The organism is Microcoleus sp. FACHB-SPT15 (assembly GCF_014849525.1).
Classification (GTDB): Bacteria; Cyanobacteriota; Cyanobacteriia; order Cyanobacteriales; family Coleofasciculaceae; genus Symplocastrum; species Symplocastrum torsivum.
Genome location: NZ_JACJNU010000052.1, coordinates 1 through 44,880, shown reverse-complemented (window position 1 = coordinate 44,880; position 44,880 = coordinate 1). Strand labels below are relative to the sequence as shown.

General features: G+C 46.9%; 39 protein-coding genes. 26 read left to right on the top strand and 13 right to left on the bottom strand.

Translation table 11 applies throughout. From position 1 onward, the window contains the following. The first annotated feature begins 306 nt into the window (after positions 1–306). The gene (locus H6F98_RS19055; protein ID WP_192220277.1) at positions 307–1,638 is read left to right on the top strand and encodes an IS110 family transposase; all 1,332 of its coding nucleotides are present in this window, start codon (positions 307–309) and stop codon (positions 1,636–1,638) included. A 32-nt stretch (positions 1,639–1,670) separates the two neighbouring features. Here the strand turns inward: H6F98_RS19055 and H6F98_RS19050 are convergent, their stop codons facing one another. From H6F98_RS19050 to H6F98_RS19040, 3 genes are all read right to left on the bottom strand, one after another. Continuing rightward, the gene (locus H6F98_RS19050; protein ID WP_396812540.1) at positions 1,671–1,781 is read right to left on the bottom strand and encodes a LuxR C-terminal-related transcriptional regulator; all 111 of its coding nucleotides are present in this window, start codon (positions 1,779–1,781) and stop codon (positions 1,671–1,673) included. A 29-nt stretch (positions 1,782–1,810) separates the two neighbouring features. Next, complete coding sequence (locus tag H6F98_RS19045; protein ID WP_192220276.1) at positions 1,811–2,857, bottom strand: metallophosphoesterase; 1,047 nt, start codon at positions 2,855–2,857, stop codon at positions 1,811–1,813. A gap of 145 nt (positions 2,858–3,002) precedes the next feature. After that, complete coding sequence (locus tag H6F98_RS19040; RefSeq protein ID WP_192220275.1) at positions 3,003–5,051, bottom strand: serine hydrolase; 2,049 nt, start codon at positions 5,049–5,051, stop codon at positions 3,003–3,005. Positions 5,052–5,648: 597 nt separating this feature from the next. Between H6F98_RS19040 and H6F98_RS19035 the strand changes: the two genes are divergently transcribed. Then, entirely contained in the window at positions 5,649–7,094 is a 1,446-nt protein-coding gene (locus tag H6F98_RS19035) for a hypothetical protein (RefSeq protein ID WP_192220274.1), read from the top strand. A gap of 455 nt (positions 7,095–7,549) precedes the next feature. Further along, positions 7,550–7,879: a hypothetical protein gene (locus tag H6F98_RS19030; RefSeq protein ID WP_192220279.1), complete on the top strand. Its 330-nt coding sequence runs from the start codon at positions 7,550–7,552 to the stop codon at positions 7,877–7,879. Positions 7,880–8,143: 264 nt separating this feature from the next. Here H6F98_RS19030 and H6F98_RS19025 read toward each other — a convergent pair whose 3' ends face one another. The 7 genes from H6F98_RS19025 to H6F98_RS18995 form a co-directional block, all read right to left on the bottom strand. Then, positions 8,144–9,322 carry a hypothetical protein gene (locus H6F98_RS19025; RefSeq protein ID WP_192220273.1) on the bottom strand — a complete coding sequence of 393 codons (1,179 nt, stop codon included), beginning with the start codon at positions 9,320–9,322 and terminating at the stop codon, positions 8,144–8,146. 451 nt (positions 9,323–9,773) lie between these two features. After that, the gene (locus H6F98_RS19020; protein WP_199348671.1) at positions 9,774–11,816 is read right to left on the bottom strand and encodes a serine hydrolase; all 2,043 of its coding nucleotides are present in this window, start codon (positions 11,814–11,816) and stop codon (positions 9,774–9,776) included. Between the two features lie 151 nt (positions 11,817–11,967). Further along, the gene (locus H6F98_RS19015; protein WP_192220271.1) at positions 11,968–12,126 is read right to left on the bottom strand and encodes a hypothetical protein; all 159 of its coding nucleotides are present in this window, start codon (positions 12,124–12,126) and stop codon (positions 11,968–11,970) included. 46 nt (positions 12,127–12,172) lie between these two features. Further along, positions 12,173–12,775, bottom strand: coding sequence for an SH3 domain-containing protein (locus H6F98_RS19010; RefSeq protein WP_192220270.1), 603 nt, complete (start codon positions 12,773–12,775; stop codon positions 12,173–12,175). A gap of 290 nt (positions 12,776–13,065) precedes the next feature. Further along, complete coding sequence (locus tag H6F98_RS19005) at positions 13,066–13,863, bottom strand: response regulator (protein WP_396812532.1); 798 nt, start codon at positions 13,861–13,863, stop codon at positions 13,066–13,068. 162 nt (positions 13,864–14,025) lie between these two features. Beyond that, positions 14,026–14,715 carry a response regulator transcription factor gene (locus H6F98_RS19000; RefSeq protein ID WP_192220269.1) on the bottom strand — a complete coding sequence of 230 codons (690 nt, stop codon included), beginning with the start codon at positions 14,713–14,715 and terminating at the stop codon, positions 14,026–14,028. A 292-nt stretch (positions 14,716–15,007) separates the two neighbouring features. Continuing rightward, positions 15,008–16,102: a sensor histidine kinase KdpD gene (locus H6F98_RS18995; protein ID WP_192220268.1), complete on the bottom strand. Its 1,095-nt coding sequence runs from the start codon at positions 16,100–16,102 to the stop codon at positions 15,008–15,010. Between the two features lie 529 nt (positions 16,103–16,631). On the opposite strand from H6F98_RS18995, the gene H6F98_RS18990 reads away from it, so the two are divergent. The 19 genes from H6F98_RS18990 (at position 16,632) to H6F98_RS18900 (ending at position 37,058) form a co-directional block, all read left to right on the top strand. Beyond that, complete coding sequence (locus H6F98_RS18990; RefSeq protein ID WP_192220267.1) at positions 16,632–17,303, top strand: hypothetical protein; 672 nt, start codon at positions 16,632–16,634, stop codon at positions 17,301–17,303. Between the two features lie 168 nt (positions 17,304–17,471). Then, the gene (locus H6F98_RS18985; RefSeq protein ID WP_192220266.1) at positions 17,472–18,320 is read left to right on the top strand and encodes a hypothetical protein; all 849 of its coding nucleotides are present in this window, start codon (positions 17,472–17,474) and stop codon (positions 18,318–18,320) included. 139 nt (positions 18,321–18,459) lie between these two features. Beyond that, positions 18,460–18,819 (top strand): pentapeptide repeat-containing protein, encoded by a 360-nt coding sequence (locus H6F98_RS34155; protein ID WP_192220265.1) that lies wholly within the window; start codon positions 18,460–18,462, stop codon positions 18,817–18,819. Between the two features lie 151 nt (positions 18,820–18,970). Continuing rightward, positions 18,971–20,050, top strand: coding sequence for an AI-2E family transporter (locus H6F98_RS18975; protein ID WP_192220264.1), 1,080 nt, complete (start codon positions 18,971–18,973; stop codon positions 20,048–20,050). Positions 20,051–20,202: 152 nt separating this feature from the next. Then, on the top strand, positions 20,203–21,093 hold the full coding sequence (locus tag H6F98_RS18970; RefSeq protein WP_192220263.1) for a DUF1206 domain-containing protein: 891 nt from the start codon (positions 20,203–20,205) through the stop codon (positions 21,091–21,093). A gap of 439 nt (positions 21,094–21,532) precedes the next feature. Next, on the top strand, positions 21,533–22,666 hold the full coding sequence (pstS, locus tag H6F98_RS18965) for a phosphate ABC transporter substrate-binding protein PstS (protein ID WP_192220262.1): 1,134 nt from the start codon (positions 21,533–21,535) through the stop codon (positions 22,664–22,666). 63 nt (positions 22,667–22,729) lie between these two features. Beyond that, positions 22,730–23,680: a phosphate ABC transporter permease subunit PstC gene (gene pstC / locus H6F98_RS18960; RefSeq protein ID WP_192220261.1), complete on the top strand. Its 951-nt coding sequence runs from the start codon at positions 22,730–22,732 to the stop codon at positions 23,678–23,680. Positions 23,681–23,725: 45 nt separating this feature from the next. Continuing rightward, positions 23,726–24,619 (top strand): phosphate ABC transporter permease PstA, encoded by an 894-nt coding sequence (pstA, locus tag H6F98_RS18955; protein WP_192220260.1) that lies wholly within the window; start codon positions 23,726–23,728, stop codon positions 24,617–24,619. A 106-nt stretch (positions 24,620–24,725) separates the two neighbouring features. Beyond that, positions 24,726–25,553: a phosphate ABC transporter ATP-binding protein PstB gene (gene pstB, locus H6F98_RS18950; protein WP_192220259.1), complete on the top strand. Its 828-nt coding sequence runs from the start codon at positions 24,726–24,728 to the stop codon at positions 25,551–25,553. A 376-nt stretch (positions 25,554–25,929) separates the two neighbouring features. Further along, positions 25,930–26,532, top strand: coding sequence for an SH3 domain-containing protein (locus H6F98_RS18945; RefSeq protein ID WP_192220258.1), 603 nt, complete (start codon positions 25,930–25,932; stop codon positions 26,530–26,532). Between the two features lie 247 nt (positions 26,533–26,779). Further along, complete coding sequence (locus H6F98_RS18940) at positions 26,780–27,724, top strand: pentapeptide repeat-containing protein (RefSeq protein ID WP_192220257.1); 945 nt, start codon at positions 26,780–26,782, stop codon at positions 27,722–27,724. Positions 27,725–28,464: 740 nt separating this feature from the next. Then, positions 28,465–29,781 carry a general stress protein gene (locus H6F98_RS33615; RefSeq protein WP_192220256.1) on the top strand — a complete coding sequence of 439 codons (1,317 nt, stop codon included), beginning with the start codon at positions 28,465–28,467 and terminating at the stop codon, positions 29,779–29,781. Between the two features lie 248 nt (positions 29,782–30,029). Next, positions 30,030–31,439 (top strand): Nramp family divalent metal transporter, encoded by a 1,410-nt coding sequence (locus H6F98_RS18930; protein WP_192220255.1) that lies wholly within the window; start codon positions 30,030–30,032, stop codon positions 31,437–31,439. A 37-nt stretch (positions 31,440–31,476) separates the two neighbouring features. Next, the gene (locus tag H6F98_RS18925; protein ID WP_192220254.1) at positions 31,477–32,283 is read left to right on the top strand and encodes an alpha/beta fold hydrolase; all 807 of its coding nucleotides are present in this window, start codon (positions 31,477–31,479) and stop codon (positions 32,281–32,283) included. Then, entirely contained in the window at positions 32,267–33,220 is a 954-nt protein-coding gene (locus tag H6F98_RS18920) for a DMT family transporter (RefSeq protein WP_192220253.1), read from the top strand. Before H6F98_RS18925 ends, H6F98_RS18920 begins: the two co-directional genes overlap by 17 nt. Before the next feature lie 69 nt (positions 33,221–33,289). Beyond that, entirely contained in the window at positions 33,290–34,153 is an 864-nt protein-coding gene (locus H6F98_RS18915; RefSeq protein ID WP_192220252.1) for an HAD family hydrolase, read from the top strand. Positions 34,154–34,303: 150 nt separating this feature from the next. Next, a complete protein-coding gene (locus H6F98_RS18910; RefSeq protein ID WP_192220251.1) occupies positions 34,304–34,681 on the top strand; it encodes a sensory rhodopsin transducer in 378 nt (125 codons plus the stop codon). A gap of 72 nt (positions 34,682–34,753) precedes the next feature. Further along, on the top strand, positions 34,754–35,368 hold the full coding sequence (locus tag H6F98_RS18905; RefSeq protein ID WP_192220250.1) for a DedA family protein: 615 nt from the start codon (positions 34,754–34,756) through the stop codon (positions 35,366–35,368). A 55-nt stretch (positions 35,369–35,423) separates the two neighbouring features. Continuing rightward, positions 35,424–37,058, top strand: coding sequence for an alpha-amylase family protein (locus H6F98_RS18900; RefSeq protein ID WP_192220249.1), 1,635 nt, complete (start codon positions 35,424–35,426; stop codon positions 37,056–37,058). Between the two features lie 11 nt (positions 37,059–37,069). Here H6F98_RS18900 and H6F98_RS18895 read toward each other — a convergent pair whose 3' ends face one another. Next, positions 37,070–37,429, bottom strand: a complete 360-nt coding sequence (locus tag H6F98_RS18895; protein WP_192220248.1) for a hypothetical protein — start codon at positions 37,427–37,429, stop codon at positions 37,070–37,072. 81 nt (positions 37,430–37,510) lie between these two features. On the opposite strand from H6F98_RS18895, the gene H6F98_RS18890 reads away from it, so the two are divergent. Continuing rightward, positions 37,511–38,470, top strand: a complete 960-nt coding sequence (locus tag H6F98_RS18890; RefSeq protein ID WP_192220247.1) for a TIGR03885 family FMN-dependent LLM class oxidoreductase — start codon at positions 37,511–37,513, stop codon at positions 38,468–38,470. 18 nt (positions 38,471–38,488) lie between these two features. Here the strand turns inward: H6F98_RS18890 and H6F98_RS18885 are convergent, their stop codons facing one another. Both H6F98_RS18885 and H6F98_RS18880 read right to left on the bottom strand, forming a co-directional pair. Then, complete coding sequence (locus H6F98_RS18885; protein ID WP_192220246.1) at positions 38,489–42,070, bottom strand: NB-ARC domain-containing protein; 3,582 nt, start codon at positions 42,068–42,070, stop codon at positions 38,489–38,491. Positions 42,071–42,103: 33 nt separating this feature from the next. Beyond that, a complete protein-coding gene (locus H6F98_RS18880; protein WP_192220245.1) occupies positions 42,104–42,259 on the bottom strand; it encodes a hypothetical protein in 156 nt (51 codons plus the stop codon). Here H6F98_RS18880 and H6F98_RS18875 point away from each other — a divergent pair. From H6F98_RS18875 to H6F98_RS18865, 3 genes are read left to right on the top strand one after another with little or no spacing between them, the layout of a single operon-like run. Further along, positions 42,258–42,761, top strand: coding sequence for a DUF6653 family protein (locus H6F98_RS18875; RefSeq protein ID WP_192220244.1), 504 nt, complete (start codon positions 42,258–42,260; stop codon positions 42,759–42,761). The genes H6F98_RS18880 and H6F98_RS18875 overlap by 2 nt on opposite strands. Before the next feature lie 41 nt (positions 42,762–42,802). Next, positions 42,803–43,522: an NADH-quinone oxidoreductase subunit NuoB gene (gene nuoB, locus H6F98_RS18870; RefSeq protein WP_277927597.1), complete on the top strand. Its 720-nt coding sequence runs from the start codon at positions 42,803–42,805 to the stop codon at positions 43,520–43,522. Positions 43,523–43,560: 38 nt separating this feature from the next. Then, positions 43,561–44,583: a nitronate monooxygenase family protein gene (locus H6F98_RS18865; RefSeq protein ID WP_192220242.1), complete on the top strand. Its 1,023-nt coding sequence runs from the start codon at positions 43,561–43,563 to the stop codon at positions 44,581–44,583. Positions 44,584–44,880: the final 297 nt, after the last annotated feature.

Sequence of the window (44,880 nt, the reverse complement as noted above, 5' to 3'; positions counted from 1 at the left end):
AAATTCTCCCCTCCAAGCTTGATTATTACGTCAATTGAACGTTCGATTCGCACGGGTGCCATTATCTCTCAAACCGTCTTACAGCAAGCATTTCGCATTTACGGATAGGTCTAATAGGTTCCTTTGGAACTGGCTGGTAAAGAGGTCGGTTATGACCTAGTGCCAAGAGCTTGAGCAAGAGACAGACCCGGATGCCCATTGGCACAACGAATTGTGGAACCCAACACGCGAGTGGGAAGCACGCAAGATAGAATCTGATATTTCAGGGCATCTTGCCAGCCTCAGCAGTTAGTAAGGAGAGCGATCATGGAAGTCACCTACCCTAATTGTGCTGGCTTAGATGTTCATAAAAAAACTGTGGTTGCCTGTTGCTTAACCGCAGAAGACAACAAAGACCATGAAACTCGGACTTTTGGGACAATGAGCCAAGACTTATTGGCATTATCCGACTGGTTAAGTAGTAAAGGCATCACTCACGTAGCGATGGAAAGCACCGGTGAATTCTGGAAGCCTGTGTATAACTTGCTCGAAGCTAGCTTCACAGTCCTCGTGGTTAATGCCCAACACATCAAGAATGTTCCTGGGCGTAAAACAGATGTTAAAGATGCCGAGTGGATAGCCCAACTGTTGCGTCACGGACTACTACGTGGTAGTTTTATCCCGCCTCTACCCCAAAGAGACTTGAGAGATTTAACCCGTCAGCGTACTAATTTGGTACGGGAAAAAGCTGCGGTAGTTAATCGTCTGCAAAAAGTCTTGGAGTGGGCTAATCTCAAACTCGCCTCAGTAGTAACAGATGTGACTGGCGTTTCGGCACGCAAGATACTTGCTGCTATTGTTGAGGGACAGCAAGATGCTCAAGTACTTGCTGACCTAGCCAGAGGTTGTCTGCGTCGGAAACAGCAGCAGCTAGAGCAAGCCTTAAGGGGGCGGGTACGAGAGCACCATCGCTTTTTAATTGCTAATCATTTGACTCATATTGACTTTTTGGATGAACAAATAGCTGTCTTCGATGCCAAGATTACAGAGTATATCCAGGCATCAACACCACCAACTGACCCACCAGCATCTAGCACACCCCTCTCAGAGCTGTCCCCTAGTACTGACAACCCCTCAGCTATAACTTCCAATCTTTCTTGGGAACAGGCTGTTGCTCTACTCGACACGATTCCAGGAGTTGGTCGTCAGACGGCAGAATTACTACTGGCAGAAATTGGTGCGGATATGAGTCGCTTCAAAAGTGCCGCCCATTTGGCTAAATGGGCAAGGCTTTGTCCTGGCAATTACGAGAGTGCTGGCAAGCGTTACTCCGGTAGAACTGGACAGGGAAATAATTGGTTACGCACCGGCTTAGTCCAGGCAGCTAACGCAGCGGTCAGGTGCAAGAAGACTTATTTGTCTGCGGTGTATCGTCGTTTAGCTGCACGTCGTGGGAGAAATAAGGCTATTGTTGCCGTAGCTCATCGGATTTTGATTGCTATTTATCACATACTTACAAAGCATCAGCCCTTTCAAGACTTAGGGGTATCTTATTTGGATGAGCGTCGTCAGCAGCATCTGCTTCAACGTATGTCTCATCGTATCCAGCAACTTGGTTATCAAGTCAACTTGCAACCTATACCAATTCCTGAGCCTTAAACCACTGCTCAGTTGACACTTTCAAGATAGGTCTAATGGACTCTGACAGTATCAGGAGTAATGTAGAGAAGGTCTGCAATTTCCTGATTGCTCCGTCCGGCTGCAATTATTGCCAAGATTTCCTGTTCGCGCCTCGTAAGCAGATGGCTCTTTGCGCTATCCAGAGGCTGATTCAGTATTGCGAACGAAGTCTGAATAACGTTAATTCAGGCGGGGCATTAATTCGGAGCGGCACTCTACTGAAACCGATACCTCGATTGACATACAGGTGATTTCCAGGTTTCCCAAAGTCTTCAATCCAGCCAGCGACATGCACCAGTTCCTCTTCGTCATATGTGAGTAAGAACCACACGGGTGTCAATCCAAAGGGCAAAAGGTTAATTTGACCTCCGTGGGTGTGTCCTGCCACTGCCAGTGGTGCCGTATTTGCAGACAGCGCGTCAAAGGAGTTGGGATTGTGCATCATCACTAATCGGGGGGCTGCTTCCGGTACTTGGGCTAGGGCAACGTTTGGCTTGTCTTGTTTAGGTAAGTGAGGCCCTATCCCCACCAGATATAGAGTTTCATTGGTATTAGTTCCTGCCCGATTCCCTTTGCTGCGATCGCGCTTTGCGCGGTGCCAGAGGCAATCCCACCCTGCTGTGCAAACAGGATAGCTACTCTTCGAGTTCTCCTCCGGAGTAAGCTTCACGCGCTTTCCGGGCGATTCCAGCGCAACAGCCTCATTTTTAAGGACTTGTACCCCTGCTGCTTCTAGAGCTTCACGGACTTGGGTTGATAGCTTTTCATCCTGTGAGGTCGTTTTGGAGTTCCTAATCCGATAGTCATGATTGCCCAAAACGGCATAAGTCGGAATGCCTGCCTCTGGTAGTGGGCGAACCAGTGCAGTTACTTTGTTGAGTTCTTGGCTGGGATTCTTCCCTGGCTCATAGATAAAGTCACCCGTAATTAGCACGACGGCGGGCCGTTCCTCTACCAGTTGGTTCACAATTCGGCGGATAGTGGAGGTATTGCCGAGCCACATTCCCACCTGCATATCGGAGATTAAGCCAACCTTTTTCCCCTCCCAAGTTGGAGGGAGATTGGGAATTTCTGCGGCGTGTTCTTCTCGATCAATTAGGTGGGGTTCGATCGCCACTCCCCAAGTTAGGTAAGTAGCAGACAATCCCAACAAACCTAATAAAGCGTATTTAATGCACTTCGGGTATTTAAACTTCATGCTGTTCTATAACCTTCGCTGCCGCCGAATATCGCTCCTTAATATCTTTGCGATCGCACTCTCCTGAAAACATTTTGTTAGCAAAATTTGATTACAGTTTTCCGTTATTTTTGAGTGCCTGATATTCTCTAAAACATTTCTCCGGTTAAAACTGGAAACCCAATAGATTCCAGTAGAGGAGGAATGGAATAAAAACTAGAGCAGCTAGCGTAATTAGAGAATAGTGCGCTCGCGCCATCACTGACCAATATTTATTCGTCCAACCCAGAACAGTAAAGACAGCTAATCCCAAGGTCAAAACAGTGGCAATTAGGGGAAGAGAGAGGAACGCGATCGCAAATGTCGGTACTCCATAGGCAAGCTTCCATGCGCCGTATAGCCAAAGTGACAAAGGCAAGCCAATGATGAAGACCAAATTCAGAGTACCGACAAGACCCGCTAACAACCAAGCGCGGCTCGGCTGCCGCTCAATTTGAAAATTCTTGCCTTGCAAACGGCGAATCAGAGGACGTATCGGCCAGATGAAGAAAGCTGACAGGAAAACCAGCACACAGAAGCCAAGCAATCCTAACTGCACCCAAGCCGTTTCATACCACGGTACTCGCTCGTAAGCTCCTATCTTCGGCCAAAGTGGATTAAACGCAAATTTGATTTGATTACTAGCCTCATCTTCAATGGCTTCCCCAAAGGCAGTCAAGGCATCATCATTAGCTCGCTGGAATAACTGCGATCCGACAGGGATTAACTTTATGTTTTGAGGATTGCTGAGAAAGAACAGACCAGGGGTTTGAATTACTAAAGTTCCGTTATCGCCCTTCTTGATATTGATATGCTGAAACACTGCGGATGGCTTAAGGAAGGTGGCACGGGGATACTCTACATCACGGTAGGTGCCAGTGAAGCGATCGAGTTGTTCATCGGTAAGGGCAAGGGGTTTTAAAGGTACAGGTTTATTGGGAACGGGAAAATAATGGTCTAACAACTGAGACAATAGTTTCCCATGTATCCCACTGAAGCTATTGCTGGCAATAAAGATGCCGATATTCTGGTCAGGCATGAGGGTGAGGGAGCTAGAATACCCGCGCAAACTTCCCAGGTGCCCAATCATCCGAATATTGTTTTCTAAACGTTCGCGGAAACTGTAACCAGTACCCGGCAATTTGGGATGATGCGCGAAGTGCGTCTTGTGCATCAGCCGCACCGTATCCTCTTCCAGAATGCGTGAGTTTTCATAGCGACCGCGCAGCAAGTGGGCAATCATAAAATTAGCCATATCGGTAGCCGTCGTACTCATTGCCGCTGCTGGGGCAATATTGAGATACAAGAACGGGACGGGTTTGAAGCTGCCACTTTGATGCTGATAGCCCACTGCCAAGTTATCGGCTAACGCAGGCGGCAATGGTTGGAGAAACGTGCTGCGGCTCATCTTCAGCGGTTGAAGGATATTTTTATCAATATATTCAGCGAAGGGTGTACCAGAAATTTTTTCCACTACATAGCCCAACAAAGCAGTGCTGTGGCTGGAATAGCTGTAGAGTTCACCGGGGCGCGACACAATGGGTGGCATATGGTCAGCCAGATAATCTCCCAACGGCTTCATTTCAGCTTCAGTGCGAGCCGCCAGTCCGATGCGTCGGACAGTAGTACCGTCTGTGTGCATCATCATCCTGGCGGCTGTGACTGGTTCGGAGTAAGGGTTCTCTAGTTCAAAGTCGAGGTACTTATTGACATCGGCATCCAGGTCAAGCTGTCCTCGCTCGTACAACTGCATCGCTGCTGTCGCTGTGAATAGTTTGGAGAGAGAGGCAACGCGAAAGAGGGTTTTATCTGCCTCAACGGGTATCTTTTTCTCCAGGTTGGCATAGCCGTAACCCTTGACGAAAAAGAGCTTCCCATCTTTCACCACAGAGATTACTGCACCGGGAACATGAGTCTTCGACATCTCCTCATTAAAGAAGTTGTCTACGAAGGCTTCTAATTCCTGCGGTTCCTTAAGCCCCAGTCCTGTGGGAGATGGAGACACCGACTTCTCCGGTTCAGTGACTTGCTGTGGTTGCTGATCTAAAATGGGAAGCTGCTTCGAGCCACTTTGAGCCAAACTAGGCGTATTTAGTCCGGATAGCGAAAGCGAAAAGGAAAGAATTGCCAGAAGCAACCAATGAACTAGCTTTCTACGAAATCCTCGCTGTCTCATGGTTTCTTTTTGCCTTTTTCTGCCGAATTACAGAAGTAACGCCAGGTAAAGTGCGTTCTTCATTTCAAAGAGTATTTATAGCTGTAAACTGCCAAATCCCTTCACTAAGGTTTGGATTGACTTATTTTCCTTTTGTTAGGTGATAAGCTTTCGTTGAAAAGTCTCTGCATCTAGAAACTACTACTCTAAATCAAGTATTAACTTGATAAACTGATAGTTTCATCTACCATGCGATCGCTTCCAGGATAGTAGCTACTTATGCTTGATTTTACTTCTGCCGAAGGGTCGATGTTTATCGCCGTAGAAGATATATAACCTTAAGGGGTTTTTGGTCTGCCGTTTATCGAGGCATACACAACAAAAATATACTAGCAAGCTTTTGTGCATTTAATTGGCGCGTTGAAGAAGTCACAAGGCTTGCAATTATTAGGTTTTCCTATGTTGAATTTCGATTAAACGCTTCAATCTCTCTACATTTGACTGAGCGCTGATATTGAAAATATTGTCGAATCAACTTAAACGAAGTGGGAAAGCCTAGGATGAGTATCCTAACCTCAAAGTGATTGTAAGTAAGATACCTAAAGAAAGGCGTATTGCATGAAATTCCCTTCCCCTCATCCAAGAATTACTGAGCTACTAGTATCGTTGGGGGTCAGACCTCACTACATCATCGGTCTTGATTCGGCGACGGCGGCACTGTCTGCGACTGCCAAATACCTTCATGGCAAAGATTTGCGATCGGGGGGCAATCTACCATGGCTTAGCGCTTCGTTACTCAAGGTTGCTAACCACCTCCCCGACCACCTGATCGAGACTTTTGCAACTTTCTCAGGATGGGCGGATGCATCATCGCCCAGAGTTGTAGATGAGGTACAAGCGGAAACCATGTCTCGCTGGGTCGTCAACCAATATCCCAAACGACGCTATCCTGCCGCTATGATTGGCTCTTCCAATGGCGCGGCAGTAAATCTGTGTGCAGCACTTGGCATCCCTTACTTGCCGCAAACACTTCTCACTTGTGTGCGACACTCCAGCGATTTGGATGACCCGAAACAGAAGTTGGAGTGGGCTAAAGCAAAAGTCCAACGGTTGCTGACAAGGAATCCTGACCTCTGGGCGTACCAAATGCACGACCCTAACCAAGATCGTTTGAAGGTCGGTCGTGTTGCTTACTTCCGGCTGAAGCGAACCCATCTTGGCAGCAAGTTCAAGCAGTTTTTGAAGGAGAATGTAGAACCGGGTGGAACGCTATTCCTAACTGAATGCCAATACACCTGGTTGTCTACCCATGCTGGTGAACGTCATCTCTTCCAGGTTGGTGGCAAAGGTGAGCTACCCCCTGAAGCTTATTTTCAGGACAGTGAGCAGATTGCTGAGTTTTTGAGACGACGCGGCTCTGAACACCGACAGTGGAACCCACCCGCCCCGGATGGCAGGTATCCAGAGTCAGAGTGGGGCTTTGAGCCAGCCCTACGCGAGGATGTAGAGCAGTTTGCCCGTGAGCATGGCTTTCGCGTTCGTCGGATTGTTTTCGATTTTCCACAGGACTTGAGTCCTCTGGTTGCTGACCTATATCGTTGGTGGTATCAGCAACGCGGACTGCCTAGCGATCGCCTTTTTGTTCAATCATTTACTTACCTTCAGCCTTGGTGGACGTTACGCCTTGGGCTAGTGCCATTTTGGACTGTGTTTAACGATCAAATGTCAGCCGATCGGCTCGATAACTATCTGGATACCACCAAACCCTACGATGAAATTTACGCTAATCTGTTCTCGAACGGTCTTCACTCACTAGGAATGGCTCCGATTGATCGATGGCAGTCTATTCTCAGTCGGGCACGCCAGCACAGTCAGTTTATTGGCGTGGACGAGCACAAATACCCCATAGACATAGCGTCCTATGTCCGCCACTATACTGACCTGAAGAAACTTGACGGGCGTTACCCAATTCCAGAACCGCTAACGCTAGACCAACTTAACAACTTTCTAGCGCACTCAGGGGATCAATACTCGGTTCGCTGGATTGAACATCCAGTCGTATAGTCAACTTAAAGAACAGTACATAAATTCCCACCCCCTTTGAAGGGTTTGCGATGAAAGGGTTACAGTTCCTGGTGTAAAAACGTTGTATGTAATGTCACCCAAAATTGAAAAGGTGATTAATAAACCCAGATTTGGTATCTAAATACTGCCTTAATCTTAGATTTTATATCGCTGAGAATGGTGCGTTCTGCCCTGAATATTTAAGTTGTAATATTCTTTACAACGATTAGCTACTTTACTGTAAGTCGCAGAGTATAGAAGGCTTAATCTCTAATCAACCCAGAGATAGAAATATTAGGAATACGACTTGAGGTATAAGCTTATTAGCATATTGATTAAGGAACAAAGCTTCTCTTAGAAGAATTTGGTAGTGATAAATGTATGATATTGAGACTATACAAACTAGCGAAATTTTGAATCAAAGTATAGGCACTGCAAGCTTTCAGAGAACGGGCTTGAGTGAAGTCTCCTCAAATCAAGCTCCCCTGATTGAGGCACCTACTAATAGATTACAAGAAACCACTGCACAACTTTTATTTATTCCTGCTTGTCTTGTAGTAATCGCTTGGACAGTGAGTTTTTCTAAACGGTTGAACTGGCGGAAGACTGCCAGTAAGAAGCTGGATACTATAAAGCCTTCCTCTCAAATTCCCTGTTCAAGCTGTCGCTTCTTTAAAAATGAACCCTATCTCAAATGTGCTGTACATCCTTTGAAAGTTGGAAGTGCAGAAGCGATGGATTGCCCCGACTTGTGGTCGTTAGATAGCAACAAATTTGACCACTAACTGAAGCTCTATAGGCACTTCAGAAGCAACATTCATAGCAAAGAGTAGACTTTATCAAAAAGCCCACTCTCTCCTTAACCTCTCGGCTATCCACTTAAGACGGAACAACTTGATAGTAGGAGGATTGGGTGATAGGGGGAGTCTCTATGTACAGTCTCCCCACTTCCTTCCTTAGCTCCCTACCTCCTCATCGCCCGGCTTGTCAGGCTTTAACTTGATAGCTACCTTTCTTAGTGCTAGCTTCAAGCAACTTGAGTCAAGTCCTTACTTGGCTGTGTCTCTGTCTTTAATGGTTCTCTCGTCGTGAATGATCACTCTTTCTTTGATTTCTGGACTACTAGAGATGTGAATATCCGTATCCTTATTTTCCTTTTTGGCGGATTCGGCTGCGCTTTGGGCAGATGACTTCACATCTTGTGCTGCACCTTTAGTAGATTCGGCTGCATTGTGGGCAGATGACTTGACATCTTGCGCTGCACTTTGAGCTGCACCTTTAGCAGATTGGGCTGTGCTTTGAGCAGATGACTTGACATCCTGCGCTGCACCTTTAGCAGATTCGGCTGCACTCTTACCAGATGACTTTAGTGATTCGGCGGCGCTTTGACCAGATGACTTCAGCGATTCGGCTGCGTTTTGACCAGATGACTTCAGCGATTCGGCTGCACTCTTGCCAGATGACTTCAACGAGTCGGCTGCACTTCTTATAGATGGCTCAACCGCCTTCGCTGTACCTTTCACCGTCGATCTAACATCTTTCGTGGCACCTTCAATTTCCTGAGCTACAGCTTTAACAGAAGGCTTAACTTCATCGGCAGTACTCTTAATAGAATCTGCTGCACTTTGTACAGAAGGTTGGACACCTTCAATTGTCTGTTTGACTGAATCTTTTACTTCTCTAATTGTAGGTTTGACTTCCTCAGATGCGCTCTTGACGGCGTTTACTACAGAAGGCTTGGATTCCTTAAGTGTCTGATCAACCGATTCGGCTACACCTTTAACTGAAGGCTTGGCCTCCTCAACAGTCTCTTTGACTGCTTCTACTGTACCTTTGATTGATGGCTTAACTTCCTCAACAGTTTCCTTGGCTGCTGTCCCTAGCTCTTCTACAGTTTCTTTAACACCCTCTGCTACAGTGTGGGCGGCATCTCCTAAGTTATCTATAGCACGGTTAACTGTATCGGCAGCACCTTTACCAACCATAGCGCCACCAACTGCGCCTGCGACAGCACCAAGAATTCCTGAGCGAGCACCGATTACACCACCAATTGCTGCTCCAGCAACCCGCGCACCGATGCGTGGTGAGCCTGATGATTGATCTGGGGTAGATTCGGTATTTTCGTCAGCCTGAGCCTGAGGCTGCTGGTTCTCAAGCTTGTCAATATTCTTTTCCTGAAAATCAGGATTTACTTCAGGTTGGTTGAAAGGCTGCTTATTAATAGTCATGAAAATCTTTCTTATTGCTACATCTACTAGGCTAACTATTACTCCTAAACAATTCCACGACTTGAGGCATAGATTCTAACCTTACTTATGAAGTAGATCCTAAACTTATTACGGCTATCAAACAGGTTTATAAAACACCGAACTGGTTGAAGTCGATGCGTCTATCTCAACTTCAGCAATAAAACTTTCGATGCGGTTTAGTATTATTCATTGATCATTTTGCTGTTTAATCCTACCAACCTGCTTATAGATATTAAAAATAGTTGACAACCAATAAAGAATACTAGATGAATCAATTTTGCTGCCAGATTTAATACTGAATTATTCCTTAGATATAAGATATAGTAGAATACGGCTGCCATAGGTTGGTTCGGAAACTAGCCCCAGAATTAAAACCAGTCCGCCCACAGCGACTAGAGCAATGTTGAGCTGACTCATAGTTACTATGAAGTTAAAATTGGAACCCTAGTAGATTCCAGTAAACTAAAAACGGAATGAAGGCTAGAGATGCGATCGCAATTAAAGAGTAGTACACTCGCTCTACAATTGACCAATTCTTGTTTTTCCAAGCCACCACAGCAAATGTAGGTAATCCCAAAGTCATGCCAGTAGTCACGGGCGGAATGCAAAGCAAGGCAATCATTACAACAGGTACACCATACAAGAGTTGCCAGATACCAATTCGCCAAGTGACTATAGGCAGACCAATCAAGAAAACTAGATTCAGAACACCGACCAGACCCGCCACTAACCAAGCGAGTCGAGTCAATCTGTCGTCCTGAAAACGCCGCTTACGGAAACGGTGGCTCAAAGACCTAATAAGCCAGGTAATGCCCACCGACAGGAAAACCACCGCACAAAATCCAGCTAAGCTCAACTGAAAGGGGATAGTTTCGTACCAGGCTATCTTCCGAAAAGCACAAATTCTTGAACCAACGGGATTAAACAGGTAGTTAATATTGCCCTGAGTGTCCTCTCCAAAAGCTGTGTAAGCATCATCGTCAGTTCGTTGGAATAACAACGGCTCCACGGGTATCAATTGTGTTTTTATAAACCTTTCGGGAAAGAAGAGATCTGGAGTCTGAACGGTCAAAGTTCCATCCCTATTGGCTTTCACCTGGAGGTGTCCCAATGGGGCACCGAGACTAGCGAGGCTGCCATGAGGATACTCAACGCCACGGTAAACGCCAGTAAAACGCTCAGCTTGCGTTGCAAAGTTAGGGAGTGACTTAGGGGGTACAGGTTTCTCTTGAACGGGATAATAGTGGTTGATAAACTGATTACTCAGTTTTTCATGTATCCCATTAAAACTGTTGCAGCCAACAAAAAGCCCTACGTTCTGGTCAGGGAGTAAAGTCAGAGAACTGGAGTACCCACGTAAGCTGCCAAGGTGCCCAATTGTCCTAATGTTATTTTCCAAACGTTCATGAAAGCTGTAGGTGATGCCGGGTAACTTGGGATGGTGGGTGAATTGCTGCCGATGCATCAACTGTGCAGTCTCCTCATTCAAGATACGCGAGTTTTCATAGCGACCATTCTGGAGGTGGGCAATCATAAAGTGAGCCATATCCGTGGCAGTCGCACTGAGCGAGGCAGCCGGGGCAATGTTGAGATAGAGGAATGGTCGCGATTGCCAGTGGTCATCTTGATACTGATAGCCTACAGCCAGATCAGATGCCAAGTTTGGCGGCAGTGGTTGGAGGAAAGTGCTGCGCCGCATATTTAGCGGTTGCAGAATGTTCTCGTTGATATATTCAACAAAAGGAACACCGGAGATAAGCTCCACCAAATAGCCTGCCAGAGTAACTCCCATGTTGGAATAGCTGTAGAGTTCACCGGGTTGCCATACTATCGGAGGCATATGGTCGGGGATGAACTCTTTCAAAGGCACCATCTCTCCTGCCGTTCGAGCCGCAATCCCGAACAGTCGCTGACTACTGCCATCTGTTTGGGTCATTAAATTGGCAAGCGTAATCGGTTTTGGGTATGGGTTTTCGATTTGGAAGTGCTTGAGGTACTGATTGATATCTTTGTTTAGGTCAAGCAATCCTCGCTCGTATAGCTGCATCACTGCCGTCCCTGTGAACAACTTAGAGATAGAAGCAACGCGAAAGAGAGTTTTATCGGGGACAACAGGTATCTTCTTTTCCACATCAGCATAGCCATATCCCTTGCTAAAAAGGATTTCCCCATCTTTCACCAAAGCGACAACCGCACCAGGTACGTGTTCTGTCTGCATTTCCTGCGTAAAGAATTTGTCTAAAAAGGCTTCCACTTCCTGCGGATTGCTTGGTCCCTGGCGAGTCGGGCGTGGTGGCGCAATCGGCTTCGATTCTGTAGGTTTGGGCTTTTGGGGAGATAAGAAGGGAAGCTGACTGGTTTCAGTCGGTGCTCCCTGAGCCAGATAGGGAAACCCGGACAGCGAAAAAAATAGGATAATCCCGATAATTACCAAACAAATTTTCTTGATGGGATTATACGTGCGTTTTTTCATAAACTCTTTTTTGTTTCTGATACCCAGTTGCATTTAAATAGCGCACCTAGGTACAAGCTATCGACTCAAAGCTGACTGCTGATAGCTGATGGCTGACCGCTACTTCTGACCGCTGATGGCTGACTGCTACTTGCTATGAGGCATCGTCAGCTTAATTCAACAGTTCCTGTTCAGGCACTCCAAGCCCTTCATCACTTTCCCTAGCATTAGAAACGTAATTGATGATTGCCCCAATCGCAAAGATTACAAAGAGTGCCAAAATTGATACAAAAATAAGTATCACAATGTTGCTAGGACGTGGGTTTTTCATTTCAGTTCGCTTTTAAGCAGAGGTCACTGCCATCACACCGAGACAATTAAGGACAGTACGTGAGATAAGACGCAGATACATAACCTTGCAAGGGTGCTGAAATGGGTACCCAACCATTTACGCCACGATTTTCAATGGTGAGATTCCGTCCATTAGCGACGACTCCGACAACAGCGCTGTTAATTGATGACTCTCGCCGGACAGCAAGACCACCTTTAGCAGAAACTTCGCGGCAGTTTTGTGGGGGAAGAGAGGACTGACAAGATGTGAGAAAACGCGCAAACACATAACCTTGCAGAGGAGCTGAAATCGGCATCCACTCTGCTCCAGGGTTCCCAACAACAACATTGCTACCAGGATTGTTAACAACGGTGACGTTCCGTCCTTGAGGAAGTATTCCTAGCGCTCTGCTGTAAACTGTTGGTTCTTCCCGGACATAAACACCATTCCTTGCTCCAACTTCGAGGCAGTTGTTCGAGGTTTGTGCTAGTTGGTATACAGCTTCATTCTGGAAAGATGTTTTTCCTAAAGTAGAGGTCTGAATTTCCTGAAGTGTGCCTGTACTAGCGGCGGTAGAGGGAGGGAGAATAGCTGTCAAAGCTGACATAAGTAAAGTAGACAAAGCTACAACTTTTTGCAAACCGCTCATATCATCTGTTTCCTAGTGAAACGTTTTTTTGTGGTACAGTTCCCTAGCTCTAGCTAAAATTGGATTTCAATAGATTCTAGTAGCCTAGAAACTGAAGTACATAAAAGGAGTTAATCAATACTTCAATTATTAGATTTTTCTCAACAAAATCAAGGTATAATCTAGGTTTAGAATGTAATTTATATGTTAAGTTGTAACCTTATAAACGCTGCCGGATAGCCAGTTTAGCTGGCATCTATACCTAGATTTAGAGATGAACTAGACCCAATTCTTCCTTAGGCTATAAACAGTTAATCTGCTAACAAATATGAAGAAATGAGTTGTTTTTGGATGGCTAAGACGGCGGCTTGAGTGCGATCGCGCACATCCAACTTCTTCAATATGGAATGGACATGAACTCTAACAGTGCCAGGGGCAATGTAGAGAATGTCTGCAATCTCCTGATTGTTCCGTCCGGCTGCAATCATTGCCAAGATTTCCTGTTCGCGCCTCGTGAGTGGATTTTGGAGTGATTCTTCAGCTTCTGATGAGGTAGAAGTAGGTTGTGCGCTGTGTATAAAAGTAGATTGAATCTCTGTGGTTGCTGCTTCGTCCCACCAGGAAGCTCCCCCTGCAACAGAACGCAGTGCCAGGATGAGAAGTTCTGCCCTAATTCCCTTGAGACAGTAGCCTTTAACACTCACTTCAATTAACTTAGCTATCAGAGGTTTTTGGAAACGAGAGGTTAAAACTAGAATGGGCAGCTCTGGGCGCTGCTGCTTAAGTTGTTCACAAGTCTCAATACCACCAATTCCCGGCAGCCCGACATCGAGGAGGACAACATTGATCGCGTGCTGATTCGCCAATTCCATAGCCATCTCACCGTCTTCAGCCTCAGCGACGACTTCAACTCCTGGCTCCTGTTGCAACCGCATAGACAAACCAAGACGAAATAGTTCGTCATTTTCAACAAGCAAAATCCGTAGTGCATTTGAGGTCATCTTTACCTGACCTAAGTGGCTAAAGCCACATACAAGGGAAAAGTAGAGGAAGGATGTCACAAGAAAAGCCAAATCTCCACTACATTTTTCCTTGAATGTATGGAGCATAAGTTAGTTAGCTCCTAGACTTTAGACGCTTAATAAGTTTATTGTCCTTAACTTAAGAATGAAATTAGCGTTAATTTTGCCTGTAGCCGTAAATACAAAAGTTCTCCAGTATATAGTGGCTTATTGTCATTTTTATTTTATAAATCAGCTCTAAGCAAGCCGTTAATCTGTTAATAAGTCGGGAGGAATGAGTTCTTTTTGGATGGCTAAGACTGCCGCTTGAGTGCGATCGCGTACTTCCAGCTTCTTCAAGATCGAATGAACATGGACTCTGACGGTACCAGGAGCAATGTAGAGAAGGTCTGCAATCTCCTGATTGCTCCGTCCGGCTGCAATCATTGCCAAGATTTCCTGTTCGCGCCTCGTGAGTGGATTTTGGAGTGATTCTTCAGCCTCTAAGGGGGTAGAAGCCGGTTGTACGCTTTGATGAAAAGTAGATTGAATCTCCGTGGTTGCTGCTTCATCCCACCAGGAAGCACCCATTGCCACAGAACGGATCGCCAGAATTAGAGTGTCTGCATTAATTCCCTTCAGGCAGTAGCCTTTGACACCGACTTCGATTAAGCGAGCAATCAGAGGTTTTTGGAAACGAGACGTTAAAGCGAGTATAGATAACTCTGGGTGTTGCTCTTTAAGTTGTTGACAGGTTTCAAGACCACCAATTCCTGGCAGTCCGACATCGAGTAGAACAATATCAAGCGGGTATTGATTTGCCAATTCTATAGCCGTCTCCCCATCCTCAGCCTCAGCAACTACTTCTAATCCCGGTTCCTGTTGCAACCGCATAGATAAACCGAGACGAAACAATTCGTCATCTTCAACCAGCAAAATCCGTAGTGCATTCGAGGTCATCTTTACCAGACAGAAGTGGCTTTCATCAGCCGACAAAAGTAAACACTAAAGCGAATGTTACAGAAGTTTCCCTCCCTATTCATCCTCTCTAGAAGTGAACTAGAGCAAAATCCCCAATAATCTTCCCTTGTAAAGCGAAAGCTTACAAGAAAACAACAGCCGACGACACGTCGGCTGTTATCGATGTACTAGGCATGATCTAGCTAACACTCTCACTTTGAAACACAGATATGGCAGCTTATTGTCATTTGCATGAAGCTTCTGTGTTGCCTAATCGAATTAAGGGCTTTAATTACAGTTGTTTTGACTGATGGTGTAGAGGTAATCTGAATCCGAACAAAGCACCGCCTGGTGAGCGATTGTTGCCCCAGACAGTACCACCGTGGGCTTCAATAATCTGTCGCGTCAAGTATAGCCCCAACCCGGACCCCATCGACTGGCGATCGCTATCTCCTTGGTAAAACCGCTCAAACAAGCGAGGAAGTTCATCGGGTGCCATCCCCCGTCCATTATCGAGAATTTTCACAACCTGATAGGCGGCATCAGACTCGAAGAGAATCTCCACGTTGCCACCACGAGAGCAATTATTAATTGCATTCGTCAACAAGTTGGTAAAGACTCGCAAGAGTTGTAACGGATCTCCAGTTACGCAGAGGAAGCGGTCAAAGTCGAGTTCTGCATAACTCAGAGTAATATTCACCTGCCGCTTTGAGGCTAAACCTGATACTGTAGCGATCGCCTCTTCGGCTAGATCGACCAGCTTAACAGGAGCGAGTTTTAACTTTAATCCCTCTGTATCGTTACGATAGACATCCAATAGTGTCTCGATTAACCCAAGTGAGTTCTCATGACTCCGAGTGATTGCTGCCAAAACTTTTTGCTGTGCGGCTGTTACTGCACCGTATTTTTCCTGCTGCAATGATTTCAATGTCTCAATCGCTCCGAGGAGCGGTGTTTTCAGATCGTGGGTTAACGTTGACACAAAATCCTCTCGCGCACTAGCTAACTGCTTTTGTGCCTGTAGCTTCGTCTTGTGTCGGGCAATTGCTTCTTCATGACGCAAATTGCGATCGCTTAGCCAACCTGCAACTACAAGGGCAAGCGCCATTAACAAGCGATTTATGACTGACGTTGAATTGTGCCACTCTGGCTTAGGTAAAAATACATTCAGAAGGGTTAAGCCGATTGCCATCACCGTGACTTGAATTGTCGCCGAACGACTCAGGCGTGAAGAAGCCAACAAAATTGGTGCGGTATAGAGGAAACCCAAGGCATAGGGTGGTGGGGTCCAAAAATCTAAGATAACAATCAGCGCAAATAACCCGACAATGAGACAGCGTGTGTAGAAGTGCTGCTCCTGAGACCAACGTGTTTTTAAAATTGCCATAATCGGCGTAGCATTTCAAGCCGCTGTAATTTACACTACTCGATACACAATAGAAGTAGATAAGATTCTATCTTAAGCAATGAATTAGTGTTTATCTAGTATTTATATCAAGTGATATAAATACTAGATAAACACCCTGATTTTTCAGTTTATAACGAATGCATATTTAGCTATTCAAAACCAACCTAAACTGAAAACTATATCTTGATATCTACAATTAAACCGCTAGAATAAGTTTGTTTGGTGAACCAATGCCTAACTTCTAGATGCAGTTTGGTTATCTGAATCATAGCCAAGTCTAGAAAAATTAGTTTCATAAAAACCACCCAAATTTTTTAGAGAATTAAGTCATTCGGTAGATGCAAATTAGATTAAAAAATGAGAGAAATTAAGAAGGAAGAGAAAAAACGCAAAGAAAGCAATTCACTTAAGCTAGGCAGTTGCTACCTTTATAACCTTAGTAGCTAGTTGTGACAGTCCAATTAAACAAAAAATTGTTGAAAAAACCAAGTGATTTTAGGAGATATGTATGAATAAATATCAGCAGACAAGTCGGAAAAGCGCTGGATTAGCGAGAAGAGTGCTTGGTTTTGGCAGTTTAATAATTAGTCTGCCAGCAATTCCTCTAGCAGCATCGGCACAGCCTATTTCTACTCTTGATCAGGTTAATCCCTGCCCTGGAATTTACTACGAAGAACCTTTCAATAGTAGAAACATAGTTCCCCAGGGATGTACACCAAATGCGGCTACACAGCGTGTTCAAACGGGTGTCGTTTCTGAAAGACCAGTCATGAGAGATCAGGGAGTTTTCACTGAACCATTGACCCCCGCGCCACCGCCAACAAGTGTTACTCAGCCGCCTCTACCAGAGGAGCGTAGCGAACCAATTGCCGCAGTCATGCCAATGAATGGTATGGTCAGCGTAAAACTGAAAAATAACACCAACGCTCCCATCTCCTATGAAGCAGTCGGACATACTCAACGCCGATTTTTAGCAGGTGGAGAAGAAATAGTTCTGCAAGGTTTACCAACTCCTGTAACTGTCACGATGGTTCGTCAGGATGAAGGGCTACTGGATGTAGTTCCAATTTCCACCTCTGAGGCAGGAATGCTAGAGGTTTCATTGGATGAAGCAATGAATTTAGACGATAACCAGGGCGTACTAAGAATTCAAAGAGATGGTCAAGTCTTTTTGAACTAGCGCAAGTGCAGATTGCACATATGCCTAGTGGCGTTGAGATAGAGGCATCCACATCGCCTTGCAGCAGAAGGGAAACAACTACCAAAAGTTGGATAGGGAAACCTTCGACCTCATTTCTGGCATAACTGCCAGAGTATGACCAGTAGTAAATTTAAGGAGATTCTTTCAATGAACGATAGATTTAGTAAAGTTCGGGTTGCCAGTTACGCATGTGTCCAGCCGGATGATGCCGCACAAGTGTCATGGCATACCAAGGGCGCCGCGATCGCTTTAGCATTCTTTGCACTGCTTCTTCCGGCTTGCAGCACCAATGATCCAAACGCAGGTGGCCCAACAGCTCAAAGTAACGTTTCTACAGAAGAAGTTGCTGAGGAGACAAACGAACTCCTTGGGAAGAGCGTGACAGTAAGAAGCGAAGTTGAAGAAAAAGTTGGTGCCAATTCCTTCACTATCGGTGATGACAAGCTTTTTGGCACTGAAAAAGTTCTCGTTATTAATGCTTCAGGAGAGCCGACTGTCCTTCCTGAAGATATAAAGCTTCAAGTAACAGGCGAAGTTCAAAAGCTTGTCGTTGCTGATATCGAGAGAGAATACAGTTTGGACTTGGAGCCAGAGCTAGAGGTAGAGTACAAAGACAGACCCGTGATTGTTGCCCAGTCCATTGCTCTAGCACCTGAACCGGGTGAAGTCACCAAAAACCCCAGCGCCTTCTACAACAAGACCATTGCCGTGAGGGCTGAAGTCGAAGACATCATTGGTCCAAGTTCGTTTACCCTTGATGAGGATAAGCTAACTAGCACCCAAGATTTACTGGTCTTGAATACAGCGCCTGGTCAAACCATCAACGATGGTCAGGAGGTTGTCGTAACGGGTGTACTCCGACCCTTTGTGGTCACCGACATTGAGAGGGACTACGATTTAAACTGGGATTTGACTCTGCAAAGAAAGCTAGAGGCAGAATACAGCCAAAAGCCTGCACTCGTTGCTAAATCCATATTCCCAGCAGCAGACGATTAAGTTGTTTGACTAAGTGATAAGGGGAGAGCAAATTGCTTTCCTCTTTTACGGACTTGATTTTAGCTGCCTTGCGGCTGTTTAACTATCCTGGTACCCAAGCTTACATTAAGATGCAAACTATTCAATTGGAGCAGATGGTATGGATACTTGTGAACTTTTGAAGCTTTATGCAGTAGGAGAGCGAGATTTTCCAGAAACGAAACTGAGCAACGCAGACTTGGTTGGAGAAAATCTCAGTGGGATAAATTTAAGTCGCTCCATCATTTGGTCAACGAACCTAAGTAATACGAGCCTGAAAAGGGCGAATCTAATGCTGACATCCTTAGCTTGGTCAGATTTAAGTGGAGCAAATCTGAGCGGGGCAAACTTAAGCGGAGCAGACTTGAGTGGAGCCAACCTGAGTGGAGCAGACCTGCGTGGAGCAGATTTAAGTGGAACAATACTGATTCAGGTAAATCTAGCTGGGGCAATAATGCCCGATGGGATAACCCAAAATTAGACTTACTGAGTGCGAGAAAATTACCTCCTCCCCCGCTAACCTTATTAGCTAAGGTCGGGGATTCTACTATCACTTTTGAGATTTCCTGTGGCATTGGAAGCTTTGTTAACAAAGCCCTTCAACAGGTTCGCATTCAAACGGAGCTAAAGTTGTGAGTCTAGGGAAATTGATTGGCTTGCTTGCCTTTGCCATTTCTCTTTATATTTTGTGGCAAATCCGGCAAGTCCTTTTGCTAGTCTTTGCTGCCGTAGTCTTTGCCGTCGTCTTGAACCGAGTTGTGCGACGGCTTCGGCGATCGGGTGCTAAGCGAGGTATCGCGATCGCACTAACAGTTGTTACTTTACTGGTAATTTTAGTTGGTCTATTCGCATTAATTGGGCCGTCCTTTATTGAGCAATCGCAACAACTAGTCAGTCTCGCACCGACGTTTTTAGAGCAGTTGCGTAACCGATTAAACTCCTTGCAAACCCAGATTCCAGAGCAACTGTTAAATGTCCGTAACCTTGGTAATTTCATTCCCAGGCTTCAACCGCTAGTCACTCAGTTATTGGGTAATGTCTATACCTGGTTTTCCGACTTGCTGGGAATCCTACTCAACTTATTATTGGTTATAGTTCTGACGCTCATGCTACTCGCGAATCCCGCGCCATACCGACGAGGCTTGGTACTACTATTTCCTGCCTTTTATCGTCGGCGTGTTTATGAGATTCTCTCTGAGTGTGAAGCTAATCTAGTTGGCTGGATGAGTGCCACTCTTATTGATATGGCAGCTATTGCTTTTGTGAGCTTTGTTGGTCTGTCAATTTTGGGAGTGCCACTACCGTTAGCGAATGCGCTCTTGGCAGGATTATTGGAGTTTGTTCCTAATATTGGGCCTGTTTTGAGTGTATTTCCACCAATTGCGGTTGCCCTACTTGTTGCTCCATGGAAAGCCCTAGCTGTACTGATTTTGTACATTCTGATTCAGCAGTTTGAGGCTTATCTTCTAGTGCCTTTCGTTATGAAGCAACAGGTGTCTTTGCTGCCAGCCGTCACTTTGTTATCTGTGGTAATTTTTGGCACTTTTTTTGGCTTTTTAGGAGTATTTCTTTCCGTGCCGCTAGTGATTGTCTCCAAAATTTGGCTAAAAGAAGTTTTGATTAAAGATATACTCAACACTTGGCATAAAGATAAAAAAGATAATTCTCTAAAAAATTCACCAACCCTTAATAGTAGAATGCGTAGTTCATAGTTTTTGATTCACCATTATTAGTATTACTGAACAGTTTAGGTGATTTTTGAAGGGTGAAGATAGCTCTACTTCACAAGTTTACCGATAACACAACTACAACGAGGATATTTCTAACTAATTGGAGATTAGATACCCTGTCTTAAACAGAACGCATGAAAGGCTGGAATTCAGCAATTAAGAATGCAAAGAACTACTTAGAACCGATAGCGAATCTTGCAATTACTAACCCTTGGGCAGAACGACTCTTTCGATTCGGCTATGCAGCTAAGGGAGTAGTCTACGCGATTGTCGGATGGCTAGCGGCTTCTGCCGCATTGGGCCCAGGCGGCAGAACGACTGGCACGCGGGGCGCTCTCCGCTCTCTGGTAAACCAACCATTTGGGCGAATCTTGCTCGGCTTCGTTGCGATCGGCTTATCAGGATATGTACTCTGGCGGCTTGTCCAGGCAATTATGGACACGGAGAATCAAGGCACAGATGCAAAGGCGATTATTGTGCGTCTCAGTTATGCAGGAAATGGCTTGATTTACGGTGGGCTAGCGGTAACTGCCGTGAAGATCATCTTCGGTGAAGTAGACATTGATAATGGCTATGGCTCTATAGATTGGACAGCGCTGTTGCTAGCTCAACCCTTCGGCCAGTGGTTAGTTGGAACAGTAGGGGCGCTCGTAATTGGGCTAGGTTTCTACGAGTTCTATCAAGCCTATACCGCCAAATTCTGTCGAAAGTTTAATCTCAACGAGATGAGCGACACCGAAAAAACTTGGGCAACACGCATCGGCAGATTTGGTCTAGCTGCAAAGGGCGTTGTTTATAGCATTATTGGCTTCTTCTTAATTCAAGCGGCGCGTCAGTCTAAGTCCAAGCAAGTCAGAGGATTAGAAGGAGCGTTGGATTCACTGGCACGACAACCCTATGGTCGCTGGCTATTGGGAGTTGTCTCGCTCGGTCTGATTGCTTATGGTGTCTACTATATAGTTCAGGCGCGGTATCGACGGATTCATAGTACTGCCTGTCGTGCAAGGACAATCCAAAAGAGTTGACTCTCAAGGCTTCTCGCTTTTAACTCTTTAATAATTAGTGAAAAATAAAGTATTAGTTATTAATATTAGATTAAGCTAGGTTTAAGTAATGGTAAAATATAAATAGTTGGCTTTCTTAGAAATCAATTAGGCAAATTATCTCCCTAACCTGGCTAAGAGATTAGTGTTTAGGTAAGCTCTATTTATAATTTAGAAACTAAGGCAAATCTACTAAACAAAAATATTAGCAAAAATAAACTTTACAAATAAATCATTTGTAAACTTAGAACTATATCTTGATTTATATTAGAAACCCGCTAAATATTTAGATATCAAGTCAAGTTACAGAGCTGCTGTAAATAAGGCAGCTCATCTCGTTGACAAATTAAAACTTTAATAGAAATAACGAGAGGATAACAGGACTTGAATTTGCATAGAAAAAAGTTTCAGGCTCGAAACCATGTTTCTGTATTCCCATCTATTTAATCCAACTCGTATACTCACCTCAATTTCTGTCGTTGCTCTGTCAGCTGGTTTAGTAGCTTGCGGTCAACAGGAAGCTTCCTCCCCGAATGCTGATGGAGGAAAACTCGCTCTTAATGAAAATGTATCACTAGTGGGCGCGGGTGCATCCTTTCCCACACCGCTATATCAGCGTTGGTTTCAAGAAATCAATCAGGACTATCCCAATCTACGGATCAACTATCAGTCAGTTGGAAGTGGTGCTGGTGTTGAGCAATTCACGACTGGCACTGTAGACTTTGGAGCCAGCGATGTTGCGATGACGGATGAAGAGATTCAGAAGGTAGAAAGGGGTGTTCTCTTGCTGCCAATGGCAGCGGGTAGCATTGTACTAACTTATAATCTTCCTAATGTCGAAAGTGGCTTGAAGCTACCACGAGAAGTTTATACAGGTATACTCCAGGGCCAAATCAAAAGCTGGAATAATCCCGCGATCGCGCAGGCTAACCCAGGAGTCCAACTGCCAAACCAACCTATCACTGTAGTACATCGTTCTGATGGAAGTGGTACCACGGGAGTCTTTACAAAACATCTCAGTGCTATCAGCCCAGAGTGGAAAAATCAGGTTGGAGAAGGCAAAACTGTAGACTGGCCGGCTGGTGTGGGCGCGAAGGGGAATGAAGGTGTCACCGCCCAAGTTAAACAAACTCCAGGGGCGATCGGTTATGTCGAATACGGCTACGCCAAGCAAAATAATCTACCAGTTGCTGCGTTGGAAAATCAATCGGGAAACTTTATTGTGCCGTCCGAAGAATCAGCATCCAAAACCCTTGAAGCAGTGGAACTGCCTGCAAACTTCCGTGCCTTCATTTCCGATCCAAACGGGGCAGAATCCTACCCTATCGTCACCTACACTTGGCTTCTTGCTTATGAGAACTACCCTGATGCGTCGAAAGCAAAGTCCATGGAAGCCATGATTGAATATGGTTTAACTGAAGGTCAGCGGTATAGTGCAGAGCTTGGGTATGTTCCTCTACCTCCAAGTGTTGTTGAAAAAGTTGCTGCTGCTGCCGACAAACTCAGCCCAGATTACAACATCACAGTCGATAAAGCGGCCGCCAGCAAATTCTAGAACTGAAAACGTTTAATTCACTTCAGAAATGACGGCATCAACTCTATTTCCTTTAAGTCAATCATGACAACGCAAGTTACGAATGCACAAGATGCAGTTCCACCCCGCTCCCAGACGGAAAAATCACTAGATCGAGGCTTTGTCTGGCTAACTCGTATCTTGGCGTTGGCAGTTGCTGGGCTTCTAATCTTTATCGCAGTAGAGGTTGGTCTTGAGGCTGTACCCGCCATCCGAGAATTTGGTTTAGGATTTCTAACCACTAGTGCCTGGAATCCCGTTGAAGATACTTACGGAGTGTTACCTATGATTTATGGGACACTCGTTAGTTCAGCAATCGGGCTACTTTTGGCGATACCTTTAGGGATTGGAACTGCGCTCTTTTTGAGCGAAGACTTTTTGCCAAGGTTCGTGCGGACACCGCTGGTATTCTTAGTGGAGCTTTTAGCGGCAATTCCTAGTGTTGTGTACGGTCTATGGGGTATTTTTGTCCTGATTCCCCTGCTTAAACCGATTGGAGCGTGGCTTCACAATAACCTGGGTTGGATTCCGCTTTTTAGAACACCTTACATCGGGCCAGGAATGCTTCCGGCTGGAATCATCTTGACGATTATGATTTTGCCAATCATTACGGCAATCTCCCGCGATTCCTTAGCTTCTCTTCCACCAGAACTCCGGCAAGCCTCACTCGGTTTGGGGGCAACACGCTGGGTAACGATTTTTCGGGTACTGATACCAGCAGCGTTCTCCGGCATTGTTGGGGGAATCATGCTAGCGCTAGGTCGTGCGATGGGGGAAACGATGGCGGTGACGATGCTCATCGGCAATTCCAATGACCTGAATATTTCCTTGCTAGCACCCGCCAATACGATCGCTTCTCTACTAGCTAATCAATTCGCCGAAGCGTCCGGTTTGCAAGTCGCCTCTCTGATGTATGCGGGACTAGTTCTGTTTGCGCTCACCCTAATTGTCAACATCTTGGCTGAGCTGATTGTTCGCAAAGTGAAGAAGTTCTAGCCACCAAGACAAGCGAAACCCCGTTGTTATTTACTGTCTCGCCCTATGTCAAGTAGCCTTCGAGATCGATCATCTTTTGGCTCCACTGCTAAAGGTCTGACTCGGTCTTATACGAGTTTGCGATCGCTGATTGGGATGGCAATGACCACAATAGTAGGTGCCTGTCTAGTTATTACCCTTGTACCGTTGTTTGCCGTAATTATCTATGTCATCCGTAAGGGATTTAACCGCCTGAATTTAGACTTGTTTACCGAGTTGCCGCCAGCAGCAGGTTTAGAAGGAGGCGGCGTTGCTAATGCGATTGTTGGCACCCTAATTTTGGTGGGAATTGCTGCTCTCATCAGTGTTCCGATTGGTGTCTTGGGAGCCGTTTATCTCTCAGAGTTCAGCTCCGGCAAGATTGCTCGTTGGATAGGCTTCGCGACAAACATGCTCAGTGGCGTTCCTTCAATCATTGCAGGGATATTTGCCTATGGAACTGTCGTAATCCTGACAGGAACCTTCTCAGCCGTCGCTGGCGGTGTGGCACTGGCAGTGCTGATGTTGCCGATTGTCGTGCGTACTACTCAAGAGGCGCTACAAATCGTTCCCCAAGAGGTCAGATGGGCATCCGTAGGGCTGGGAGCGTCTAATTACCAAACAGTATTACGAGTCGTGATACCGGCTGCCTTGCCCGCCATTGTCACAGGCGTAACTTTAGCTGTTGCTCGTGCGGCTGGAGAAACAGCACCTCTAATCTTCACAGCACTGAACTCGTTCTTCTGGCCCCAAGGGTTATGGCAGCCAACCCCCTCCTTGGCTGTTTTTGTCTACAACTTCGCGCAGAGTCCCTTTGAAGAGCAGCAGGAGCTAGCTTGGGCAGCCTCTTTACTCTTAGTGTTGTTGGTTCTACTAACTAGCGCTATTGCTCGCTGGGCAACTCGTAAAAGTATTTATTGAAAAGAGGTTGAGCTAGTTAGTAATAGTTCTGAACCTTGTAGGCGATCGCCAGCTAAACCACTTTGCTGCTTTTCTGATACCCACTTAAAACTCTACTTCAACTCTTATGTCTTCTAATCAGCAAGCTGCCAGCCATAATCAGCTAACTTCCAATTCAACTGAAACAGTTTTGCGAACAGAAAACCTTGATATTTATTACGGCGATTTTAAAGCTGTTCAAGGTGTTTTTATGGAAATCCCTAAAAACCGCATTACTGCCTTAATTGGTCCTTCCGGTTGTGGCAAAAGCACTTTAATCCGCTGCTTTAACCGCCTCAACGATTTAATTGAGGGATTTCATATTAATGGCAAAGTTTATTATCGCCACCAAAACCTCTACGATAAAAGCATCGATCCAGTAGAGGTACGGCGACGGATTGGGATGGTCTTCCAAAAGCCGAACCCCTTCCCCAAATCAATTTATGACAATATCGCTTATGGACTACGAGTTACTGGTCATAAAGGCAATCTGGATGAATTGGTAGAAACATCATTGCGACGAGCGGCTTTGTGGGATGAAGTCAAAGATAAGCTAAAAACAAATGGCTTGTCCCTATCGGGCGGACAACAGCAACGTCTGTGCATTGCTCGTGCGATCGCGACCAATCCTGATGTCATTCTGATGGATGAACCCTGTGCCTCCCTCGACCCGATCTCGACGCTCAAAGTTGAAGATTTGATGCACCAACTCAAAGAGCAGTACAGCATTGTGATTGTTACTCACAATATGCAGCAAGCAACGCGAGTAGCCGATATAACTGCCTTTTTCAATGCCCAGGAAACAGAAAAGGGAGGAAAAATGGGCTATCTGGTTGAGTACGGTCCAACCGAAATAATTTTCCAAAATCCGCAACAGGAAGCAACTAAAGACTATGTGAGCGGACGCTTTGGTTAAAGCTTGATTTGGGGTTAATGTACTACAGTTGGATGATTGGCTATTTTTAAATAATTATTGATAGTGTTTTATGGAATAAACTAGCGTTTAGTTCCAGTAAACCTAGCGTTTACATTAAACCTAAATCATCTAATATAAATATCATCTAAACAATTAAAGATTATTAGAAACAGATCTATAACAAATTATTTAACTTGGCATTTAATCTCTAACTATATCTTGTTCTTGATAAAAACATATACCAGAATTGGATGTTAGTTAATCAATTTGGTACAAGCTTTTCAATCTTTTATAAAAGAATGTTAAAGAGCAATAGATTCCAAATCATTGCACATATATTCCATTGATACCTTGTGAACGTTTAGGAGTTTTTATCATGAAACAGATGATTAATTGGCAAACATCTGTGGCGGTGACAGCCTCAATTGCGCTTGCTTGGACGGCTTTTCCCGTTTCCTCTACAGTCGCTAGTACAGCTACGCCACTGGAAATTCAGCCCTCTGCCCCAAGTCAAACATCAGTCCAAAACCAGGCTGAATATAAACTTGCACAAGCCTCGGACAACTGTCGCCGGGTTGACACTCGCAGCAGCAATCTGAATGTCCGCTCAAGCCCTGGTGGTAGTATTATCGGCTCATTAACTGACAAAAGCCTTGTCAGTATCGAAAATACTGGCAGCAATGGTTGGGTACCGATTTCATCCCCTCGGCAAGGTTATGTGTTTGGGGCTTATCTCAATTTATGTGAACAACCAGTACCCCCTTCTGAAACAGCGACCTTATTAGATAACTGCCGCCAAGTTGGAGTGACGGGTAGTATTCGTGTCCGGGAAGAAGCCTCAATTAGCAGCCCAATCATTGGAACATTAGCTAATAGACAGCGTGTCACAATTGTGAATCGTGGCGAAAACGGCTGGGTACCGATTTCAGAACCTGTGATGGGTTATATCTCTGGGGCTGATCTCAAATACTGTTCTTAGTTCTGCCTAAGTACTGATACCAACTTGCATTCCAACGTAGTAGATAGCAAGAGCAGGGGGAGCGAAGTGATCTATACAGGTTTTTCTTGGGGGGGTTAGAAGGTTAGAACCTTTGTTAAAGAAGACGTTCCAACGTTCTAACCACAATTAGCCTAAACTCCAATCTCTGGTTCACGCCTTGCTGAGTACTAAACATAACGCCTATACATAGAGCGTGAAGTATTAAAGATAGTAGGAGATAGATGATATGGATGGGAATAGACCACAGAAGGAACATACAGCAGGATCACAGGGTTTTGGTCAGGTAGAACTGTCTGAACTACATAAGCGATATACAGCAGGAGAACGGGATTTTCGTCAGGTAGACCTGTTTGGGCAAACCCTAGCTTGGGTTGACCTAAGTGGAGCAGACTTGAGTGAGGCAAATTTGAGTGAAGCGAATCTATGTGCGGCTGCTTTGAAAGGAACTGTTCTCAACGGAGCCAACTTGAAGAGAACTCTCTTACGTGCGGCAAACTTGTCTGGAACAGACTTGAGTGAGACGAACCTGAGTGGAGCAGATTTAAGTCGAGCAGACCTTATTGATACCAACCTACGTGGAGCTAACTTGAGTGGAGCTAACTTCAGTAGCGCAAACCTCAAGCGAGTGGATCTGAGCGAAGCTAACTTGAGTGGAGCTAATCTTAGTGGACTAGATCTGAGGAGTGCCAATTTAAGTGGAGCCAATCTTATTGGGGCTAATCTGGATGAAGTTAACTTATGTGGGGCTAATCTGCAAAGAGCGAATCTGAGCGGGTTAGACCTGAATCATCACGATCTCAGTGGCGCTGATTTGAGTGGAGCCAATCTTAGTGAAACGAAACTGAGTAAGGCAACACTGTATGGAACTAATTTGAATAGAACGAATCTCAGTGAAGCTAACCTGAATGAGGCGAAGCTGGCTGGGGCAACCCTGCGTCAGAGCGATTTGAGTGAGGCTGATCTGAGTAAGGCAAACTTGAAATGGGCGAACTTGAGCCAAGCTAACGCCGAAGCTACAAACTTGAGCGAGGCAGACTTGAGGAAAGCAATGCTGGATGAGGCGAATTTGAAGGGAGCCAAAGTCACTAACGCTAACTTTAATAAGGTTGATCTGGCTGAGACCGTAATGCCTGATACTACATTAGACAATCCTAGCGACAGAAGTTGCTGAGGTTTTCCATCTCATCTGTCTCATCTGTACAAACTTTTGCCATAAGCTGAAGTTCCCTTAGCGAGTTGCCTAAAAACGAATAGTAGTCAGTTAAGGGAACATCATATTGCGATCGCTTCCTCTATATCGGTGGTTCAAGCCCACTCAATTCAATCAACAGTGTTATGTTGAAATCTTGCTCAAGTAAGGGGAAAGATTAAGACTTATCTAAAGGCGAACAATTTTTATAAAGTGATAATGATAGTCGTATTTACAGGTTGTGATTTAGAAAAAAAACGTGTTTAGATAATGCTTATATTTATAATTTAGGATATATCTAAACACGTCAAACATCCTTGCATAGTAAAACTATATTTTCATAAATGATTCCTTTCTAAACGGAAGCCTATACCTTGATTTAAATTAAAAAGTTTATGAATATTTAGATGTAAATCTAAATTTAGATGACAACGTCATGCATAGGTGGTAACTAAAATTTGGTTATGAATAAAAATAGCCAACGAGCAATCATCACTTAATGTTTTTTGAAGGTGGTTATACAGCAGATTTCAATCTGAAAAAAGCTTTGTAGAGAGTTAAAAACCACATTACAGAATTGTGATTGTTATTCACAATATGCAGCGTAAATTAAGGGAATATTACACTGCGATAAAAGTTTTCCATCTCTACTAAAAGAAGGCTAATGAGCAATATGTTTTGGCTAATTACATATACATTCATGTTTTGTGAAAGGAGGCAAAATGGCTAACACTCAACTTAAACATGCTGTTGGTGTATTTTCCAGTCGTCAAGAGGCCGAACAGGCGCTCAGCCAGCTAAATCATTCTGGTTTTCCCATGCACAAAGTTTCCGTGATCGCACGGGATGCAGATCGGCAGGATGATATAGCGGGTGTTGATGTCAGCGATCGCGTTGGCAATAAGGCTGATGAAGGTGCCGCATCTGGGGCGCTTACAGGTGGTACCTTAGGAGGTATTACTGGTCTACTCGTGGGTGTAGGTGCCTTGGCGATTCCTGGGGTGGGTCCAGTTGTACTTGCAGGCGAAGTAGCCACAGCGATCGCTACGACCCTAACCGGTACCGCAATTGGTGCCGCCGCTGGCGGACTGCTTGGCGCACTCATTGGTTTGGGAATTCCCGAAGAACGAGCCAAAGTTTACAGCGATCGCGTTTCCAAAGGAGATTATTTAGTAATAATCAAGGGCACTGACAACGATATTGCCAGAGCCGAAGCAACTCTGAACGGTCACAGTATTCAAGACTGGGGTATCTATAATGCACCCAGCGCTGACTCCGTGCATACGGATTATGCCGCCAGACCTATGGGTGGTGTTATGGGTATGCCTGTCAGCAATACACTAGCCACTGCTCCCATGCCTAACGACTATGCCACTGCAACCCCTGTGGGTAGAACCACTGGCACGGCTTTGAACCAACAAAAGCGTGCTGTCGGTCTTTTTTCCAGCCGTCGAGATGCGGAACATGCACTCAGCGAACTGAGAGATGCTGGCTTTCCTATGGCTAAGGTTTCTGTAATTGCCAAAGACGCAGACGGGGGCGGTAAGCTTGCCGGTGCAGACATGAGCAATGACGTGGGTAATAAAGCTGACGAAGGCGCTGCAACCGGTGCAGCCACAGGAGGGGCATTAGGAACTATAACTGGTTTATTAGTTGGTCTTGGCGCTTTAGCGATTCCTGGCATAGGTCCTGTAGTGCTAGCAGGTGCTACTGCTACAACCCTAGCCACTACTCTTTCTGGTGGAGCAATTGGTGCCGCCGCTGGTGGTTTGTTTGGCGCACTAGTTGGTTTGGGAATTCCTGAAGAGCGAGCCAGAGTTTACAACGACAGATTATCGCGAGGGGATTATCTGGTGATAGTAGATGGCACGGATGACGAAATCCGTCGTGCTGAAGCGATTCTTAGCAATCGGGGAATTCAAGAGTGGGGTATCTATGATGCGCCCGACGTGACACGCGATCGCACCGATTCCTCTGCAAGCGTTGTTGATACTGAGCCTGGGGTTATCGTTGTAGACCGTCGAGATCGGACTGTATAGGCTTACTAAGCTAACTGCTCCCGGTTACTTTGTTGAACCGGGAGCTTGAAAAGACAGGTTTTCAACTAAGAGCTGATTAGATCATTTGATCTTAATACGAATGGCACTGACATAAGCCACATTGGTTACCTTTGTAGGTTTTCTTAAGTCAGAGACATTCTACTTAGTAGTGATGCGGTGCTGGCGTTGCTTGTGTTGAGTTGGCACTGAGGAATAGATCCAGATTCCAGTAAGGAGGTAGCACAAAGATGAGCAGTAGGAACGAGTACAATTCGTCAGCGCAGACAACTGCAAAGCAGTACGAGGACAAGCCTGAAGAAGTACCAAAGCCACCGCAGGGGTGGAAGCGCTTAAAGTGGTTGGGACCGAGCTTTTTGTGGATGCTCTCTGCCGCTGGTTCTGGGGAGTTGCTGTTTACGCCTCGAATCGCCGCCCTCTACGGCTACTCTCTCCTCTGGGCGCTGCTTGCGGCTGTCATCCTTAAATGGTTTATCAACCGCGAGGTGGGACGCTTCTCAGTCTGCACGGGGGCAACGATACTCGAAGGTTTTAGGCGACTTCCTGGTCCCAAAAACTGGGCAATCTGGCTGATTTTGGTGCCGCAGGTGGTTGTAGCGATCGCAACTGTTGCCGGACTCTCAGGTGCTGCTGCCACTGCACTGATTCTGATGACGGGGGGAACGGTTCAACTGTGGACGGTGATCATCATTGCTGTGACGGCAGCGATCGTTTTCCTGGGGCAATACAAAACGGTGGAAAAGATTTCTTCCTATATCGGCATTGCCCGCACAGTTGCCGTAGTCGCTGCTGCCATCTTTGTTTTTCCCAACCTGAAGAACCTGGGAGCAGGGTTATTGCCGCAAATGCCCTCCGATGTGCAATATCAGGAGATTTTGCCTTGGCTAGGGTTTATGCTGGCAGGGGCAGCAGGGCTGATGTGGTATTCCTACTGGGTGGACGCGAGAGGGTATGGTGCTGCTGCCCTCAAGCAAGAACAGCCGCTCGAACCCAATCAAATTAACGAAGAAGAACGCGATCGCTTGCGCGGTTGGATTAGCCTAATGACCTTATCCAACACTTTAGCTGTAGTCGGTGCGCTCTTAGCCGCATTATCTTTCCTGATTCTCGGTGGAGAGTTGCTGTATCCCCAAGGGCTAGTACCCACAGAAAATCAGGTGGCTGAAACTTTAGGTAGTTTGCTTGGCAATCTTTGGGGACCCTTTGGTTTCTGGTTTATGATTGCGATTGTTTTTATTACCTTTTGTAGCACTACGCTGTCAGTTCAGGACGGCTTTGGACGGATGTTTGCTGATGGGACAAATATTCTTTGCCAAGGGTTTGGCGTGCAGGGTCGTTGGACGAACGAAAAGTTTTTACGGAAGGCTTACATCGTAGGATTACTTGCTGTTCTACCCATTGGAATTTACCTGTTTTTTGGTCAACCCATTGCTTTACTTCAGTTAGCCGGAGGCATTGAAGCTGCCCACATTCCGATTGTTACTGGGCTGACACTTTACCTAAATCATCAAATGCTGCCCAAGGATTTGCAACCGTCAAAATTCACATGGGCAGGCACTGCGATCGCGGGACTGTTTTTCGCCGTGTTTGCAATGATCTATCTCCTACAGTTACTGGGGGTTATGGGTTCTGGCGGTTAACGGAACGATTTTTAATCAGAACTCTTAAAACAAAAAGATGTCTGAAGTTAACAGCCATTCTTACTTTCTGACTCCCCTATCATCCAATCCAAGCTATCCGTTGTTTGTGTTTCTGCCAGGAATGGACGAAACGGGGAAGGATCTGATGCGTATCCAAACAGCAGGTTTAGAAACTGCTTTTGATGTGCGCTGCTTTGTGATTCCACCCGATGATTTGACAAATTGGGATGTCCTGTCATCTCAAGTAGTAGCTTTAACTAAAGCCGAACTAGAAAAGACACCTCGACCATTAGTTTACTTATGTGGTGAATCCTTTGGGGCTTGCATCGCTCTTAAGGTTGCACTAATAGCTCCCCAACTGTTTAATCGAATTGTTTTAATCAACCCAGCTTCTTCATTTCATCGGGTGCCTTGGCTGGTTTTAGGAGCAATCCTTTTCCCTTGGGTGCCTAAACTGTTTTATAAAATTTTTTCATTCACAGCTTTACCAGTTTTAGCTCCTTTAAATCGATTAGAGCCTGCTGCCCGTCAAGCACTATTGAAATCCGTTCGAGCTGCACCTAAGAAAACGGCTAATCAGCGTCTATCTCTTATGAGACAGTTTGATAGTGACCAGATGCAACTCCATCAACTTACTCAACCCGTCTTACTAATTGCAAGTAAAGGCGATCGACTTTTGCCTTCTGTTGCAGAGGTAAAGCGCCTAGCGAGAATTCTACCCAATGCTCAAGTCGTGACTCTACCCCATAGTGGTCATGCCTGTCTGGTGGAAGTAGATATTCAGCTTTTAGAAATTCTGCAAACCCACGATCAAGAATTAACGAGCAATGGCAAAGCAAACTGAAAAAGCCGCCTCAAGCGATCACAACCACGACGATCGTGAACAGCAAACAAACTTAGCAACCTACGCACAGCTTGCGGCGGGTATGGCGTTCTTTGGCAGTGGCACACCCACCAGCAAGTTAGTTACGGATGCCTTTCCTGTGTTCTTAGCATCTGGATTGCGGATGGTGGTAGCTACGGCAATCCTCTTGCCCTTTGTATTCAAAGAGCGGGAGAAACTCAAGCAGCTTGAGCGCAAAGACTGGATGATTGTCCTGGGAATTGCTGTTATTGGGATGTTTCTGTTCAGTGCCTTCATGCTCTACGGGATGAAGCAAGTCTCTGGGGTAGTTGGCAGCATTGTCATGAGTACGACACCTGCCGTTACTGCCCTTGGCTCGTTTTTTTTCCTGCGCGATCGCTTGGGTTGGCGAAAGAGTGCTGCAATTGGCTTGGCAGTGTTCGGTGTTCTGATTCTCAACCTGGGAAGCGGACAGTTGGATGGTTCCGGTGGAAATCAGCTACTGGGGATGCTGCTGATTTTCGGTGCGGTGTGTAGTGAAGCCAGTTATACCTTGTTGGGCAAAGTGGCGAGTAACCATATCAGTCCTGTAACGATTGCTGCCCTTGCTGCGGGAATCGCCGTAATTTTGTTTCTCCCGTTTGCGCTCTATCAACTGCCCAGCTTCGACTTGGCACAAACCAGCTTTACCAGTTGGATCGCGCTTGTCTGGTGGGGAGCGGGTGTCCTCGCTCTGGGTTCAGTGTTGTGGTACAGGGGGGTTGCCAAGGTATCCGGTAGCACGGCAGCAGGCTTTATGGGAGTGATGCCAGTCAGTGCGCTCGTCTTGTCCTACTTGTTGTTAGGGGAATCCTTTAAGTGGATTCACCTTGTAGGCTTTGCCGCCGTGTTGGCAGGTGTACTCCTGATTTCACGCGAACATGCAAAACATCACTAAGTTGGACTGATGCAGTATTAAGTCCATAGCAAAACGCCTACCCACGAAGGAATATTTAAGGAGGTTTTTATGACCAAAGCAACGAAACCAGTCTCTAACCGCATTGCCCTAGCATTTGACTTTGACGACACACTCGTACCGGATACGGTGGATAGCCTGCTTGAGAGTTGCGATATCGATTCCCAAGCATTTCGCAAAGAACGGATTCAGCCTTTGATCGACAACGGTTGGGAACCGATTCTTGCCCGATTTTACAGCCTGATTCAGGAATCGAAGCGACGCGATAAGGACAAGATTACGAAAGACTACATTGCCAAATTTGGTCGGGAATTAGCCCCCTTTGATGGCGTGCCTGAAATGTTTAAGCGGTTGCGACAGAGTGCTAAAGCCATCGTCCCAGATATCGAGGTTGAGTTCTACCTGATTACCTGCGGTATGGTAGAAATCGCTCGCCATACTTGCATCGCCCCTGAATTTACCGCCATGTGGGGATGTGAATTCAGCTACAACGAAGAGGGTGAAATTGAGTTTGTGAAACAACTGGTTAGCCACACTGAAAAGACGCGCTATCTCTTCCAACTCGCCAAGGGAATCGATAATACAAATCAAGACGGACAGATGTTTGTCTATCGAGATGTCTCCCCGGACGAACTGCATGTTCCCCTCACCCAGGTTATTTATGTTGGGGATGGAGCCTCGGATATCCCTTGCTTTTCTCTAATGAATGAAGAGAATGGAGTGGCAATTGGTGTCTACAAAGGGAGTACAGTTCAGGAGTGGAACCGCGAAGTCAAGCTGAGCGCCAGTCAGCGCGTCGCTAATCTAGCTGAGGCTGACTATAGAGAGGATTCTGAGCTGATGCGATCGCTAACTCTAGCTGTCGAAAGTATGTGCAAGCATATCGCCCTCTCGCAGCTAAGTGTTGGTGAGTAAGTATCATTGGTAATTGATAGTCGTCTCTGCCTCCTCCCCAATTACCATTTAAAGCTCTTCTAAACCTATAGCAATTCTCTACTTGTTAAAAGAGTTTGCTGCATAAAAATCACAAAGTTTGCCATTTTTTGAACCTAAAGGAAGTGTCTTATGAACAAGCCGATTGGACAAACGCGGTGGGCGATTGCAGAAGGTTATATACCCAGTTGGAGTAACGGGCCGGAACCCCAATTTACCAGTCATGAAACTGCCTGTATGCTCAATACTTCAGACCAAGATGCCCATGTTGAAATCACGATCTACTTTAGCGACAAGGAACCTGTTGGACCGTACCGAGTGACTGTTCCTGCACGGCGTACTCTTCACATGCGCTTCAACAACCTCACCGATCCCGAACCGATTCCTCGCGATACAGGTTATGCCAGCGTGTTTGAGTCGGACGTGCCGATTGTTGTTCAACACACTCGTCTCGATTCCCGTCAATCTGAGAATGCACTGCTCACCACTATTGCCTACGCCAGCAATTAGAAGAAGGGGAGGCGAGAGGCTAGTTTTTCATCTTTGCTCTTTTCCAATTCCCTAATTATAAGGATTCGCTCAATGCTCGACTGGATTACAAGTACCATCAACTCTTTAGGCTATCTGGGAATTGCTCTGCTGATGTTCGTAGAAAACATATTTCCCCCCGTGCCTTCGGAGATTATCATGCCGCTGGCAGGGTTCACGGTAACGCAGGGCAAGTTGAGTGTAGTCTATGTAATTTTGGCGGGGATAGTGGGTTCCGTGCTGGGCGCACTGCCTTGGTACTATGCAGGCAAACAATTGGGCGAAGATCGCTTGAAGAATTTAGCTGATAAGTACGGTAAGTGGCTGACGCTATCTGGTACGGATATTGACAAATCTAAGCAGTGGTTCGACAAACACGGTGGTATTGCGGTGTTCTTTTGTCGCCTTGTACCAGGAGTCCGCACCCTGATTTCAGTTCCCGCAGGAATTGACAAAATGCACTTAGTACCATTCCTGCTGTACTCAACATTGGGTACTGCATTATGGGTAGGTTTATTAACCTATGCGGGATTGTTGCTAGGGCAAAACTATAAATTAGTAGAAAAGTTCCTTGGTCCTGCTTCCGTGGTTGTACTCGTTGCTCTGATAGTTGCATTTGGTATCTGGGTTGTGAGGCGCAAAAAGAAACAGCAATTCCAAGAAATGTAGAGTAATAAATACCCAATTAAACTTTTCTAAAATTGTTAATTAAATTAATTATCCAATGAAAAATTTGTGGTATAAAGACGCGATTATCTACTCCCTAGATGTGGAGACTTTTATGGATGCCAACGGCGATGGCATAGGTGATTTTATCGGACTTACCAAACGCCTGAATCACCTGGCTGGGTTGGGAGTTACCTGCCTGTGGCTATTGCCGTTCTACCCCTCCCCAAACCGGGATAACGGCTACGATGTCATGGACTATTACAACGTTGACCCGCGTCTGGGAACTCTGGGAGATTTTGTGGAGTTCATGCATCAGGCTCGCGATCGCGGCATTCGTGTCATCATCGATCTGGTTGTAAATCACACCTCCATTCAGCATCCGTGGTTCCAGTCCGCCCGCTCTGACAAAAACTCGAAGTATCGCAACTACTACGTGTGGTCGGACAATCCCCCTAAAGACCCCAAAGCTGAGCTTGTCTTCCCCGGTGTGCAGGAGAGTATCTGGGAATATGACGAACAAGCAGGCGCGTACTATTTGCACCGATTCTATAAGGAACAGCCGGACTTAAATACTGCCAATCCAGAGGTGTGTGAGGAGATTCGCAAGATTATGGGCTTCTGGCTGGAGCTTGGTGTATCTGGCTTTCGCATAGACGCTGCCCCCTACTTAATCGAGCCGCTCGGTATTGAGGATGCGGAGCATGGGGAACTCCACAACCTCCTGTCCCAGATGCGAGAGTTTGTTTGGGAACGAAGTGGCGAAGGCGTGTTGCTAGCAGAGGCGAACGTCGAGCCAGACAAAATCCCCGTATATTTTGGAGATGGGGACAGGATGAATATGCTATTCAACTTTTTGTTGAACCAGTATATGTTCCTCGCACTGGCTAGGGAGCAGGCAGCCCCCATCATTGAGGCATTGAAAACAATACCGGACACCCCATCTACAGGTCAGTGGCTGAACTTTCTGCGTCACCACGACGAACTCAATCTCAATCAGCTCACGAAGGACGAACAAAAAGAGATTTTCGCCGCTTTTGCACCCGATGAGACGATGCAAATTTACGGACATGGCATCCGCCGTCGTCTGCCACCGATGCTCGGAGGCGATCGCCACCACCTAGAACTGGCGTATAGTCTGCTATTTAGCTTGCCCGGTACACCCCTGCTGCGCTATGGCGATGAGATTGGTATGGGCGACAATCTCTCCCTTGAAGGGCGTACCAGCGTCCGCACGCCTATGCAATGGTCAAATACTCAGAATGGAGGCTTCTCCACAGCGCCTCAAGATGCACTCACACGACCCGTAATTTCAGAAGGGGAGTACGGGTATCAGCAGATCAATGCCACTACCGAGCAGCGTGACCCGAACTCATTGCTCAACTGGATAGAACGGCTGATTCGCATACGCCAGCAATGCCCGGAGTTGGGTCGGGGGAAGTGGTGCATTCTGGAAACCGATGAGCCAAGTGTATTTGCCCACTGTTGCGAGTGGGAAGGTGACACTGTACTCACCGTACATAATCTGGCAAAGCAACCTTGTACTGTCAGCCTTAAGTCGAGCAACCTCAATTCCAAGCACCTAATTGAGCTGCTTGGAGACCAGCAGTACGAGCCGCTCGACGGGAATTCGCTCTCTATCCCATTGGGGGCATACGGGTATCGCTGGTTCCGAGCTGACGGTGTACTTTAAATAATTCAAAATCAGGGATTTGTTAGGAAACTAGGCAATTCCAGCAGATGAAAGTAAGCAAGAGCTGCAACTACAAGAGTGTAAAGTGTTGAGCCACCCAACCCAATCAACAAATCCCGTTTCGGATTCCGTTGCTCTTGTCCCAGAAACATATCCATTGCTCCCATCTGCATCATTACAATCCCTAATACATTGGAGAGCCAATAGCCAATAATCGTAAACGGCAAAAACCAGTCTGGTTTTATCCAACTGACGAGATAGCCAAACAGCAGGGCAATTGGCAAATTAAAGAATAAGTCGTTCCACCACGAGAGTGGAGATAGCATATAGCCAATCCCTAACAGAAAGCTACCTCGCAGTTTCTTGAACACGCCCCTTACTCCCGCCAACAACTTGTTGAGATACGTTAAGCATCACTAATTTAGTATGACATCACAGGCAAAGGAATCATTATGGTAAAGATGGCATATCACGCTTCCCACGAGCAGTTCAAGCCGAGCGCTCTTTTGAAATACGTTCAAATGGCTGAACAGGCTGGGTTCACGGCTGGCTCATCCTCTGACCACTTCCACCCCTGGAGCGATCGCCAAGGGGAAAGCGGCTTCTCTTGGGCATGGCTAGGCGCAGCGATGCAGGCAACATCTCTTCCCTTCGGCGTCATTTGCGCTCCGGGGCAACGGTATCACCCTGCCATTGTTGCTCAAGCGGCGGCAACGCTGGCAGAAATGTTTCCTGATCGCTTCTGGTTGTCACTGGCAAGTGGCGAGGCACTTAATGAGCGAATTACTGGAGAACACTGGCCTCCTAAGTCTGAACGGAATGCTCGCCTCAAGGAGTGTGTTGATATTATTCGCGCTCTGTGGGCTGGAGAAACAGTTACCCACTACGGGCGGGTGCGCGTTGAGGAAGCAAAGCTCTACACTCGACCTGAGATTCCCCTGCGGGTGATTGGAGGCGCTGTCACTGCCGAAACAGCCGAGTGGCTGGGGTCTTGGGCTGATGGGCTGTACACCATCTCCCGCCCTCCTGAAGAACTGAAGAAGGTGGTAGAAGCGTTTTATCGAGGCGGGGGAGAAGGTAAGCCGATGTATCTCAAGGTGCAACTCTCCTACGCACGCAATGATGCAGAGGCACGACAAGGAGCATACGAGCAGTGGCGTACCAACATTTTCAGGGGTGTTGCGCTGGCGGAACTCTGGACGCCTAAGCAGTTTGATGCCGCCGCACAGTTTGTCAGACCAGAGGACATGGACAACGGTGTGCGGATTTCTGCTGATCCCCAGCAACACATCGAGTGGCTACAGAAGGATATAGAACTCGGATTTCAGGAACTTGTCCTGCATAACGTGAACTTAGAGCAGGAGCAGTTCATTGAGGTGTTTGGGGAGAAAGTGCTTCCAGCGATCGCGTGAGGTTCAGGTGCCGTATAACTACAGCTCGATCGCTCCCAATGCTTTCAAGGTTGCTCGTTGCGCGTCGGTAATCCCGGTGACTCCAGAGATATTCATGCCTTCGTAGGGGCGATCGCTCCGCCAGATCTGGGCGCATTCTCCGGTAGCCACCTGCCATAGTCGAGCCGTTCCATCCTCACTGCTGCTAACGAGGTAGTCACCATCGGGAGAGAAGTCCAAGTCGTTGATCTGGTGGCTGTGTCCCTGAAATTTCCTTAAACAGTTTCCCGTTTGAGGACACCACAACCGCACGATCGCGTCATAGCAAGCGGTTGCTATGTAGCGCTGGTCAGGACTCCAGGCGATCGCATAAACCACATCCGGGTGAGTGAGAACGTGAAGGCGGGTCAGGTCGTTTCCTGTCCAGAGGCGTGCCGTATGGTCATAGCTGGCGCTTGCCAGTCTTGTGCCATCAGGACTCCAGGCGATCGCCTGAATCCAGTGTTGGTGTGCTGGAATAACCTGGAGACAGTGCCCAGAGGCGATATCCCACAGGCGAAGGGTGGCATCTGCGCTACTACTTGCCAGAACGGTTCCCGCTGGATTCCAGGCAACCGACAAGACCCAGCTGGTGTGATCCTCAAGGGTTTGCAAGAGCATTCCCGTATCCGGATTCCAGAGTTTGATGGTTTGATCCACGCTGCTGCTTGCCAGACAGGTCTGGGTGGGATGCCACGCCACTGACCAGACCCAGCTGGTATGCCCTTGCAGCGTTTGCAAACACCGTCCTGACGTTCCATCCCAAATTCGCACTGTGTAGTCATGGGAAGCACTGGCAAGCCTGTCCCCATTTGGACTCCAGACCAGATCGGCGATCGCATTAGTGTGTCCTGACAAGGACTGGAACTGGGACACTGCCTGGGGAGTCCAGAGGCGAATCAACGTATCGTCGCAACCCGCTGCCAGCAGGTTCCCGTTGGGATGCCATGCCAGCGATCGCATCGTGGATTGGTGTCCCGTCAGTGTTTTCAGGCAACGTCCCGTCTGGATTGCCCAGAGCCGCAACGTGCCGTCATGTCCGCCACTAGCAAGCAGGGGTTGGGTGGGATGAAACGTCGCAAACCAGACCCAGTTGAGGTGACCTCTAAAGATCCGCAGACAGCTTCCGGTTTGGGCATTCCAGAGGCGCACCGTACCATCGTGGGAACTACTCACCAGTTGGGTTCCAGTCTGGTTCCAGGCTACTGACCACACAGGACTTGTATGCCCTCGCAGGGTGCGTTCACAGGCTCCAGTTTGTCCATTGAGAATTGTGATTTCGCCACATTCGTTGCTGCTTGCCAGCAAGCGCTGGGTCGGATGCCATGCTAAACAACGAATTGGAGTCCGATCATCGGTCAAGGTGTGGTCACAGCTTCCTGTGGAGATATCCCAAATCTTGATCCAGCCATCATTTCCGGCACTGGCGAGGCAATCGCCCGCCGCATTCCAACTGAGAGTATTGACAGTGTTTTGATGCCCTTCTAGAGTTTGCAGGCATTCTCCCGTCATCGGATGCCAGAGCTTCACGGCAAAATCATTACAGCCAGATGCCAGTACATTATGAGAATTCCAAGCGATCGCCTGCACAGCACCGTTACCCACTGTGATTGTGTTTAACCGCTGTCCAGTGGCACTCTCCCAAATGTTCACCGTTCCATCTTCGCTACTGGTGGCAACGTACTGTCCGTTGGCGCTGAGCGCGATCGCCCAGATAAAGCTATGATGTGCCGGGATGGTCACGATCGGATGCAAATCGGGTACACTCCACACGCGCAGATCGCCCACACTGTCACCTACCAGCAGGTGTTGTCCATCATGGCTAAAGGTTCCGGTAAACAGACTGCCAAAGGTTTGCTTGAAGCGTGTTTGCATGAAATGAGCCAGCGAGAAATCCACTCCTGGCAGAGTCGTTCGGCACAGATCTGCATGGCGAATCGTCAAACCAGAGAAATCGCAATTAAATAGATCTTGCGGCAAATAAGCGCAAAGATTGATCACATTTCCGGTGCTGTATCCCGCTTGCAGGGAAGGAGCTTGGCGAATGGTATCGAGCAGATGGGATAGTTGCTGCTGGATTGCAGGTTGAGCAGGAAACTGTTTGCGAAACACCTCGGCAATCGGTGTCAGGATTAGTTCAAGCTGACTGGAGCTGATGTAGTCTTCCACCGTCGTTTTCAGCATCGGATAGCGGTTGACCGCATCCAAGCTGACGCTCACCAGTTCTTGACTCATTTGCTCAACCAGGCGATCGCTGACATAGTCCATGACCACGGGCTGCTGAGTGTAAGCTGCTAATTGAGGATCGGTTAACTGACTCTCGATGATGCCGCGCCATTTTAACGACTCCAACGCTTCAATTAACTGACGGCGGGGAACGGTGGGAATCAGATCTGCTTCGAGATCGGCGATCGTTGTCCATTCTCGATTAATCGCCAGCCAATTCATGATGCACTGTTCTATCTCGCTGAGCCGCGCAAACTGCTCATCCAATAGGCGACGAATGCTATTGAAGATAATCGTATCTTGAGTCAGAAACGCCGCAATTTCTCCACCAAACACATCCTGAATCGTCGTGGCAACAATCTTTAATGCTAATGGATTGTAGCTGTAGCGATCGCACAATATTTGCTGTTGTTCTACCGTTCCCGTTAACTCCTTCATCTGGATCAGAAAACGAGCCACGTCTGCCGAACCGCTCAATTGCAGCGATCGCACTGCTCCATCCCGTCCCTCCATTGCCGCCAGTTCACCCGGTTTCTCTCGACTGGTGAGCATCAGGCAACTCTGGTGTTGAGTTCCACCCATCAGGTTGAAGAACTGCCCATATTCGTCGTATCCGTTGCGATAATATCCAGCGTAGTCGCCTGCCTTCAAAATAGTTTCAACATTATCGAGAATGATCAGACAACGCCGCCGTCGCAACCACGATAATACCTGCAATACATCTACTTTAGAACTCTGTTGATCGGACAACAGGAAAACCAGATCTTCGAGAATTAGCGATAGGGGAGGTGCATTGCGGAGCGATCGCCACATTACCAATTCAAACTCATTCCCATACTGCACCAGAGCCTTTGCCACCTTGACGGAGAGTGAAGTTTTGCCAATGCCACCCATTCCTAACACTGTAATCAAGCGACATCTTTCTCTCTCGATCCACTGCTGGAGAATATTCTTTTCGTCTTCTCGTCCATAAAACTGACTGACATCCGGTGCTTCGCCCCAGTCCGTAACAATATTGGACGGGATAATCGATTGGGAATCCGACGACAGCAGAGATTGAACCATTATTGCGCTATTCTCATTCTGAACAAGCCGGCTCTGGCAACGTTGAATTGCCGCTTTGAAATTTTTCTTCGTTACCGATTCTTCAAGTGCCTGACTTAATGTTTTCCAGAATTTAGGACCTATATCTGTTGTGAGATAGTTAACCGAATACCCCGCCTCATCCGCAATCTGGGTATAGGTTTTGCCTTGCCATGCCCCTGCTAAAATCATCGTTTCAATATCGCTCATCTGCCGCCCCAACCGGGACTGCATCGCACGGTTAATAATAGCGAGCGCTTCGTCCAAACTCATCGCTACGGGTCGCTAGTGAAGGGCTGGAAACTGTTACCAGAATATCGAAAACAAGGGAGTTTCACCACTTTTCAGCATAGATTTCCATAGGTTAGGCGATCGCCATTTCCATAGATAATCCGTAACGACAATTCCTAGCATCCTGACTACTGTGAGATTAAATGATGAACGATGCAGGAATTCCACCATGTTTGCTCAACTCATCGCACAGTCTTTCAGCATGGATGACGCAACCTGGAAGCGCCATGCCAACCCCTGGTGTTTCTGGACGAGGCTCTCAGTGCTGCCACTCTTATTTCTGGCAGCGTGGAGCCGAGTCTGGTTAGGTTGGGGGGCACTAGTACTGGTGGCGATCGCCCTCTTTTGGATGTGGCTGAATGCTCGTATTTTCCCTGTCCCTAAGTCCACCCATAACTGGGTTTCAAAAGGCGTGTTTGGCGAACGAGTCTGGATCAACCGTCAACAAGTCCCCATTCCCTCTCACCATCGCCACGTACCCCAGTTTTTAACCGTGTTCTCTGCGATCGGCATGGTGATGGTAATTTGGGGACTCTACACCCTCGAACTCACCATCACGATTATGGGAACAGTATTGATTTACATCGGTAAACTCTGGTTCTTTGATCGCATGGTATGGCTCTACGAAGACATGAAAACAGCTACCCCCGACTATCACAGTTGGCTCTATTAGCGATCACACTGAAATCTTGAATGAACCCAGGAGGTTCTCTCATGTCTAATCTTGTCAATGTATCGGATTCACAATCGGGTGCGATCACCGCTCCAGTCAGCGCCCCTCCAGTGAGTCAGGAACTCTCCGAGAACGTGATTCTCACTACCCTTGATGACCTCTACAACTGGTCTCGGCTCTCGGCCCTTTACCCCTTGATGTTTGGTACGGCGTGTTGCTTTATGGAATTCATGGCAGGTTACGGACCTCGCTTTGATCTGGAGCGTTTTGGCGCAATTCCCCGCGCCACACCCCGTCAGGCTGACCTGATGATTACTGCCGGAACCATCACCATGAAGTATGCTCCAGCCCTGGTGCGGCTTTATGAGCAAATCCCCGAACCCAAATACGTAATCGCGATGGGAGCCTGCACCATTACCGGGGGGTTGTTCAGTGCTGACTCACCCACTGCCGTTCGCAGTGTCGATAAGTTGATTCCTGTTGATGTCTACATTCCCGGTTGTCCTCCCCGTCCTGAAGCGGTGATTGATGCGTTGATCAAGCTTCGCAAGAAAGTGGCTGGAGAAACCTGGCGCGAACAACGAACCACTGGACAAACCCATCGCTATTACACCGTTTCCCACTTCATGAAACCTGTTTCTCCGCCCCTGAGCGGAGAATATCTGCGCCAACGTACTCGACTGAATCCTCCTACTGAGCCGGAACTGGCGGTATCCCTCTCCTCCATTGAGCAAGAGCAAGCAGTTGGGGATGAGGACTGATCAAGAAAGCTAATAAGTACAATAATTGGAGACTGACAATGCTGACTACTCAACTCACGCAACAATTGGGACTCACTGCCCCCATCATTTCAGCGGGTATGGCATTTGTCGCCCATCCCCCCTTGGCTGCCGCTGTCAGCAATGCGGGTGGCATGGGAACGTTGGGTGCTGCAATGCTTCCGCCAGAAGGGTTGCGTCAAATGGTTCAACAAACCCGCCAACTGACCAACAAACCGTTTGGGGTAGACTTCGTAACCGATTTTGTCACAGACGAACATATCGAGGTTTGTATTGCTGAATCCGTGTCCGTTGTCGTTTTTTTCTGGTCGTTGCCCCAAAGAGCCTGGGTGGAACGCCTGCAAGCCAGTGGTATCCAGGTTTGGATGGAAGCGGGAGCGATCGCTGAAGCAGTCCAGGCAAAGGAACTGGGAGTAAATGCGATCATTGCTCAGGGACAGGAAGGTGGCGGAAGCAATAAAGCCGAAGCCAGCACCTTCGCCCTGCTTCCAGCCATCAGCAAAGCTGTTGCACCTCTTCCGGTGATTGCGGCTGGAGGCATTATTGACGGGAAAAGCCTGGTCGCAGCGATCGCTCTTGGAGCCGAAGCAGTTTGGTGTGGTACCCGATTTCTCGCCAGCATAGAAGCAAATGCCCATTCAGACTACAAAACCAGAGTATTAAAGGCATCGGTGGGAGATACGGTGCGAACCACCCTATTTGGCACTGAATGGCGACATATGATGCGCGTGATTCGCAATCGAGTTGTCAATCAATGGATTGGAAAAGAGGAGAACGTAGATTTCTCGCACTTCTCACAAGAAACAATTGGTACCACCATTCTGGGAGGACAAACGATTCCCCTACCTAAGTTTTCGGTCATGCTTCCCACTCCCGAAACATCGGGAGATTTTGAAGAGATGGCATTGACTGCCGGAGAAAGTAGTGGCAACATCACAGAACTCTTGCCTGCGGCACAGATCGTGGAAACCATGATGGCAGAAGCAATACAAACGATTGAATCACGATTACAATCCCGGATGCGATCGCCCTCTCTTGTTTAGAGAGCGATCGTTATTGGCAACCTACGATCGCCCCAAGCAAAGTGGAGTCGTTAGGAAACAATTTATGATTTCTCGGTTCGCTTCGACTCTGCTTAAGGAGCAATTTATACAACCGCATTCCCTAGAGGAAACCTTTGATGACCCCTCAGATACTGCAAATCACCTTTACCTTCTCAGGCACTAACCCTCTTCTGTCACTCTCCGAGAATTAGAATGAAGAAATAAATACTGTAAACCTCGTGCATTGTAGGTAGGGCAATGGATGTAGAGTTACAAATCCTGAAACATTTGGCAAGA

Excerpts from the sequence above, each read along its gene's own strand:
- H6F98_RS18945 (WP_192220258.1), top strand. The coding sequence starts at position 25,930 with ATGAAACAGATGATTAATTGGCAAACATCTGTGGCGGTGACAGCCTCA.
- H6F98_RS33615 (WP_192220256.1), top strand. The coding sequence starts at position 28,465 with ATGGCTAACACTCAACTTAAACATGCTGTTGGTGTATTTTCCAGTCGT.
- H6F98_RS18880 (WP_192220245.1), bottom strand. The coding sequence starts at position 42,259 with ATGGTGGAATTCCTGCATCGTTCATCATTTAATCTCACAGTAGTCAGG.
- H6F98_RS18970 (WP_192220263.1), top strand. The coding sequence starts at position 20,203 with ATGAAAGGCTGGAATTCAGCAATTAAGAATGCAAAGAACTACTTAGAA.
- pstS (WP_192220262.1), top strand. The coding sequence starts at position 21,533 with ATGTTTCTGTATTCCCATCTATTTAATCCAACTCGTATACTCACCTCA.
- H6F98_RS19015 (WP_192220271.1), bottom strand. The coding sequence starts at position 12,126 with ATGAAAAACCCACGTCCTAGCAACATTGTGATACTTATTTTTGTATCA.
- H6F98_RS18885 (WP_192220246.1), bottom strand. The coding sequence starts at position 42,070 with ATGAGTTTGGACGAAGCGCTCGCTATTATTAACCGTGCGATGCAGTCC.
- H6F98_RS18925 (WP_192220254.1), top strand. The coding sequence starts at position 31,477 with ATGTCTGAAGTTAACAGCCATTCTTACTTTCTGACTCCCCTATCATCC.
- H6F98_RS19005 (WP_396812532.1), bottom strand. The coding sequence starts at position 13,863 with ATGCTCCATACATTCAAGGAAAAATGTAGTGGAGATTTGGCTTTTCTT.
- H6F98_RS19045 (WP_192220276.1), bottom strand. The coding sequence starts at position 2,857 with ATGAAGTTTAAATACCCGAAGTGCATTAAATACGCTTTATTAGGTTTG.
- H6F98_RS19025 (WP_192220273.1), bottom strand. The coding sequence starts at position 9,322 with ATGACTATTAATAAGCAGCCTTTCAACCAACCTGAAGTAAATCCTGAT.
- H6F98_RS18905 (WP_192220250.1), top strand. The coding sequence starts at position 34,754 with ATGCTCGACTGGATTACAAGTACCATCAACTCTTTAGGCTATCTGGGA.
- H6F98_RS18910 (WP_192220251.1), top strand. The coding sequence starts at position 34,304 with ATGAACAAGCCGATTGGACAAACGCGGTGGGCGATTGCAGAAGGTTAT.
- H6F98_RS18930 (WP_192220255.1), top strand. The coding sequence starts at position 30,030 with ATGAGCAGTAGGAACGAGTACAATTCGTCAGCGCAGACAACTGCAAAG.
- pstB (WP_192220259.1), top strand. The coding sequence starts at position 24,726 with ATGTCTTCTAATCAGCAAGCTGCCAGCCATAATCAGCTAACTTCCAAT.
- H6F98_RS19035 (WP_192220274.1), top strand. The coding sequence starts at position 5,649 with ATGAAATTCCCTTCCCCTCATCCAAGAATTACTGAGCTACTAGTATCG.
- H6F98_RS19000 (WP_192220269.1), bottom strand. The coding sequence starts at position 14,715 with ATGACCTCGAATGCACTACGGATTTTGCTGGTTGAAGATGACGAATTG.
- H6F98_RS18915 (WP_192220252.1), top strand. The coding sequence starts at position 33,290 with ATGACCAAAGCAACGAAACCAGTCTCTAACCGCATTGCCCTAGCATTT.
- H6F98_RS18920 (WP_192220253.1), top strand. The coding sequence starts at position 32,267 with ATGGCAAAGCAAACTGAAAAAGCCGCCTCAAGCGATCACAACCACGAC.
- H6F98_RS18900 (WP_192220249.1), top strand. The coding sequence starts at position 35,424 with ATGAAAAATTTGTGGTATAAAGACGCGATTATCTACTCCCTAGATGTG.
- pstA (WP_192220260.1), top strand. The coding sequence starts at position 23,726 with ATGTCAAGTAGCCTTCGAGATCGATCATCTTTTGGCTCCACTGCTAAA.
- H6F98_RS18985 (WP_192220266.1), top strand. The coding sequence starts at position 17,472 with ATGAACGATAGATTTAGTAAAGTTCGGGTTGCCAGTTACGCATGTGTC.
- H6F98_RS18865 (WP_192220242.1), top strand. The coding sequence starts at position 43,561 with ATGCTGACTACTCAACTCACGCAACAATTGGGACTCACTGCCCCCATC.
- H6F98_RS18890 (WP_192220247.1), top strand. The coding sequence starts at position 37,511 with ATGGTAAAGATGGCATATCACGCTTCCCACGAGCAGTTCAAGCCGAGC.
- H6F98_RS19010 (WP_192220270.1), bottom strand. The coding sequence starts at position 12,775 with ATGAGCGGTTTGCAAAAAGTTGTAGCTTTGTCTACTTTACTTATGTCA.
- H6F98_RS19040 (WP_192220275.1), bottom strand. The coding sequence starts at position 5,051 with ATGAGACAGCGAGGATTTCGTAGAAAGCTAGTTCATTGGTTGCTTCTG.
- nuoB (WP_277927597.1), top strand. The coding sequence starts at position 42,803 with ATGTCTAATCTTGTCAATGTATCGGATTCACAATCGGGTGCGATCACC.
- H6F98_RS19020 (WP_199348671.1), bottom strand. The coding sequence starts at position 11,816 with ATGAAAAAACGCACGTATAATCCCATCAAGAAAATTTGTTTGGTAATT.
- H6F98_RS18940 (WP_192220257.1), top strand. The coding sequence starts at position 26,780 with ATGGATGGGAATAGACCACAGAAGGAACATACAGCAGGATCACAGGGT.
- H6F98_RS34155 (WP_192220265.1), top strand. The coding sequence starts at position 18,460 with ATGGATACTTGTGAACTTTTGAAGCTTTATGCAGTAGGAGAGCGAGAT.
- H6F98_RS18990 (WP_192220267.1), top strand. The coding sequence starts at position 16,632 with ATGAATAAATATCAGCAGACAAGTCGGAAAAGCGCTGGATTAGCGAGA.
- H6F98_RS19055 (WP_192220277.1), top strand. The coding sequence starts at position 307 with ATGGAAGTCACCTACCCTAATTGTGCTGGCTTAGATGTTCATAAAAAA.
- H6F98_RS18995 (WP_192220268.1), bottom strand. The coding sequence starts at position 16,102 with ATGGCAATTTTAAAAACACGTTGGTCTCAGGAGCAGCACTTCTACACA.
- H6F98_RS18875 (WP_192220244.1), top strand. The coding sequence starts at position 42,258 with ATGTTTGCTCAACTCATCGCACAGTCTTTCAGCATGGATGACGCAACC.
- pstC (WP_192220261.1), top strand. The coding sequence starts at position 22,730 with ATGACAACGCAAGTTACGAATGCACAAGATGCAGTTCCACCCCGCTCC.